This window comes from Microbacterium sp. EST19A (genome assembly GCF_019969685.1).
Taxonomy (GTDB): Bacteria; Actinomycetota; Actinomycetes; order Actinomycetales; family Microbacteriaceae; genus Microbacterium.
Genome location: NZ_JAHXYZ010000002.1, coordinates 1,019,654 through 1,073,196, shown reverse-complemented (window position 1 = coordinate 1,073,196; position 53,543 = coordinate 1,019,654). Strand labels below are relative to the sequence as shown.

At 67.2% G+C, this 53,543-nt stretch carries 70 protein-coding genes and 2 tRNA genes (2 of these 72 running past the window's edge); 59 read left to right on the top strand and 13 right to left on the bottom strand.

Features of this window, described 5'->3' with window-relative positions; translation table 11 throughout:
• Positions 1–5, bottom strand: the start of a protein-coding gene (locus tag LC452_RS15185) for a helix-turn-helix domain-containing protein (protein ID WP_223626759.1). Its footprint begins 646 nt before the window's first position; 5 of the gene's 651 nt are visible here — the first part of the coding sequence; its start codon is at positions 3–5; the stop codon falls past the left edge of the window.
• A gap of 308 nt (positions 6–313) precedes the next feature.
• Here LC452_RS15185 and LC452_RS15180 point away from each other — a divergent pair, with 308 nt between their 5' ends.
• From LC452_RS15180 to LC452_RS15070, 23 genes are all read left to right on the top strand, one after another.
• Entirely contained in the window at positions 314–508 is a 195-nt protein-coding gene (locus LC452_RS15180; protein WP_223626756.1) for a helix-turn-helix domain-containing protein, read from the top strand.
• A gap of 69 nt (positions 509–577) precedes the next feature.
• Positions 578–1,030 (top strand): hypothetical protein, encoded by a 453-nt coding sequence (locus LC452_RS15175; RefSeq protein ID WP_223626754.1) that lies wholly within the window; start codon positions 578–580, stop codon positions 1,028–1,030.
• On the top strand, positions 1,027–1,278 hold the full coding sequence (locus LC452_RS15170) for a hypothetical protein (RefSeq protein WP_223626752.1): 252 nt from the start codon (positions 1,027–1,029) through the stop codon (positions 1,276–1,278). Before LC452_RS15175 ends, LC452_RS15170 begins: the two co-directional genes overlap by 4 nt.
• 68 nt (positions 1,279–1,346) lie before the next feature.
• The gene (locus LC452_RS15165; protein ID WP_223626750.1) at positions 1,347–2,168 is read left to right on the top strand and encodes a helix-turn-helix domain-containing protein; all 822 of its coding nucleotides are present in this window, start codon (positions 1,347–1,349) and stop codon (positions 2,166–2,168) included.
• The gene (locus LC452_RS15160; RefSeq protein WP_223626749.1) at positions 2,165–2,326 is read left to right on the top strand and encodes a hypothetical protein; all 162 of its coding nucleotides are present in this window, start codon (positions 2,165–2,167) and stop codon (positions 2,324–2,326) included. Before LC452_RS15165 ends, LC452_RS15160 begins: the two co-directional genes overlap by 4 nt.
• Positions 2,319–2,588, top strand: a complete 270-nt coding sequence (locus LC452_RS15155; protein ID WP_223626747.1) for a hypothetical protein — start codon at positions 2,319–2,321, stop codon at positions 2,586–2,588. The genes LC452_RS15160 and LC452_RS15155 overlap by 8 nt, the downstream gene beginning before the upstream one ends.
• Positions 2,581–2,880: a hypothetical protein gene (locus LC452_RS15150; protein WP_223626745.1), complete on the top strand. Its 300-nt coding sequence runs from the start codon at positions 2,581–2,583 to the stop codon at positions 2,878–2,880. The genes LC452_RS15155 and LC452_RS15150 overlap by 8 nt, the downstream gene beginning before the upstream one ends.
• Before the next feature lie 3 nt (positions 2,881–2,883).
• Positions 2,884–3,063, top strand: a complete 180-nt coding sequence (locus LC452_RS15145) for a hypothetical protein (protein ID WP_223626743.1) — start codon at positions 2,884–2,886, stop codon at positions 3,061–3,063.
• Positions 3,064–3,355: 292 nt separating this feature from the next.
• Positions 3,356–3,622: a hypothetical protein gene (locus tag LC452_RS15140; RefSeq protein WP_223626741.1), complete on the top strand. Its 267-nt coding sequence runs from the start codon at positions 3,356–3,358 to the stop codon at positions 3,620–3,622.
• A gap of 30 nt (positions 3,623–3,652) precedes the next feature.
• Positions 3,653–4,090, top strand: a complete 438-nt coding sequence (locus LC452_RS15135; protein WP_223626739.1) for a hypothetical protein — start codon at positions 3,653–3,655, stop codon at positions 4,088–4,090.
• Entirely contained in the window at positions 4,077–4,391 is a 315-nt protein-coding gene (locus tag LC452_RS15130; protein ID WP_223626737.1) for a hypothetical protein, read from the top strand. Before LC452_RS15135 ends, LC452_RS15130 begins: the two co-directional genes overlap by 14 nt.
• Entirely contained in the window at positions 4,384–7,179 is a 2,796-nt protein-coding gene (locus LC452_RS15125; protein ID WP_223626735.1) for a phage tail tape measure protein, read from the top strand. Before LC452_RS15130 ends, LC452_RS15125 begins: the two co-directional genes overlap by 8 nt.
• A gap of 179 nt (positions 7,180–7,358) precedes the next feature.
• Complete coding sequence (locus LC452_RS15120; protein WP_223626733.1) at positions 7,359–7,550, top strand: hypothetical protein; 192 nt, start codon at positions 7,359–7,361, stop codon at positions 7,548–7,550.
• A 2-nt stretch (positions 7,551–7,552) separates the two neighbouring features.
• Positions 7,553–7,792 carry a hypothetical protein gene (locus LC452_RS15115; protein WP_223626731.1) on the top strand — a complete coding sequence of 80 codons (240 nt, stop codon included), beginning with the start codon at positions 7,553–7,555 and terminating at the stop codon, positions 7,790–7,792.
• A gap of 83 nt (positions 7,793–7,875) precedes the next feature.
• A complete protein-coding gene (locus tag LC452_RS15110; protein WP_223626729.1) occupies positions 7,876–8,208 on the top strand; it encodes a hypothetical protein in 333 nt (110 codons plus the stop codon).
• 231 nt (positions 8,209–8,439) lie between these two features.
• Positions 8,440–9,336: a bile acid:sodium symporter family protein gene (locus LC452_RS15105; protein WP_223626727.1), complete on the top strand. Its 897-nt coding sequence runs from the start codon at positions 8,440–8,442 to the stop codon at positions 9,334–9,336.
• A 9-nt stretch (positions 9,337–9,345) separates the two neighbouring features.
• Entirely contained in the window at positions 9,346–9,837 is a 492-nt protein-coding gene (locus tag LC452_RS15100) for an FBP domain-containing protein (protein WP_223626725.1), read from the top strand.
• Between the two features lie 46 nt (positions 9,838–9,883).
• On the top strand, positions 9,884–10,687 hold the full coding sequence (locus LC452_RS15095; RefSeq protein ID WP_223626723.1) for an enoyl-CoA hydratase/isomerase family protein: 804 nt from the start codon (positions 9,884–9,886) through the stop codon (positions 10,685–10,687).
• A 117-nt stretch (positions 10,688–10,804) separates the two neighbouring features.
• The gene (locus LC452_RS15090; RefSeq protein ID WP_223627722.1) at positions 10,805–11,815 is read left to right on the top strand and encodes a hypothetical protein; all 1,011 of its coding nucleotides are present in this window, start codon (positions 10,805–10,807) and stop codon (positions 11,813–11,815) included.
• Positions 11,812–12,606 carry an inositol monophosphatase family protein gene (locus LC452_RS15085; RefSeq protein ID WP_223626721.1) on the top strand — a complete coding sequence of 265 codons (795 nt, stop codon included), beginning with the start codon at positions 11,812–11,814 and terminating at the stop codon, positions 12,604–12,606. Before LC452_RS15090 ends, LC452_RS15085 begins: the two co-directional genes overlap by 4 nt.
• 122 nt (positions 12,607–12,728) lie before the next feature.
• A complete protein-coding gene (locus tag LC452_RS15080) occupies positions 12,729–14,024 on the top strand; it encodes a peptidoglycan DD-metalloendopeptidase family protein (protein ID WP_223626719.1) in 1,296 nt (431 codons plus the stop codon).
• 69 nt (positions 14,025–14,093) lie between these two features.
• Positions 14,094–14,165 (top strand) — tRNA-Thr (locus LC452_RS15075).
• A 36-nt stretch (positions 14,166–14,201) separates the two neighbouring features.
• A tRNA-Met gene (locus LC452_RS15070) sits at positions 14,202–14,275 on the top strand.
• 80 nt (positions 14,276–14,355) lie between these two features.
• Here LC452_RS15070 and xerC read toward each other — a convergent pair.
• Both xerC and LC452_RS15060 read right to left on the bottom strand, forming a co-directional pair.
• Positions 14,356–15,285 (bottom strand): tyrosine recombinase XerC, encoded by a 930-nt coding sequence (gene xerC / locus LC452_RS15065; RefSeq protein WP_223626701.1) that lies wholly within the window; start codon positions 15,283–15,285, stop codon positions 14,356–14,358.
• Positions 15,286–15,460: 175 nt separating this feature from the next.
• A complete protein-coding gene (locus LC452_RS15060; RefSeq protein WP_223626700.1) occupies positions 15,461–16,042 on the bottom strand; it encodes a helix-turn-helix domain-containing protein in 582 nt (193 codons plus the stop codon).
• A 107-nt stretch (positions 16,043–16,149) separates the two neighbouring features.
• On the opposite strand from LC452_RS15060, the gene LC452_RS15055 reads away from it, so the two are divergent.
• The 12 genes from LC452_RS15055 (at position 16,150) to LC452_RS15000 (ending at position 25,077) form a co-directional block, all read left to right on the top strand.
• Positions 16,150–16,350: an AlpA family transcriptional regulator gene (locus tag LC452_RS15055; protein WP_223626698.1), complete on the top strand. Its 201-nt coding sequence runs from the start codon at positions 16,150–16,152 to the stop codon at positions 16,348–16,350.
• A 2-nt stretch (positions 16,351–16,352) separates the two neighbouring features.
• On the top strand, positions 16,353–17,192 hold the full coding sequence (locus tag LC452_RS15050; protein ID WP_223626696.1) for a hypothetical protein: 840 nt from the start codon (positions 16,353–16,355) through the stop codon (positions 17,190–17,192).
• 537 nt (positions 17,193–17,729) lie between these two features.
• Entirely contained in the window at positions 17,730–18,032 is a 303-nt protein-coding gene (locus tag LC452_RS15045) for a helix-turn-helix domain-containing protein (RefSeq protein WP_223626695.1), read from the top strand.
• Between the two features lie 402 nt (positions 18,033–18,434).
• On the top strand, positions 18,435–18,701 hold the full coding sequence (locus LC452_RS15040; protein WP_223626693.1) for a hypothetical protein: 267 nt from the start codon (positions 18,435–18,437) through the stop codon (positions 18,699–18,701).
• Positions 18,702–18,832: 131 nt separating this feature from the next.
• Entirely contained in the window at positions 18,833–19,129 is a 297-nt protein-coding gene (locus tag LC452_RS15035) for a hypothetical protein (RefSeq protein ID WP_223626691.1), read from the top strand.
• On the top strand, positions 19,122–19,481 hold the full coding sequence (locus LC452_RS15030) for a capsid cement protein (RefSeq protein WP_223626689.1): 360 nt from the start codon (positions 19,122–19,124) through the stop codon (positions 19,479–19,481). Before LC452_RS15035 ends, LC452_RS15030 begins: the two co-directional genes overlap by 8 nt.
• Positions 19,481–19,675, top strand: coding sequence for a hypothetical protein (locus LC452_RS15025; RefSeq protein ID WP_223626687.1), 195 nt, complete (start codon positions 19,481–19,483; stop codon positions 19,673–19,675). Before LC452_RS15030 ends, LC452_RS15025 begins: the two co-directional genes overlap by 1 nt.
• A complete protein-coding gene (locus LC452_RS15020; protein WP_223626686.1) occupies positions 19,675–20,490 on the top strand; it encodes a hypothetical protein in 816 nt (271 codons plus the stop codon). Before LC452_RS15025 ends, LC452_RS15020 begins: the two co-directional genes overlap by 1 nt.
• A gap of 195 nt (positions 20,491–20,685) precedes the next feature.
• Entirely contained in the window at positions 20,686–23,562 is a 2,877-nt protein-coding gene (locus tag LC452_RS15015) for a phage tail tape measure protein (protein WP_223626684.1), read from the top strand.
• Positions 23,562–23,942, top strand: coding sequence for a hypothetical protein (locus LC452_RS15010; RefSeq protein WP_223626681.1), 381 nt, complete (start codon positions 23,562–23,564; stop codon positions 23,940–23,942). The genes LC452_RS15015 and LC452_RS15010 overlap by 1 nt, the downstream gene beginning before the upstream one ends.
• Before the next feature lie 194 nt (positions 23,943–24,136).
• Positions 24,137–24,859: a hypothetical protein gene (locus LC452_RS15005; protein ID WP_223626680.1), complete on the top strand. Its 723-nt coding sequence runs from the start codon at positions 24,137–24,139 to the stop codon at positions 24,857–24,859.
• Positions 24,856–25,077, top strand: a complete 222-nt coding sequence (locus LC452_RS15000; RefSeq protein ID WP_223626678.1) for a helix-turn-helix domain-containing protein — start codon at positions 24,856–24,858, stop codon at positions 25,075–25,077. The genes LC452_RS15005 and LC452_RS15000 overlap by 4 nt, the downstream gene beginning before the upstream one ends.
• A gap of 195 nt (positions 25,078–25,272) precedes the next feature.
• On the opposite strand, the gene LC452_RS14995 is transcribed toward LC452_RS15000, so the two are convergent.
• Positions 25,273–25,965: an META domain-containing protein gene (locus LC452_RS14995; RefSeq protein ID WP_223626677.1), complete on the bottom strand. Its 693-nt coding sequence runs from the start codon at positions 25,963–25,965 to the stop codon at positions 25,273–25,275.
• Positions 25,966–25,985: 20 nt separating this feature from the next.
• Entirely contained in the window at positions 25,986–26,411 is a 426-nt protein-coding gene (locus LC452_RS14990) for a GNAT family acetyltransferase (protein WP_223626675.1), read from the bottom strand.
• A 130-nt stretch (positions 26,412–26,541) separates the two neighbouring features.
• Between LC452_RS14990 and LC452_RS14985 the strand changes: the two genes are divergently transcribed.
• Together LC452_RS14985 and LC452_RS14980 are read left to right on the top strand one after the other, a co-directional pair.
• On the top strand, positions 26,542–27,168 hold the full coding sequence (locus LC452_RS14985; RefSeq protein WP_223626673.1) for an MSMEG_1061 family FMN-dependent PPOX-type flavoprotein: 627 nt from the start codon (positions 26,542–26,544) through the stop codon (positions 27,166–27,168).
• Between the two features lie 18 nt (positions 27,169–27,186).
• The gene (locus LC452_RS14980) at positions 27,187–28,113 is read left to right on the top strand and encodes a PDR/VanB family oxidoreductase (RefSeq protein ID WP_223626672.1); all 927 of its coding nucleotides are present in this window, start codon (positions 27,187–27,189) and stop codon (positions 28,111–28,113) included.
• Positions 28,114–28,146: 33 nt separating this feature from the next.
• Here the strand turns inward: LC452_RS14980 and LC452_RS14975 are convergent, their stop codons facing one another.
• Positions 28,147–28,512, bottom strand: a complete 366-nt coding sequence (locus tag LC452_RS14975) for a helix-turn-helix domain-containing protein (RefSeq protein ID WP_223626670.1) — start codon at positions 28,510–28,512, stop codon at positions 28,147–28,149.
• Between the two features lie 71 nt (positions 28,513–28,583).
• Here LC452_RS14975 and LC452_RS14970 point away from each other — a divergent pair, with 71 nt between their 5' ends.
• Positions 28,584–29,624: a zinc-binding alcohol dehydrogenase family protein gene (locus tag LC452_RS14970; protein WP_223626668.1), complete on the top strand. Its 1,041-nt coding sequence runs from the start codon at positions 28,584–28,586 to the stop codon at positions 29,622–29,624.
• A 40-nt stretch (positions 29,625–29,664) separates the two neighbouring features.
• A complete protein-coding gene (locus tag LC452_RS14965; protein ID WP_223626666.1) occupies positions 29,665–30,378 on the top strand; it encodes a TIGR00266 family protein in 714 nt (237 codons plus the stop codon).
• Positions 30,379–30,426: 48 nt separating this feature from the next.
• Here LC452_RS14965 and LC452_RS14960 read toward each other — a convergent pair whose 3' ends face one another.
• A complete protein-coding gene (locus tag LC452_RS14960; protein WP_223626664.1) occupies positions 30,427–30,669 on the bottom strand; it encodes a hypothetical protein in 243 nt (80 codons plus the stop codon).
• A 240-nt stretch (positions 30,670–30,909) separates the two neighbouring features.
• Between LC452_RS14960 and LC452_RS14955 the strand changes: the two genes are divergently transcribed.
• Positions 30,910–31,074 (top strand): hypothetical protein, encoded by a 165-nt coding sequence (locus tag LC452_RS14955; RefSeq protein ID WP_223626663.1) that lies wholly within the window; start codon positions 30,910–30,912, stop codon positions 31,072–31,074.
• A gap of 7 nt (positions 31,075–31,081) precedes the next feature.
• Here LC452_RS14955 and LC452_RS14950 read toward each other — a convergent pair whose 3' ends face one another.
• Positions 31,082–32,782 (bottom strand): MDR family MFS transporter, encoded by a 1,701-nt coding sequence (locus LC452_RS14950; RefSeq protein ID WP_223626661.1) that lies wholly within the window; start codon positions 32,780–32,782, stop codon positions 31,082–31,084.
• Positions 32,783–33,373: a TetR/AcrR family transcriptional regulator gene (locus LC452_RS14945; RefSeq protein WP_223626659.1), complete on the bottom strand. Its 591-nt coding sequence runs from the start codon at positions 33,371–33,373 to the stop codon at positions 32,783–32,785.
• A 186-nt stretch (positions 33,374–33,559) separates the two neighbouring features.
• On the opposite strand from LC452_RS14945, the gene LC452_RS14940 reads away from it, so the two are divergent.
• The 4 genes from LC452_RS14940 to LC452_RS14925 all read left to right on the top strand — a co-directional run bounded on the left by LC452_RS14940 (position 33,560) and on the right by LC452_RS14925 (position 35,685).
• The gene (locus LC452_RS14940; protein ID WP_374197775.1) at positions 33,560–34,012 is read left to right on the top strand and encodes an Asp23/Gls24 family envelope stress response protein; all 453 of its coding nucleotides are present in this window, start codon (positions 33,560–33,562) and stop codon (positions 34,010–34,012) included.
• Positions 34,013–34,136: 124 nt separating this feature from the next.
• Positions 34,137–34,703, top strand: a complete 567-nt coding sequence (locus LC452_RS14935) for an RNA polymerase sigma factor (protein ID WP_223626658.1) — start codon at positions 34,137–34,139, stop codon at positions 34,701–34,703.
• Positions 34,700–35,323, top strand: coding sequence for a hypothetical protein (locus tag LC452_RS14930; RefSeq protein ID WP_223626656.1), 624 nt, complete (start codon positions 34,700–34,702; stop codon positions 35,321–35,323). Before LC452_RS14935 ends, LC452_RS14930 begins: the two co-directional genes overlap by 4 nt.
• Positions 35,302–35,685, top strand: a complete 384-nt coding sequence (locus LC452_RS14925; RefSeq protein ID WP_223626654.1) for a hypothetical protein — start codon at positions 35,302–35,304, stop codon at positions 35,683–35,685. The genes LC452_RS14930 and LC452_RS14925 overlap by 22 nt, the downstream gene beginning before the upstream one ends.
• 79 nt (positions 35,686–35,764) lie before the next feature.
• Here LC452_RS14925 and LC452_RS14920 read toward each other — a convergent pair whose 3' ends face one another.
• Positions 35,765–36,610, bottom strand: coding sequence for an SDR family oxidoreductase (locus LC452_RS14920; protein WP_223626652.1), 846 nt, complete (start codon positions 36,608–36,610; stop codon positions 35,765–35,767).
• A 93-nt stretch (positions 36,611–36,703) separates the two neighbouring features.
• Here LC452_RS14920 and LC452_RS14915 point away from each other — a divergent pair, with 93 nt between their 5' ends.
• Positions 36,704–37,069: a helix-turn-helix domain-containing protein gene (locus tag LC452_RS14915; RefSeq protein ID WP_223626650.1), complete on the top strand. Its 366-nt coding sequence runs from the start codon at positions 36,704–36,706 to the stop codon at positions 37,067–37,069.
• A gap of 18 nt (positions 37,070–37,087) precedes the next feature.
• Here the strand turns inward: LC452_RS14915 and LC452_RS14910 are convergent, their stop codons facing one another.
• Positions 37,088–38,152, bottom strand: a complete 1,065-nt coding sequence (locus LC452_RS14910; RefSeq protein WP_223626648.1) for a LacI family DNA-binding transcriptional regulator — start codon at positions 38,150–38,152, stop codon at positions 37,088–37,090.
• Between the two features lie 188 nt (positions 38,153–38,340).
• Here LC452_RS14910 and LC452_RS14905 point away from each other — a divergent pair, with 188 nt between their 5' ends.
• The 10 genes from LC452_RS14905 to LC452_RS14860 all read left to right on the top strand — a co-directional run bounded on the left by LC452_RS14905 (position 38,341) and on the right by LC452_RS14860 (position 48,641).
• Complete coding sequence (locus tag LC452_RS14905) at positions 38,341–39,210, top strand: ABC transporter substrate-binding protein (protein WP_223626646.1); 870 nt, start codon at positions 38,341–38,343, stop codon at positions 39,208–39,210.
• Positions 39,211–39,263: 53 nt separating this feature from the next.
• Complete coding sequence (locus tag LC452_RS14900) at positions 39,264–40,052, top strand: amino acid ABC transporter permease (protein ID WP_223626644.1); 789 nt, start codon at positions 39,264–39,266, stop codon at positions 40,050–40,052.
• Positions 40,049–40,819: an amino acid ABC transporter ATP-binding protein gene (locus LC452_RS14895; RefSeq protein ID WP_223626643.1), complete on the top strand. Its 771-nt coding sequence runs from the start codon at positions 40,049–40,051 to the stop codon at positions 40,817–40,819. The genes LC452_RS14900 and LC452_RS14895 overlap by 4 nt, the downstream gene beginning before the upstream one ends.
• Positions 40,819–41,928: a Gfo/Idh/MocA family oxidoreductase gene (locus tag LC452_RS14890; RefSeq protein ID WP_223626641.1), complete on the top strand. Its 1,110-nt coding sequence runs from the start codon at positions 40,819–40,821 to the stop codon at positions 41,926–41,928. The genes LC452_RS14895 and LC452_RS14890 overlap by 1 nt, the downstream gene beginning before the upstream one ends.
• Positions 41,925–43,100 (top strand): FAD-binding oxidoreductase, encoded by a 1,176-nt coding sequence (locus LC452_RS14885; protein ID WP_223626640.1) that lies wholly within the window; start codon positions 41,925–41,927, stop codon positions 43,098–43,100. The genes LC452_RS14890 and LC452_RS14885 overlap by 4 nt, the downstream gene beginning before the upstream one ends.
• A 164-nt stretch (positions 43,101–43,264) precedes the next feature.
• Positions 43,265–44,806, top strand: a complete 1,542-nt coding sequence (locus LC452_RS14880; RefSeq protein ID WP_223626638.1) for an APC family permease — start codon at positions 43,265–43,267, stop codon at positions 44,804–44,806.
• Between the two features lie 41 nt (positions 44,807–44,847).
• The gene (truA, locus tag LC452_RS14875) at positions 44,848–45,696 is read left to right on the top strand and encodes a tRNA pseudouridine(38-40) synthase TruA (RefSeq protein WP_223626636.1); all 849 of its coding nucleotides are present in this window, start codon (positions 44,848–44,850) and stop codon (positions 45,694–45,696) included.
• Position 45,697: 1 nt separating this feature from the next.
• The gene (locus LC452_RS14870) at positions 45,698–46,981 is read left to right on the top strand and encodes a hypothetical protein (protein ID WP_223626634.1); all 1,284 of its coding nucleotides are present in this window, start codon (positions 45,698–45,700) and stop codon (positions 46,979–46,981) included.
• A 55-nt stretch (positions 46,982–47,036) separates the two neighbouring features.
• Positions 47,037–47,930, top strand: a complete 894-nt coding sequence (locus LC452_RS14865; RefSeq protein ID WP_223626632.1) for a hypothetical protein — start codon at positions 47,037–47,039, stop codon at positions 47,928–47,930.
• Between the two features lie 42 nt (positions 47,931–47,972).
• Positions 47,973–48,641: an endonuclease/exonuclease/phosphatase family protein gene (locus LC452_RS14860; RefSeq protein WP_223626630.1), complete on the top strand. Its 669-nt coding sequence runs from the start codon at positions 47,973–47,975 to the stop codon at positions 48,639–48,641.
• A gap of 16 nt (positions 48,642–48,657) precedes the next feature.
• On the opposite strand, the gene LC452_RS14855 is transcribed toward LC452_RS14860, so the two are convergent.
• Positions 48,658–49,629, bottom strand: a complete 972-nt coding sequence (locus tag LC452_RS14855; protein ID WP_223626628.1) for a GlxA family transcriptional regulator — start codon at positions 49,627–49,629, stop codon at positions 48,658–48,660.
• 70 nt (positions 49,630–49,699) lie between these two features.
• Between LC452_RS14855 and LC452_RS14850 the strand changes: the two genes are divergently transcribed.
• From LC452_RS14850 to glmM, 4 genes are all read left to right on the top strand, one after another.
• Complete coding sequence (locus LC452_RS14850; RefSeq protein WP_223626626.1) at positions 49,700–50,452, top strand: MBL fold metallo-hydrolase; 753 nt, start codon at positions 49,700–49,702, stop codon at positions 50,450–50,452.
• A 180-nt stretch (positions 50,453–50,632) separates the two neighbouring features.
• Positions 50,633–51,079, top strand: coding sequence for a 50S ribosomal protein L13 (rplM, locus tag LC452_RS14845; protein ID WP_223626624.1), 447 nt, complete (start codon positions 50,633–50,635; stop codon positions 51,077–51,079).
• A gap of 27 nt (positions 51,080–51,106) precedes the next feature.
• Positions 51,107–51,592 carry a 30S ribosomal protein S9 gene (rpsI, locus tag LC452_RS14840; protein WP_046012472.1) on the top strand — a complete coding sequence of 162 codons (486 nt, stop codon included), beginning with the start codon at positions 51,107–51,109 and terminating at the stop codon, positions 51,590–51,592.
• 14 nt (positions 51,593–51,606) lie between these two features.
• Positions 51,607–52,965 (top strand): phosphoglucosamine mutase, encoded by a 1,359-nt coding sequence (gene glmM, locus LC452_RS14835; RefSeq protein ID WP_223626622.1) that lies wholly within the window; start codon positions 51,607–51,609, stop codon positions 52,963–52,965.
• 85 nt (positions 52,966–53,050) lie between these two features.
• Here glmM and LC452_RS14830 read toward each other — a convergent pair whose 3' ends face one another.
• Positions 53,051–53,543, bottom strand: the end of a protein-coding gene (locus tag LC452_RS14830) for a hypothetical protein (protein ID WP_223626620.1). Its footprint extends 962 nt past the window's final position; only the last 493 of its 1,455 coding nucleotides appear in the window; its start codon lies off the right edge, out of view; it ends in the stop codon at positions 53,051–53,053.

Genomic DNA, 53,543 nt, shown 5'->3' with positions numbered 1-53,543 from the left:
GCCATATAGGAAACCTACCACGCGGTACTTGACACAGCCATCTAATGTCCCGTAGATTCCTAGTACGGCCTCTACGGAGCCGTATAGGAAACACAAAACTACATAGCTGCATCGACCTCAAGGGCATCCCGGACACCACGCCGGGGGCAGATAGCGAGAGATCTCGCGTGAGGATCACGGACAGTGAGCAGGTGCTGATGAGCCCCCTCGACCGATGCAGTGAACAGACGGGACGTCCTGGTCCCGAGCCGTCCGGGTCTGTCCCCGGGCGCAGCAGTAATCACATAGACCACATCACGAACAGGAGTTCGCCATGACCATCGAAGACCTGCGGGCGAGCAACTCGGCCGCAATCACCCGCCAGGATGTCGCCGACGCCCTGGGTATCGATCCGCGCACCGTCACCGAAGGAATCCGGCAGGGGAACATCCCCAGCCTCAAGATCGGCCGACGCGTCCTCATCCCGAGGGAGAAGTTCCTCGCGCTGTTCGACGTCGCCGCTGCGTGACCACAAAGAAAAAGCCCCCGTCTCACCGGGGGCCACACCAGAATCAACCGCTCAAGGAAGAGAACTGATATGTCCAATGTACGCCCCGCCAGCAGGTATGCCAACTACGACTTCGAGATCGGCAACGACATCCCGAAGCCCGGATGGTACGAGGATCGCAACGGCAGCGTCCTCAAGATCCACTACCGCGTGTATCGCGTTCCGAGTCTCCGAAAGTTCGTCCTGCGCAACTACGCGCCCTCCACGGCGACAGAACGCGCGGAAGCCGAGCGGATGCTCAAGCACATGCCTCGGCTGTTCGAGCTGTGGGAGGCAGACGGTAGAGCTCGTAAGCGCCGCCACACCAAGGGTCACTACTACTGGACGGCGCCGTGTGGATCCTTCCTCGACGACCCACTGGTGCAGCTCGAGCTCGAGATGATGCTCGACAACGACGTCACCGTGGGCGACATCCTGCGCAGGGCCGATCGGTTGAACCTGAACCCGTCCACCATCCTCAAGCTGATCGAGAGGACGTCATGACCACCACAGACGAGGAGCACAACGCCGCGTCGGCGGCAGAGATCGTCGTCGAGCTCGTCGGTGCATCAGGTACCGAGATCGGGATCCTGGACGAGTCCGGGTTCGTCGCCCTCTCGACCGCCGACAAGCACCTCGCGCGAGCGATCGCCGTTCGATTGGTCGAACTCGCCGAGAAGCTGCCCGAACCGCCGCGGATCCTGCGCCGAGCGTCCGACATCGACGACCAGCTACGCGGGCTTGAGCCCTAACGACCCGAAGACCCCCACCCCGGCCGGTGGGGGTCTTCGTCTAACTGAACATCGAAAGGAGGTGACGCATGGCCGCAACTGATGGCTTCGTGATGATCCCGAACTGGGTGATCGACGACAGCGACCTCAACCTGCACGAGATGGCCGTGTACACCGTCCTACTCAGGTACCGGGATCCCAAGACCGGCAAGTGCTTCCCCGGGATGACGACGATCGCCGATCGAGCACGGATCTCCCGCGAGACGGTCAAGCGAACGATCCCGGCCCTCGAGAAGAAGGGCCTCATCAAGATCAAGCGACGCAAGGAGAACGGGAAGAACTTCCCGAACGAGTACGTCGTCGCCACCGCCGCGCAGAAGCCGGAACTGATCTGGGAGAAGAGCTCTCGCGGCCAGCGCATCCCCAAACGTAAGGGTGGGCACTCCGAGACCCTACCCACGGAGGTGGACTCCAAAAGTAGGCACTCCGAGACCCCACCTAGGCACTCCGAGACCCCGGGGGTAGGCACTCCGAGTGCCTCTAAGAAGATCCACTTAAACAAGATCCAGGAACAAGATATGAGGCGCACGCTGGAGCGCACGCCCGATGACCTGTTCACATTCGATGAGATCCAGACGGCGACGACGAAGCAGATCGACTATCTGAACGATCTGTACATATTCGTCACCGAGCACATCCCCGAGCAGCGCACACGAGACGGATGGGCGGCACTCGACACGACCGAGGCCAGCAAGCTCATCGACACCTACTGGTCGCAGATCGATCGTGGCCGCGGTGGCATGTGGGACTCGAATGTCGACGAGACGCACTCGGCTTACCGTGCACTCTCACCACTCGGCAAACGCTGGATCGCCAACGGATGCCTACCCGACACCTTGGAGGCCGCATGAGCGCACCCAAGCCCGCGAACTTCCGAGCTCTCGCTGATGCATGGGATTCACCCATCGCCTACGCGGTCGAGCTCGCGAAGTACTACTCCCAGTTGAACGAGGCCGGCTACATCATGCCCGCGCCTGACATCACCACCGAGAGGAACACCGATGACTGAACAGCTTCGACTCGCGCACCGCGACGACTGTCCCGCGGATCGTGTCGACATCACGCCGCACGACGAAGAGGGCATCACCACCCTGCACTGTCTCGACTGCGCATCACACGCCGCCTTCAACGAGAACGGCACGATGCGCCCCGAACCGATCGCAGTGGGACCGCTCGCCGACGTCAAGCAGGGCGCCGGCTTCACCGCCGACATGAACGTGGCCGGAAAACGACCACGGATGAACAACCAGAACTGGAGCAAGCATGACTGACCACGGAGAATACCGAGCTGGCAGCGGATGGTTCGACTCAGCCCGCAAGGCCTGGATCAATGACCCCGCCAACCTCACGACCATCGTCCCCGGCCCCGAGCTCACCAAGGGGGCAGCGGATGAGGTGGCCGGGTGGGGCAAGCGAGAGTTCAAGGAGAACCCCGAGCTCGAGGCGCTCATCCGGCTCCGTGACTCAGACAAGCCCGAGGACCGAGCGAACTACGACAAGATCGCGGCCGGTGGGAAGCGCATGGCAGTCGGACAGTACGAGCAGCAGAAGGCAGAGGCCTAGGACATGGCCACCGACGCACTCGACCCCGGACCAAACGGTGACTACCCCAACCTCGACATGGCGCTGCAGCCCACCGGACTCCGCAAGCAGCTGACACCCGATGGTGACGTGGTGCTCATCAACGTCGAAGCAACCGGACCAGACGGACGCACCGTCACCCAGATCGCAGAAGGCAAGCAGTAGTGGACCACCGCGCCAGGCGTCAAAGCCACACTCGCGAGGGAGCCAAGGAGGCGAGCGTGATCCTTTCAACCGCCAAGACCCTCCTGCGCCTGGCGCGGTCAGCCGAACAGCAGCAAGGGGTGGGGGAGGGGCTCAAACGCCTCTCCTCCTCTCGGTCGCCTGGGATCAGGAAAAGGCCGTGTACTGAAACCAGGGTCGCGGGGGCCTTCTGGTGATGCCTGGTGCGTCACCACGGGTTCAATACCCGTCAGCCCGTTTCGCGAACGATCCGCGGGCGTTCTTCACGTGGCGGTTGCCTGCTGCATCCGGCGCTGACGTTCTCACCGCCGACGAGATCGATCTGTTGAAGGCGCTGCCTGAGGAGTCGATGATCGATCTGCTCGAGCGGGTGGCGACCGCGGCGACAGAACTTGAATCCCTTCGCCGGCAGCTTGCTACCCGGTGGATGGTGGTCCATCCCTGCCCTGTGTGCGGCGCCGAGGTGATCGGACGCGCGGACAAGATCTACTGCCGACCACGGTGTCGACAACTGGCGTACATGGAGCGCCGAGGGAACTGAACATTTTGAACCTGACAGAAGGAGACAGACATGACATTCGATTTGGACACGGCGCTTCGTGAGGCCGACGAGTACGAGAAGTCGAGGGAGCCGATCGACGCGCAGGTGGTGATCGGCAAGAGGGTGGTGACGGTTCGCATTCCGTACCTGCCCGGGCGCGAGTTCGACGATGCAACTGCCGCGCACACCTACCCGTTTCCCTATCGAGATGTGCTGGGGTGCTGGTTCAACCTGGATGCGGTGACGCAGAATCACCCGCGCATCGTGCTGGTCAACGGGAAGGGCGCCGTCGTGGACGACCTCACCGTGGTGAAGGACGACGAGAGTCACTACCGCTGGCCCGAGGTCTACGCCGCTCTCAGCACGGCCGACAAGATGACGTTGCAGGCCGTCGTGTGGGGCGTGTACATCCACGATCCCGAGCAGCGCATCGCGGATGCCAAGGAGGCGGCTCGTGAGCGCGTATGAGGAGCGTGGAGCCCGTCACGAGGGTTTCGCTGACCGGCTGATCGAGGTGTACATGCACCGGGCCGGCGCCGAGGACACGGGCCTCATCTTGGACGAGTTCCAGGACACCTCGGATGACATTGTTCGCGATCTCGCCGAGCTCGTCGTCACGCTCGCGTTCAAGGCCGCGAACCCGTTGACGGTGTACGACATCACCGATCCCGAGCGTCGTGTGGTGCCCGAGAAGATCGACCGTCTGCGGAAGCAGATCGAGGATGCCACCGCGCGGTGGCTGAAGGAATTGGAGGCCGCAAATGGCTGAGAGAGTCGTCCGGATACGCCTTGCGGCGGAGGTCCAGGGGTATAAGAACGCTATGAAGGAGGCCGCGGAGCAGACAAAGAAGACCGGCACGGAGGCGGAGGTCGCCGCCGACAAGGTGCGCGCGTACAAGGATGCTTTCACCGCGGTAGGTGCGGTCGGTGTAGCGGTCGGCGCTACTCTTGCGGCCGGATTCGGTCTGGCGGTGAAGGCGATGGCCGACTTCGATTCGCAGATGTCTGCCGTTCAGGCGGCGACACACGAGTCGGCCGAGAACATGGACCTGCTCCGTCAGGCGGCGTTGGATGCCGGCGAGTCGACGGTCTACAGCGCGACGGAGGCGGCATCCGCGATCGAGGAACTGGCGAAGGCGGGCGTCTCAACGAAGGACATCCTCGGCGGCGGTCTTGCCGGTGCACTGGACCTGGCAGCGGCCGGTGGAATCGAGGTCGCCGACGCCGCAGGCATCGCCGCGACGGCGCTCAAGCAGTTCAACCTGAACGGGTCGGACATGGCCCACGTCGCCGATCTCCTCGCCGCAGGTGCAGGCAAGGCGCAGGGTGATGTCACCGATCTATCGCAGGCACTGAACCAGTCGGCGCTGATCGCAAAGCAGACCGGCCTGTCGATCGAGGAGACCACCGCGGGACTCTCGGCGTTCGCGGCATCTGGGCTCCTCGGCTCCGACGCTGGTACGAGCTTCAAGACCATGCTGCAGTCGCTCAACCCGACGTCGGCGGCGGCGGCCGACCTGATGAAGAAGTACAACCTCGAGGCGTACGACGCGCAGGGGAACTTCGTTGGGCTGTCCACCTACGCGGGCAAGCTTAAGGACGGGCTGTCCGGTCTCAGCACCGAGCAACAGAACGCCACCCTCAAGACGATCTTCGGCGCCGACGCCGTGCGCGCCGCGACGGTGCTCTACCAGAACGGCGCGGAGGGCATCGACGAGTGGACGCAGGCGGTCGACGACCAGGGCTACGCGGCGGAGACCGCACGCATGCGTCTCGACAATCTGAAGGGTGACGTGGAGGCGCTGGGAGGCGCTTTCGAGACCGCGCTCATCGACACCGGCTCGACGGCAAATGACACGCTGAGAACCATGGTGCAGGCTCTCACAGGCCTGGTCGGCATGTACAACGACATGCCTCCCGCGGTGCAGGGGACCGTCATGGCCCTCGGGGGCGCGACCGCGGCCGTCGCCCTCTCGGGAGGCGCGGCGTTCCTCGCGGTACCGAAATGGCTCGAATTCAAAGCGACGGTCGAGGCGTCGTCATGGAGTATGAAGGGCATCGCGCTCACGGCTGGCACCGCGGGCCTTGCGCTCGGCGGACTGTTCATGATTGTCGGCGAGCTCGCCGCCGAGCACCAGCGCGCTCAGCAAAAGGCTCAGGCCTACGCGGACACTCTCTCAGAGGGCACCCACCAGATCACCGACGACACCCGAGACTTGATCGCCGAGCAGATCAACCTGCAGCAGAACGGCTTCCTGTGGCTCGAGGGGAGTTCCATGGCCGATGCGGCACGGGATCTTGGGATCTCCCTTGACGTCGTTCGGAAGGCCGTCGAGGGTGACGCGGATGCGCTCGACACGCTCAACGTGAAGACGCAGGAGGCGATCGACGGGTACAGCTTCTTTGATCAGAAATCCATTGAACTCAATAGTTCGGCGGAGTATCTGCGGTCGACAGTTGAGAAGGAGACTGGGGCTCTCGACGACGCCGCAGAAGCAGCCCGCAACAAAGCTGAGGCCACGAACGAGAGCACGACGTCGGCAGACAGCGCGGCTGAGGCGTACACCGCTGAGGCGGATGCCGTCACGGATCTGAATTCTCAGCTGACGGATCTGATCGATCAGATCAACGCGGCCAACGGTGTGGCTGTGGATGCGATCACCGCCAACTCGAACTACTTGTCTGCTCTCGATGGGCTCAAGACTCAGGTGGAGAAGACCGGCACGTCGCTCGACGAGAGCAGCGTCTCCGGTTCCGCGAACGCTGCAGCCATGGGCGAGCTTGCTGAGAAGGCACGTGCTGCCGCTGACGCGCAGCTGCAACAGGATCTCGCCGTGATGGACTCGGACAGCGCCACGAAGAAGTACCTCGACACTCTCGCGAGTCAGCGTCAGGCCTTCATCGACGCGGCCGTGAGCGCCGGCTACAACGCCGACGAGGTCAACGCTCTCGCCGACCGCATCTTCCAAATGCCGGATGAGAAGACCACCAAGATGTTGGTCGAGAAGGCGCAGGCGCAGTCCGCGATCGACGAGTTCATCACCCTCAACGATGGGCGCCGGGTGAAGGTGTTCGTCGATGCGGTCGGCAACGAGTCGTTCAAGGTCGGCACCCGGACCGTCTCTGGCATGTCGACAGGCGGGCCGGTTCGCGGACCCGGACCGAAAGGCGTGGACTCCGAGCTACGCCGGCTCGCACCCGGTGAACACGTCATCCCGGCAGATGAGGTTGACGCCGCGGGCGGTCACAATCAGATCGAAGCGTGGCGGGCGATGCTGCGATCTGGCGAGCACGGTGCGCCGTCGTACACAGCCCTGTCGGAGCAGTACAAGAGCCCGGGGGAGCAGTACCGGTACGCGCAGCCCAGCCCTCAGGTGATCCACGTGCAGACGGACAGCGCGCCCGCACAGATGTCCTTCCCGGACTCGATCACCCTGGTCGACCAGGACGGCTCCATCCTCACGCGGGCCCGCGTCATCGCAAACGCTGCTGTTCTAGATCGTGCAATGCAACTCAGCCGGACCGTCCGCGCTGGGAAGCGTAGAGACGGCTCCTAGAGCGGCTCCTTCGATCTAGGAAGCCCAACGCCCGGGGACGACGGGCATACTGAGGACGAGGGATCGGAGCTACTTGGTCTAGTTCCGATCCCTCTCTGTCTGCAATAGAATCGGCTCATAGCTCCCCACCGTCCTCCGGGCCTGGTGGGGCTTTTCTGTGTTTATGCCAGAATCCGGGTATGAACAAGATCCAAGCAGCCCACAACGTCGTCAAGACTGCAGTCACAAGCGCTCTCGCTGAAGCCAACGGCCGAAAGGGTCGAATCTCCCACGAGGATCAGGAACATGCTAAGCGGATCGTTGAGGCAATCGATCGACTCATCGATGTGAAGATGTCCGGTACCGGTGACGAAGAGTACGAGAGGGCCTGACCATGAGCAACGACTACGCAACGGCATGGGACTCACTTGCTGCCACCATTGGCAGGGCCAAGGGCAAGTCTTCCGGGTACATCGACGACATCGAGCACCTTTCGATCGATCAGCAGCTCAAGGTCGCCGAGATCTCGGCACTGCTGTCGATCGCGCAGGAGATCTCGTCGTTCAACCCGAACAACACGTACACGATTCGCGACGGCAAGAAGATCAACGCCTGGGGCCACGAGATCGACTGAAACTCGACATTTGTCGTGTTCCTGAACTACCTCTAAGTGTTGTGCTGGGTCTAGAGTAGGCAGCACAACACTTAGGAGTCATCATGTCTCGAGGACCAGGCGTCTGGCAGAGGGCAATCCTCGACCGCATCGGTGAGGGCAAGGTCGTCATCCTCACCGGCGTCGAGCACACCCACGCCGAACAGAACGCGATCCGCAGAGCCGCCCGCAAGCTCGCCGACGCCGGCAAGCTCCAGATCACGTCGTGGAAGGTTCGCGGCGCCAATCGCCTAGTCGCGGTGCCGATGGGCATGAAGATCCCGGCACCGCAGAAGGTGGTCGGCCTCGACGGCAAGACCTACCTGGTTCCCCGGGAACGTCCCCGGGACAGTCCCGGGGGACATCATGGGGCGAACGATGGGGCACCGACGACGTAGGTGTGTGCATCGGCAGGCGCGTGCCTCGAATATCCATCTGGATATTCGCTGATTTTCCGCACCTCAGAGCCTGCGTCTGAATCGTGATGACTGTGTGCTCTCAGGAGTTCGAATCCCTCACTCGCCACCACGCACGCACACGAAGCCCCGGTTACCCGGGCTTCTTGCGTTTCCCGTCTCCTCCACGACGTAGGGTGACACCGAGGCCCTTCATCCGCCACACTGAGTGCCATGGGATCAGCGTTGACCACCATCGGACTCCCCGTCGCCCTCGGCATCATCATGCTGGGGCTCGGACTCAGCCTCACTCTCGCGGACTTCGCGCGGGTGCTGAAGCAGCCCAAGGCGGTGATCATCGCGCTGCTCTGCCAGTTGCTGGTGCTGCCGGCGATCTGCTTCGGGCTCGTGCTGGCGTTCCAGCTTCCACCGGTGCTCGCGGTCGGCATGATGATGCTCGCGGCGTCGCCCGGCGGCACGACCGCGAACCTCTACAGCCACCTGTTCCGCGGTGACATCGCGCTCAACATCTCTCTGACGGCGGTGAACTCGGTGATCGCGGTGATCACCCTCCCGCTCATCACGAACTTCGCCATCGCGTACTTCCGACCGTTCGACGACCAGCTCGGTCTGCAGTGGTCGAAGGCGCTCGAGGTCTTCGCGATCGTGCTCCTCCCCGTCGCGCTCGGGATGCTGATCCGCCGGTTCTGGCCAAAATTCGCCGCGGGGATGGACAAGCCCGTGCGCATCGCATCCGTCGTCATCCTCATCATCGTGATCGGTGGCGCTGTCGCCTCGAACTGGTCGCTCCTCGTCGACAACTTCGCCCGGCTCGCACTGATCACCGTGCTTTTCTGCCTGATCAGCCTGACCATCGGCTTCCTCATCCCGCGCTGGCTGCGCGTGGGGAAGCGCCAGGCGATCGCGACCTCGTTCGAGATCGGCATCCACAACGCCACGCTCGCGATCGTCATCGCGCAGTCGGTCCTCGGCTCCGTCGAGCTGAGTCTCCCGGCCGCCGTCTACGGCGTGCTCATGTTCTTCATCGCCTTCGGGTTCGGCTTCCTGATCCGGGATCGCGCGGCCGCGGAACCGGCCGTTCCGGCCGCCACCGCCTCCGAGGGTTCATAGACTGGAGCGATGCGAGCGCTCACCGAAGCCGAAGTCCGGGCATCGTTCGTCAACGCGGATGCCGATGAGCTGCGGACCCTCGAGATGCCCCACGACTTCGTGCTCGTCGATTGGGACTACCTCGACTTCTTCGCGTGGCGCGATCCGAGTGCCGCCAAGCGGGGCTACGTGCTGATCCAGCACGAGGGCGGTGTCGTCGGCATCGTGCTGCGCGCCTCCGAACCCGGACGCGGACGCTCGGGCATGTGCAACATCTGCCACACCATGCAGCCGGGCAACCAGGTCGCCCTCCTCTCGGCGCGACGCGCGGGCGAGGCGGGAAAGCGCGGCGACTCCTTCGGCACCCACATCTGCGTCGACCTCTCGTGCCACGAGAACGTGCGGCTCGCGCATCCGCTCGCTCCGAACGAGGTCCGCTCGCCGGGGCAGGTCGACTTCCGGCTCGACGGCACGCGCCGACGCATGGAGGCGTTCGTCTCGCGTGTGTGGGACGACGTCTGATCGCGGTTACGCTGGACCCACCCATCCCGTGCTCGAAGGAGAAGCCATGAGCGATGCCATCCTGTTCGCCGTCGAAGAGGGGATGGCGCGCCTCACGCTGAACCGTCCGACCCGGCTCAACGCGTTCAACGCCGACCTCGCCCACGCCTGGCGGGACGTGACGGCCGAGGCCACCTCGCGCGCGGACGTGAAGGCCATCCTCATCGATGCCGCCGGCCCGGCCTTCTGCGCCGGCGGAGACGTCATCGACATGGCGACGACGATGGGCCCCTCTTCCGGAGCGGACATCACGGCGCTCGCCGAGGTCATCAACGCGGGCATCCGGTCGCTGACGGAATCCTCTGTGCCGGTCGTCGCCGCAGCGCACGGGACCACAGCAGGCGGGGGACTCGGCATCCTGCTGTGCAGCGACTACGCCGTCGTAGGATCGCGGTCGCGGCTCGGCAGCCTCTACGCGAACATCGGTCTCACTCCGGATCTCTCGGTCTCGGCACAGCTCGCGCGTGCCGTCGGGCAGCGGCGGGCTCTGCAGCTCGTCCTCCAGGACCGGCTGCTCACCGCGCAGGAGGCGGTCGAGTGGGGTCTGGTCGCAGAGGCGGTCGCGGGGGAGGATGCCGCCGCCGAGGCCGCGCTCGTGCGGACGCGCGGCGAGGAGATCGCACGCTTCTGGCTGGCGGGCGCAGTCGACGCCTACGGGCAGGCGAAGAGGCTGGTGCGTTCGCAGCCCGAGCGCTCCTTCGCCGAGCAGTTGAGCGAGGAGGCGCGCTCGATCGGCGCGGCCCTCGAGACGGCGGATGCGCAGGCGCGGGTCGCGGCCTTCGCCGCGGCGTCCGCGAGGAAGGCCGGCTGACTCTTCCTGCACCGGTGCGTCTTCGGGGCGAAGACTTCAGACCGCCCGGACGGCGCCGTGTCAACGGGGCGCACGCGTGGCAGGATGAGGGCATCGCCGCTCAACGAGAGGATGGCCATGTCTCAGCCGGAGATCACCGCGCTTCATCAGCCGCAGGGTGAGAAGAAGAACATGTCCCTGCTCATCAGGGGTGCCATCTGGATCGCGATCGGCGCACTGATCGCCGCGGCGCTCGTCTGCGTCATCTGGGTGCTGATCGGGGACCAGGACGGCCTGATCGGCCGCGCGTTCCTCACTATCCTGCTGCTGGCGGCGTTCGCGGGCATCGCGATCCTCGAGGCGGGGCTCGCTCCCAACCGACCCGACTGGCTCGCCCTCGCCAGCATGGTCACCTGGATCGTCGCGCTGCTCGTCGGAGCGGTGAAGATCTGGCTCCCGGAAGAGGACGGCTACTTCACGGGCGCCGAGCGGTTCTTCCAACTACTGCTCGTGATCGGCATCCTGCAGCTCGCTCTGCTGCATGTGCGCCTCTTCACGCCGGCAGCCCAGCGTCATGTGACCACCTTCACGCGCATCATCTACATCGCGACGATCGTGTTCCTCGGCGCGCTCGTGGGTCTGCTCGTCTTCTTCCTCGCCTTCCCGCACAGCTTCGACTACGGCGAGCTGTACTGGCGCATCGTGGTCGCGCTGACGATCCTCGCGGCTGTGGGCACGACGCTGATCCCTCTTCTCAACGCGCTCTTCGCGCCGAAGAAGCAGACGCGCTCGGCACAGGCCGTGGCGTCCGCACCGGCCTGGCCCACGTACGCCGACGGAGTGACGTCGCTTCCGGCGCTTCCTGACGGCAGCCCGGACTGGAACGCGTATTACACCGGCTACCCGAGTGTCGCGCCGCAGCAGCAGGCGCTCGCGCAGGCGCCGGTCGTGCCGTTCCCCGTCTCGCCGGAGCCCGCGCAGTACGCGCAGCCGCAGTACGCGCAGCCGTTCGCTCCGCCCGTTCCGCAGGCGCCCGAGGTTCCTCCGGTGCCGCAGGCTCCCGTGGCGGAGCATCCGGCGGCACCGGAACAGGGTGCCCCGCCGGCATTCCCGCCGCCCCCGCCCGCTCCGCAGCATCCGGCTCCGTGACCCTCGAGCAGGAGCTGGGAGAGCTCGCGACCGAGATCGCGCGAGAGGCCGGCGAGCTCGCCCTGCGACCCCGTCGCGACGGGGTTCACCTCGCTGCGACCAAGTCGACGATCGCCGACATCGTCACCGAGGCGGATCGTGAGGTCGAGGCGCTCATCCGCGCGAGGATCGACGCCGCTCGGCCCGACGACGGGTTCCTCGGTGAGGAGTCGGGCGCGGGCAGCGGCAGCAGCGGCATCACGTGGGTCGTCGATCCGATCGACGGAACGGTGAACTACGCGTACGGGATGCCGGCGTACAACGTGAGCATCGCCGCCGTGCGCGGGTCGGCCGACCCGGAATCGTGGGAGGCGCTCGCCGCCGCAGTGAACGCGCCGGCGCTCGGGGAGCTCTTCACCGCCGCCCGCGGTCACGGAGCCTGGGCGGGGGAGACGCGTCTCGCGGTGACCACCGACACCTCGGCCGGCGCGCTCCTCGCGACCGGGTTCGGCTACGACCCGGCGACGCATGACGGCGACCTTGCGACCGTGCGCCTGGTCATGCCGATCGCGCGGGATCTCCGTCGATCAGGATCCGCCGCGCTCGACCTCGCCTACGTCGCGGCGGGGCGCCTCGACGGCTACTTCGAACGAGGCCTGAAACCGTGGGACTTCGCCGCAGGAGCGCTCCTCGTCGAAGAAGCCGGCGGCCTGGTCTCGCGCCACGACGTCGATTCGGCGCGGCCCATGTTGATCTCGGGAGGCCCCGAGGTGCATGCCCAGCTCCTCGCGCTCCTGGGTGAGAAACGCTGACCCGTTCATGGCATTCTCAGGCGGATGCAGGTAGGGTTTTATGCGATCGTTACTTTCACCACCCGAAGGTGAATCTTGATTTCGCGCCCCCGCGCTTGACGCACGACCGAGAGAATTACGCTTTGCCCTTCGAGAATCCCCAGGCTGCCTCTGCGCCCACGCGCCGGACCAGCCGACTCCGCACTGCGGCCTCTGAGGCCCCCGCGGCGGGACCGACGGAGTCTGTCGCAGCAGCTGAGGCAACTCTCGCCCTCGCCGCTGTCGCCCCGCTTTCCCGACGCGCCGCACGCCAGCGACACACCGTCGAAACTCCGATCGATGACGCACCGCTCGCCCCCGTCGACGATGCGCCCGCCGAGAACCTCGCTTCGGATGCTGACGACGCATCGCTCGAGACCGACAAGGTCGAAGAGCTCATCGAGGTCTCCGAGCCCGTCGATGAGCCTGAGACCGTCGTCGCACCGGAAGCCTTCGAGATGCCGGCCGCCGCACACGCTCCTGCAGAAGACGCCACCGATGAGGACGCCTTCGAGCGGGCCTCGCGAGCCTTCCGCACCACCGGCCCCGTGCCGACGGCATCCGCGGACGCTGAGGCGACCGCCGACCAGCCCGACGTCGAAGAGACGATCGCGGCCGACGCCGCAGGTCCTTCCTCGCACGTCGCTACCCGCCGCCCGCGCAACGCCCGCAAGCTGCTCGCTGTCGGTGCGACCGTCGGCGTCATGAGCCTCGCCGGACTGCTGGCCGTCTCGATGACGCTGCCGGCCGAAGCGGTCGCCGCCGTTCAGGGAGGCTCGCCGATCTCGGCGACGTCACTCGTCACGGCATCCGCTGCGACCGCCGACGGCACGGCGAAAGACGAGATCCAGGCCTTCGTGGCTCCGTCCGGCGTCGAGAACGAGTCGCTGGCTCGCGCGGATGACTTCAGCACCATCTCGCTCGTCCAGGTCGCTGCCGAGCAGGGCATCAACTACTCCAACGAGGTCTTCACCAACGACCCCGAAGCGGCGATCCAATGGCCCTTCATGGTCGGTGTCGGCATGAGCTACGGCTACGGCATGCGCAGCGGCCGCCTCCACGAGGGCATCGACTTCGTCCCCGGCAACGGCGCCCCCGTCCAGGCCATCGCCGACGGCACCGTGCGCATCGCGACCGAGCAGGGCGGCGCCTACGGTGTGACCGTCTACATCGATCACGTCATCGACGGCAGCGTCATCACCAGCCACTACTCGCACATGCAGTACGGGTCGCTCCAGGTCACGCAGGGACAGACCGTGAAGGTCGGCCAGATCGTCGGCAAGACCGGCAACACCGGCCGGTCCTACGGTGCTCACATGCACTTCGAGCTCATCGTCAACGGATCGACGATCGATCCGCTGCCGTGGCTCCGCGAGAACGCAGGCCGGTACTCATACTGACCCGCCTTGATTTCATGAGGACGCCACTGTGATGGTATTCTCGTGTGGTTGCCCCGAGAGGGGCAGCACGCCCCGATAGCTCAGTGGCAGAGCACTTCCATGGTAAGGAAGGGGTCGTCAGTTCAATCCTGACTCGGGGCTCGCAGCATTCTTCTCACACGCGGACGGATGCCTCGCGGCAGGGTAGCTCAGCTGGTTAGAGCGCACGACTCATAATCGTGAGGTCGCGGGTTCAAGCCCCGCTCCTGCTACAGAAACACCAGTTCAGCCCCGGATTCGTCCGGGGCTTTCTGCATTCTGGGTCAGCCCATCCCGCACAAACTCCGCAGATTCAGATGCCGAGCACCGCGTCGAGCGCGTCGGCGGCGCGGGTGCCGCCCACGGTCTTCGACATGTAGGTGCCCATCGTCAGCGAAGGATCCGCGTGGCCGAGGTACTCCGCAATGTCGCGAGCGGTGAGGCCAGCCTGATCGAGTGCCGTGGCGACCGTCTTCCTGAAGCTGTGGAAGCTGTAGTCCTCGATGCCAAGACGGGTGCGGGCCTGCGCCCAGTCGCGCGCGGTGTTCCGCGGGTCGCGGAGGTTCCCGAGCACTGTGGGGAAGACGAGGCCGTGCGGGTTGGGGCCGCCCCGGACCCTCCTGTCGCCCAGGATGCCGAGAACACCCCCTGGGAGGCGGATTCGACGTGTCCCAGCGTCGGTCTTGGTGTGCTGTTGCCGGATGACGCCGTGACCGGTTGCACGTACGGCGTTCGCACGGATCGTAGCCGTGCCGGCGCCGAGGTCGACATCGTCCCATGCGAGCCCGCACGCCTCGCTGATGCGCACGCCGGTGCCGGCGACGAACTCGACCAGGTCGACGAGGTCGAGGTCGTGGGCGCGCGAGTCGCTCCGCAGCTTCGCGAGGATGCCGGCGAGCTCGGCGAGGGGGATTGGGGTCGCGCCCGTCGCCTTCTGCTCGAGCGGTGCGAGCTCCCGCACGGGATTGTGGCGCACCGCATCGGCGCGCGCGGCGAGCCCCATCATTCCGGAAAGGACCGAGCGGACGGTCTTCGCGGTGCCGACCCCGACCTCGGTCGCGATCGCGTCGATGAAGCGCTGCAGGCGGTCCGCGGTGGCCTCGGAGACGGTGAGATCCCCGATGCGGGGGATGATGATCTTCCGCACGGCGCGCTCGTACGTCTCGACAGTGCGCGGCGCCCGGCCCGCCTTGGCCGCGAGGTAGCGCTCGCCGAGATCGCGGATGAGCGTCTCGCGCTTCACCTCCGTCGCCGTCGACGCCTGGATAGTCGTCAGCGCACGCTTCAGAGAGGCCGTGGCCTTGGCCTCGCTGGCCGCGATTCGTTCGACCTGTCGTAGTTTCCCGTCGTCGAAGCGGTACCGGGTACGTGCACGCCACCGGCCCGGGGAGAGCTCAGAAGTGTGAATGGTGCCGTAACTACTCAGCGGTGTCCGCGGGCGCGCCATCATCACCCGCTCTGGGACTTGCCTTGCCGTATGGACCGGTCGCGAGCGCGTACGCCCAGACGTGCTGGTTCCTCCAGTCCGCCAATTGCTCGATCATCTCGGGTCTCATGGGCACGAAGGGTGCGACTTCCCGAACCACCTCGACCGGATCGAGAGTGATGGCTTCCATCCAGAACTCGGCACTGCCCGGGAAGTCCTCGCCCTCGACGTTCATCGCGTCGGCAATGTCGACGAGACCGAGCTGCGCGCTCCAGAATGCGTCGGTCGCAGCCTTCAGTTCGGCCTTCGCCTTCACCATACGGGTGAGCATGATCGAACCCACCTCGTGAAGAGGGCGGAGTATCAGGCTCTCGAGATCCTCAAGACCCAACACGTCGAGGAGGTCGACGGCTTCGGCGAGCTTCAGGGACCTCTCGCCCTTCTCGATCGCCGCGACGGTCGGCTGCGACCACTTCCACCCTCGCTCTTTCATGGCGGCCGCTAGGGCTGCCTGAGACATGTCTCCACGGAGCTCTTGGAGGTTCTGGCCGATGTTCCTGTCTGATTGCGCCACCCCGCGAGCGTAACAAGGTTTTCTGCGCCCCTCTAGACAAATCTGATAGGTCATGTAACATCAGATTATTCGCAGGGGATGCGATGTTTCTGATCAAGGGAGATGAAGTGACCATCACGAACGAGGCTCTGCCGGAACTCGCGACAAGGCAGCAGGTGGCGTTGTACACGCAGACGTCCGTGCCAACGCTCGCCCGATGGGCCGCTGAGGGTGTGGGACCCAAGGTGACCAAGCTCGGGGGAGTCGTGCGCTATCGGCGCGAGGACGTCCTCGCCTGGATCGCAGCGAGCACGTCGCAGACGGTCTGATCGTGGCCGCGCAGAAAAAAGGCCCCAGCGCTGTTGGAGCAGCGACTGAGGCCGAGATCGTTTCCGTCCCCATCCCAGAGGAGAACCCGAACGTGGACATCATCGCAGATCCCACTGACACCCGCGAGTCTCTCGCCCGCGAGGTCATCGAAGCGCTCGAGGCAATCGACGTCGGCACGCCGCACGTCGTAGAGTTCTGCCCCGACGAGGCCCTCTACCTCGAGCCCGTGCAGTCGTGCTCGGTGCCCGCTTCCGATGTCGCCGGCAAGCTGAAGACCACGATGGTCCGGTGCTTCGACACGCATGGTCGAGAGGTGACGCCGGACGAGTCCTATTGGGCTCAGCATCTCGGCAGCGTCTCGGCGCGCGATCGTCGATCCTGGCGAAGCACGCCCAATGGTGGGATTCGGGTCGGCGATGTTCTCGCGATCAGCGCTGGGGAGTTCTTCGCCTACCGCGAGTATGAGACCGCCGGTGAGCGCTTGGTCGAATTCGTCACTCTCGATGAACTGCAGCGCCGCCGTGAGGCGGGCAAGACCGCCTGGATCGCGACACACCTCACCGCCGTCGACGCGGCCGCGCCGGCCGGATTCGCCTCGTGGGACGTCTGGGACTATCAGTCGGATGATGACCTCGGCATCATCTATGAAGCGGAGATTGGTCCGGTGGCCGTCAGCTGGGCGGCTACGTTCTCGGATGAGCGGGTGAAGCTCAGTGAGGCTGGACCGGAGGTCTCGGTTCGTGTTGGCAGCGTCAGTGACATGGTCACGGTGGACGACATGCTTGAGCTCGTCGATGCGCTCATGAAGGCGATCCCGATGGTGCGGAAGGTGCAGTCGTGAGCGTGCGGGTGCCGCCGGAGTCCCCGGCGCAGGCTCAGTCGTGGGATCGCGTCGTCGCGAATGCTCTCACGTTCGGGCTCTGCTTTCGGTGTGCGGCGCAGCTGGCGTGGGCACACCAGGAGCACACGGGCGGCTTCGATGCCGCGCGGCCTCCGTGCGAGGCGTGTGCACTCGTCGTCGCGATGTTGCCGCAGCCGAAGCCCAACGGGTGGCGCACCGTCTTGGGCGGTGCGTCAAAGTCCGATTCGTGGCCGATTTCAGCGGTCCCAGCGTTCCGGGCGCCTGGAGGACCCGGTACCGGCCGTGACGCGTTGATCGTGCGCAGGGCGACCGTTCCGGAGGCGTCCGATGGCTAAGCCGACGGTCATCGTCGAGGCGTCTGGCATCTCGGTGCGTCATGACGGCCCGATGACCCGAGCGGAGGCGCGGCACGTTGCGCTGCGCCTCCTCGAAGCTTCGACCGTGCGACCTCGGGAGCTTCGGCGCCCATCGACAGTCGACGAAGCGCTCCGTGAGCGTGAAGGAGGTGTGTGACGTGTGGCCCGCATCACAGCAGATCGGATGCTGCGGAGCAAGATGCTCTCAGGGCTCCCGACGACCCCAGGTGAAACGCTCGTTCTGCTCTGCCTCCGGAGCCACGCGAACGCCGACGACATCGCCTTCCCGGCTCGCCGCACGATCGCCGAAGAGACAGGCATGCAGCGCTCTGGGGTCGACAAGGCGGTGCACTCGCTCATCGCGAAGGGCATCATTCAGGAACTCTCTCCGGGGAGCCAAGGCAGCGGCAACTCGGCACGCTATCTCGTCCGTTTCGAAGCTGAGTTATGGCCCACTGGGTAGGCCATACTTTGGCCCACTGGGTATGCCAAACGCCGGATTCGGTTATGGCCCACTGGGTAGGCCAGAAGTAAGAACCTCTCGCGTTGGCCGCTCTGCCGAACTTCAGAACATCCGTGCATGCATCAATCGCGCCGGGCAGCTTGCTGCTCGGCGTTCCCCCCAGCGGGGGGCGGAGGGGGGAGAACTCCTGGGAGCGCTCGCCGAGAGGTCACGCCCGGTAGGCGGTTGCGAAAGCAGGCTGATGATGACCAGTGGGCAGCATAGTCGCCGCCGTCACCCGGCCGGCGGATCCGTAGGTGCGCTCGTGGTGGCCGGTTCCCAAGGTGATCTCTCGAGGCGCGCGGGGCGGTCGCGATGAGCCGCAGCGAGAGCTCGCTCGTCCGCGAGAACCAGAGAATTCGCGTGAGGGCGCAACGTTCCGAGGAGCAAGTCCGGGACCTGTGGTCGATGGTCGTCGGGGATGACTTCGTGCCGCTGAACGTGTGGCTTCGTAGAGCTTTCGCGGACCCGGCAGACTTCTACCGGCACGTGAGCATCCGTGACGTCGTCTCCGAGTCGGGTGCGCTGTCGTGGCCGCTGCTCGCGGAGGAAGTCGACCGGCTGCTCGCGGCGCATCCCGGGCTCGCCGGCGCGCGGCAGAAGCCGAGATCCTCGGATGTCGGCGCATGAGCGGTAGAATCGATAGCGACGGAAGAGTGCGAGACCGGGAGTTTCCTCTTCGACAGTCCATTCCTCTCCAGGCCGGAGAACACGCCAGCGGCAGTCAGCCGGGCGTGCGTCCCCCTCCCATCGGAGACATCATGGCTTCCACCTGGAACCCCTTCACCCACGCGTTCGAAGTCCGCGACAAGAGCGGCCCGGCACCCTACCTTTCGGCGACGATTCACGACTCGCAGCCCGCTCCGACGCGCGCCGCGAGTGCAGCGCCCGCTCCCCGAGCGAAGGCCCCGACGCCGACGGCGGAACAGCGCCAGCAGGCCGCGGAGGACGAGCTCTACAAGGCGTTCTTCGGCGACGATTCCGCCGACGCCGCACCCGCTGCTTCTTCCGAGGAAGAGGCGCTCTACGAAGCGTTCTTCGGAGGCGATCGTGCCTGACTACCTCCCCAAGTTCACACCCGGCTCCGCCATCACCTTCACCGCTTCGGCAGACGTCACCGGCGGGCGCCTGGTGCAGGTCACCGGGAACCGACTCGTCGGGCCCGCAGTCGCGGACTCGGCATCCGTTGTCGGCGTCGCCGCGTTCGACGCCGAGGCAGGGGATCCCGTCACGGTCTACACCCGAGCGGGAGGCGTTCACCCGCTCATCGCGTCTGGCGCAATCGCTGCCGGCGCTCGCGTCTCGGCTGATACGGGCGGACGCGTCAAGACCGCCGCGGCCGGCGACGTCATCGGATGGACCCTGACATCCGCAGCGTCGGCGGGCAGCGTCGTGGAAGTGTGCTTCTGATGGCTTCGCCGATCAACCCCTACCTGCTCAGCCTGTCGCGCTATCGCGTCAAGGGCGCGGTCGTCGTCGCCCGGCTCCACGGTGGCGCCGAGAAGTACATCTATCGGAATGGCCTGCTTCCGGAGACGACTCTCCCGTCGCAGGTCGAGCACCTCGAGGCGCTCGGACTCATCGAGAAAGTCGAGGCCGCCTGATGGCCGTCAACCTTGAACTCCTCCCGAACTTCGTCGCCCGCTGCGACACGATCGGGACCACCCCACCGAAGGCAATCACGCGCGCCCTCGAGCTTCTTCGTGTCGTGCGGGCTCACCAGGAGACACCGACGGTGTCGGTTCTCGGCCTCACCGACAAGCAGGCGCGTGACCGCGTGACCGATGTGTCGATCCGTCGACACTCCACGGGCATGTACGGCGATGTCGGCATGGTCCCGGGGATATCGGACTTCGAGATGCAGCTGGCGGAGGAGGTCACCGCGGCCGTGCTGCCCGATCTCGACGACATGGTCGCCGGGTTGCAGGACAAGTTCGCGGAGCTCTCACGACCGTTCGTGGTAGCGGCCCAGGAGTACGGATTCACCGTCCGCACCACTTCCGACCAGGTCATCAACATGGTCGACGAGGAAGCGAGCGCCGCTTGGCGCGGCAGTCAGAAGGCGTGGAAGGACATCGCGCCTATCGTCGCTTTCCGCATCGAAGTCTCGAAGCTGTTCGAGGTCAGCCCGACGCCCGACGACATGGGATGGAACCCCTTCAACCAGGCACTCGGCGACTCGACCGTGAACTTCTCCGTCGCGTTCGCGGCCGGCGAGAACTGGTCACTCGATGGCGGCTACTACATCGAGGGGAAGACCATCGGACACCTCGACTGGCTCGCCCTTGCCGCCGGCGGGCTCCGCCTCAACACCCCCTCCGAGGTCGCCGCGAAGATCGCGGCTCGACCATCGCGGGGCATCCCGCCGCTGGATGAACACCTGGCGGCGCTCAGCGAAGACGTCGTGAGACGCGTGTAGGGACACAGACACTCGTGCACGCTGCCCGCCCACCGATGTGGTGTTACTTCTGGTTGGGGTCGTGCGTGTACGAGGCTCGGGGCCGCGCGTGGAACGCGGTCAGCCCGGGCGAATTGAGGGGCCGACGCCGGGCGGGGTCGGCCCCTCACCCATACTCACGAAACGAGGAATCATGAACACGCAGGAGATGCAGACATGGCGAAGCTGACGGTCGCTGACCTCGAGGTCCTCTTCACCGCGAACACGGATCAGGTCGAGCGGGCGGACAAGCAGATCGTCGCGATCGGCAAGAAGGTCGAGTCGAAGCCGATCAAGCTCGGCGCGGACGCGAAGCCCGCGCTCGACGGCATGGACCGGGTCGAGAAGGCCGCGAAGAAGCTCGTGAGCGAGCGCGCGATCCTGAAGCTCGACGCCGACATCTCCCGCGCGGAGACGAACCTCGGCAAGGCGATCAACAAGCTCGAGGACCTGCACATCGCCGCCGAGGGTGGCATCGACGTCACCGCGGACGTGAAGAGTGCCGAGGCCTCGATCCAGCGATTCGAACGGCAGCTGGACGGGCTCCGGAAGGCTCGCAACGTCGTCGACGTGGAAGTCGAGCCCGCGCAGGCCGAGTCGGGTCTGAAGCGGTTCCTGAGCTTGTTCCGGTCGAAGACGGAGGAGGCCGGCGCCGAGGGCGGACGCTCACTCAGCCAGGGCCTCGACTCCGCGACGCGCGGCGCGGGGCAGAAGGTCGGCGAGGTTGTCGGTGGTGACATCGAAGACACGCTCGTCGACGCGCTGGCCGCGATCCCGATCGCCGGCGGGATCATCCTCGCCGGAGTGGCGATCGGCAAGGCGATCACGGGCGCTATCGAAGATGGCCTCGCCGTCGAGAAGAACACCGACCGTCTGCAGGGGCTCACGGGCATCAGCGAGGCCGACGCGCTGCGTCTCGGCCGAGCGTCGGGCGAGGCGTACGCCAATAACTTCGGTGAGTCGATCGAGTCCAACATGGACGCCACACGGCTCGCTCTGCAGTTCCGCATCATCGACCCCACGGCGACCACGCGCGACGCGCAGCTGGTCGTGCAGGGCCTCGCAGGCATCGCTGACGTCCTCGGATCCGACGTGGAGCCGATCGCTCGGACGGTGAGCCAGCTGCTGCGGACCGGGCTGGCGGGTTCGGCGAAGGAAGCGTTCGACCTCCTCGCGACGGGCGCCCGTGAGGGTGTGAACATCGGCGGGGATCTCCTCGACACGTTCGATGAGTACTCCACCGTCTTCCGACGGATCGGGCTCACCGGCCCGCAGGCGCTCGGCCTCCTGTCGCAGTCTCTCCGCAGCGGTGCACGGGATAGCGACGTCGCGGCCGACGCGCTGAAGGGGTTCACGGAGCGCGTCGGCGACCCGGCGATGCGCCAGGCGTTCGCGAACGTCGGGTTCGACTGGGACGACCTGTCGGCGAAGCTCGCGCAGGGCGGACCGGTCGCGGCCGCGGCGCTCGACGAGACACTCGACCGTCTCCGCGCGATGGAGGATCCAGCACTCAGGGATGCGGCAGCACTCGAGCTTTTCGGGTCGAAGTCGGAGGACCTGGCCGCTGCTCTCTACGGGATGGATCTCTCGACAGCAGTCGACCAGCTGAACGGCGTGACGGGCTCAGCGCAGAAGATGTTCGACACCCTCGCCTCGAACGACGCCTCCAGCATCGAACAGGCGCAGCGGAACATCGAGGTCGCGTCTGACGGCATCAAGGGTGCCCTCGCCGCGGCGTTCTCGGAACCGCTCGGCGACTTCGCCGACTGGGTGTCTCAGAACAGGGGCCCGCTGACGCAGTTCCTTCTCGATCTGGCGAACGGCGCCCTCGACTTCGGATCTTCGATGGTCACGGGCGCCGCAGATGCCACGGAGGCGATCGGTACGTTCGTCGCCGGGCCGATGGCTGACCTAGTGGGGTGGCTCGGGTCGATCTCCAACAGCGAGGAGCTCAAGACCCTCGCCGAGGAAATGCGCGACTTCGACGACACGACCTCGGCCGCCGCCGACACGATGCGGAAGGACTGGCTCGGGTCGATCGAGGAGGCGCGCGGCGAATTGAACAAGTGGGGTGAACCGGTCGTCGCTCTCGGCTACGCGAACGACGCCGCCCTACGCACTGCGGATGCCGTATCGCAGGTCGGCGTCGCTGCGACCGACGGCCGCAACATGCTCAACGACCTCTCAGTCGCCGCTGACGGCACTACGACCGCAACGGGGGAACTAGCGACCCAGCTTCAGGCATCAGCGGATGCCCTGCTCGCGGAGTACGACGCCGCGATCGCTGCCGGCGATTCGCAGCAGAACCTCCAGGACCGCTACACGGCCACCCGCGACGCGCTGATGAATCAGCTGACCACCATGGGGCTATCGACGGAGGCCGCTCAGACCCTCATCGACACCGTTCTGAAGACGCCGGAGGAAGCTGTGACCGTGTTCTCGTCGAACGCGGTTGATGAGACGGGCAAGGTCATCGACCTCGGCAACCGGATCATCACCCTCCCGGACGGTGACTCTACGATCACGGCGAACACGAAGCCGGCTGAGGACAGCCTGAACTACTTCATCTCCCAGAACAACGGGCGTGAGATTCGGGTGAAGATCGCGGCCGACGGGGCATCGCTCCGTATCGGGGCGTTCAACGTGTCGCCGGAGTATCACGGTGGGATCGTCGAGATGATGGCGGCCGGTGGAATCCCGGGCGCGACTCCTCTCGGGCCGCTCGCGCAGATGGTCCCCGCGAACACGTGGCGGATCGTCGGCGATCGCCCCGATGTGCCCGAGGCGTACATCCCGCTCGACGGATCGCCGCGGTCGATCGCGCTCCTGATGGAGACGATCCAGCGGATGCCCGGCCTGTCAGCGATGGGCGCCGGCGGGGTTGCCTCGCCGGGTGTAGCTGTCGCTGCCGGACTGCCCGAGCGGATCACGCTCCAACTCGACAGCGGAGAGCAGTTCACCGCGTACGTACGTCGACAGGCGAGCGGCGTCGTCGAAGCGCGTGGACAACGGTTCGCGAGCGAGATCCGATCACGCCGCCGGAGCGACGGCTGATGCGACTCTCAGACATCACTCCACTCGCCCACCTCGAGTACCAGAGACTCGCCCCACTCACCTCCCTCGGAGGCGTGCAGGCATGGGCACACCGCAACGCAGCACGCACCCGCAAGCGAGAACAGCACGTCGTCATCCTGCTGGCCGCCGGCGCCGCGAGCACCGTCCTCGACGGCTCCACCTTCTACCGCCTCGAGCTACCCGCCGACACCTCAACACCGGCAACACTCAGCGGACGCCTCATCACCGCGATGGCGAACAACGACCACCCAACCGTCGAGGCCCTTGTCCAGGTATGGACGAACGAGCCGCAGCACGTACGCGAGGCCGTCCTCGTCGAGCTCGCCACCACCATCAAGCGACCACCCCACCCCCAATAAAATCCAGCCCCCGACCGGACGAGGGGGACCACCACCGGGAGGTGGTTCTCTCCCCCCTGGAGAAAATCCCGATTTTACCCACCACCTTCCCCTGTGTTCTCGCGGAATCGAGCGACTACGAGGCGTGCGCGGGGGTCTGCGAGGTCGGGGTGAGATCGGGTCGAGATTCGTGCGAGGTGTCGTAGTCTCACCTCATGCCACCCATTCATCCTTCGCTGTCGATGCAGCAGACGTTTGCGCTTCTCGCAGAGGCCCAGTCAGCGCGGAACCTCATGCGGGACGCGGTGGCGTCGGTCCAGGGGTTGCGTGAGCCGGTGATCGATAGTGATGCCGTGTTCACGCTCGGCAGTATCGGCGTCGAGAAGACGGCCAAGATCCTGCTCGGTTGCGCAGAGGTCGAGTCAGCCGGCCGCTGGCCGACGATGGCGACGATGAAGGGCTGGGGCCACGACATCGACAACCTCGTCTCTCGACTCCTCCACGCAGCTGAGCAGGGGCAGGCCGATGCGGTCGCGACGGGCTATGCGGCCACGCTCATCGAACGAGTGCGCGACAGCACTGCGCTCCCTTTGCTCTTCGCCACCCTCTCCCGCTACGGCCGCTCCGGACGATTCCACTACCTCGACGTGCTCGCTACCGACCGACCCGGGGAGTTCGACGCGCCGGCGGAGTACTGGAACAGGCTCGAGATCGAGGTGTCGAACGGGCTCGGCGGCGCGCCGGGCGGCTCACCGCAAGAGTTCGATGCGTTCCTCGGTCGAGTGAGTGAAGCCATCTCTCACGAGCTCGACGTGTGGTGGTTCGCGATGCACCGCCTCGGAGTCCAGGGCTGCTTCGGGGAACTCGGGAAAAAGATCGGCTGGGAAATCTGGGACTACGGACGCCCGGATCCGCTCAAGCGTCAGCACTCCGCATGACTGAAGTACGTCGAACCGGTCCCGTGTTGACCACCGACCGCGCGGCCGAGTACTGCGGCATCGCGAAGCAGACCCTGCGGAACCTGCTTGCGGCCGGCGACGGGCCGCGGTGCTTCAAGCACGGACGCCTGAACGCGTTCTTCACGGAGGATCTCGACGAGTGGCTGGCGGGGCGCCTGACCGAACAGAATCCCGCACTTACTCCGCACAATCGTTGAGCGTGTCCGATGTCGCCTGATATCTCCTGAGCAAGCGATCACAGGGGAGTGGTGCCTCCTGATACTCCGCAGTAACCCCCGAATGCGCAGGTGACCTAATCGTGAGGTCGCGGGTTCAAGCCCCGCTCCTGCTACAGATTGAAACCCCGGTTCGCCGGGGTTTTTCTGTTCCCGGCGGTCCTGCGGGCACGGCCTTCAGCGCACCGGCTCGAGACCTCCGATCGCGGACCCGGCTTTCCCGTTGACGTACATGTAGTCCTCGATGATGTCGGCCGAGCGGCCCCGGCCCAGCCAGGTGTCGACGTCGGGGCAGACGTCGGTCGTGGTGACGGTCGTGTCCAGATCGATCTCGCCGTCGGCATCCTGCGTCCACCGTCCGGTCAGGTCGTTGCATCCGTCGTTCCCCACGACCGTGCCGTCGGACGCCAGTTCCAGGTACAGCGTGTCGTCATCGTCGGCCTCCCACCTCCCGACCGGATCCGGGAGCGGCGGGGGAGTCTCTGCGGGAGCCTCGCCTCGGGCGATCCGATCGTTGCGCTCGTGCATCGGGGCCAGGCCGATCTGGAACAGGATGCTGGTGACGATCGCCGACCCCACGACGAGCGCGACGCCGACGAGCGGGGCCCAGTGCGGCGGCTTCCCTCGGAACCGCAGAACGAGAGCGAGCGCGATCGCGATGACCACGGACGCCCCGACCTCCCAGGGATACGCGGCGCGACCGCCGAGGGCGAGCTCGAGGTCGCAGTCGCCCTCGCAGCCGACAGCGCTGAACGACTCGAAGATCTGCATCACATACGCCCCGAAGATGATGATCGGGATCAGCACCCACAGCGCGACGGCCAGCTCACCGGGCGGCGGGCGATCCGAACGCTTCTTCTCCTTCGACATGACGCCGCGTCATCCCGCCGTCAGGCGTCGGGGATGAGTCGCTTCCCGGTGAGCAGCGCGCTCTCACGTGCGTAGTCGAGGCCGTCGTAGAACTCGAGCACGGCGTCGTTGTCGGCTCTGACCATCAGCATCACCTTCGGGCAGCCCAGCGCCATGAGACGCGCCTCGGCTTCCTGCACGAGTCGTCGGCCGATGCCCTCGCCGCGGCGGGCCGGCGCGGTCGCGAGGTAGTAGAGCCATCCGCGGTGGCCGTCGTAACCCGCCATCACCGACCCCAGGAGCGCACGCCCGTCCACGGCGACGAGGAGAAGCTCCGGCCACACGGCCCGAGCGCGACGGATGTCGGTGCGCGGATCGTTCCACGGCCGGGTGATCCCGACCTCGTGCCACAGCTCCACGACGTCCTCGACATCCGCGTCTTCCAGGGGGCGCACTTCCACAGCCATCCACCCAACCTATGTCGTCAGGCCGCGCTTCTCACGGAAGACCATCGCTGTGCTCCTGACACAGGCAGAGCCCCTGATGCTGTGCCACCGTGACGCTGACGGCATCCACGTGCTCGGCTAGCGTCGAAGCATGGACACCTTCGACTTCGCCGCCGTCGACGAGGAGTACGTGAGGTCGATCCTCGGCGAGCCGGAGGCTCCGACGACGCAGAAGATCACCGACTTCCTCGACGAGAACTGCCTGACCTTCCTGGCCCACTCCCCGTTCTGCTGCCTGTCGACATCGGATGCCGCGGGCAACTGCGACTGCTCTCCCCGCGGTGACTACCCGGGTTTCGTCCGAGCCCTCGACTCCCGTACCGTCGTGATCCCCGACCGGCTGGGCAACAAGATCGCCGACTCGATGACGAACATCCTCGACAACGGCCACGTCGGCCTGCTGTGCTTCGTGCCCGGCATGACGGAGACTCTGCGGATCAACGGCACGGCGACGGTGACGAACGACGCGTCCCTGCTCGCCATGCTCGAACAGGACCACGCGGTCCCGGATCTCGCGATCGTCATCCGCACCGAGCAGGTCTACCTGCACTGCGGCCGCGCGTTGCTGCGGGCCGGACTCTGGGACCCCGAGATGCAGGACCTCGCGGCTGAGGTGCCCAGCTCCGGGCAGATCTGGGCGAGCATGTCCGGCTGGGATCCCACGGTGGGCGACGTCATCGACGGTGCCATGTCCGACGCCTACCGGGCCCTCTACTGAATGCGCTCGCGTGCAGGGATGACCGCGCTCGTCGTGCGCGAGATCATCACGGAGACCCCGTCGATCGTCAGCATCCGACTCGAGGCGCCCGACGGTGCGCCGCTTCCCCCCTGGGAGCCCGGCTCGCACATAGACGTGCAGCTCGTCACGCGGCATGAGCGCCAGTACTCCCTCTGCGGAGACCCCGCGGACGTCTCGTCGTATCGGATCGCGGTGCGCCGAGAGCAGTACTCTCGCGGCGGTTCGCACTACATCCACGGCTTCCTGCGCGTCGGCGGCCGCGTGTGGGTGCGCCCGCCGCGCAACCTGTTCACGCTCGCCCCGGCATCGTCGTATCTGCTCTTGGCCGCCGGCATCGGCATCACCCCGATCCTCTCGATGGCGCGTCACCTCGCTGCCACGGATGCCGATTGGCGCATGACCTACCTCGTCCGGCAGCGCGACGACATCGCCTTCGCCGATGACCTCGCCGCACTCGGCGACCGGGCGACGACGCACGTCAGCGGCGACGCCGGACGATTGGATGTCGCCGCTCTTCTCGCGCAGGTGGAACCCGGTACCGCGGTCTACGCGTGCGGTCCGCAGGGCTTCATCGATGCCCTCACGGAGGCGAGCGGGGTTCTGCCCGAAGGCAGCAGCATCCACGTCGAGCGGTTCGAACCGAAACCGCGTGAGCATCGCCCGAACGAGGTGTTCTCCGTGGTCTGCACGCGCTCGGACATCACCGTGGAGGTCCCGGCGGCGCGATCGATGCTCGAGGCGCTCCAGGGCTCCGGGGTTCCCGTTGAGGGATCGTGCCTGCGGGGTGTCTGCGGATCGTGTGCGCTCACCGTGCTCGAGGGCGAACCGGAGCACCGCGACTCGCTCAACAGCTCGGACGATTCGATGACGATCTACCCGTGCGTGTCACGCTCGATCTCGCCGAGACTCGTCGTCGACGCGTAGCGCCGGCGCGAGCGCAGCCGGGGGATCCGGCTCTCAGCCGGCGACGGGGAAGCGCTCGATGTTGGCCTCGACCCAGCCGCGGAGCGCCCGCAGCGGCTTCTCGGCATCGACGCCGAGTTCGGTGAGGGAGTACTCCACCCGGACGGGCACCTCGGCGAAGACGGTGCGCACCAGCAGCGCTCGCGCCTCGAGACGTCGCAGCGTCGCGGTCAGCACCTTGGGGCTGATGCCCTGCAGGCGGGTCTTGAGCTCCCCGAAGCGCTGCGGTCCGTCGCTGAGCGCTCCGATCACGAGGGCGCTCCACTTGTCGGCGAGCAGGTCGAGCACGCCGCGGCAGGGGCACTGCGCGTCATAGACGTCGTGAGGAGCATCGACACGGCAAGCGGTCTCGGTCAGCATCCGTCCATGGTATCTCTTAGATACTTGGGGCGCTTGCGGGTAACTAGGGGTCTTCGGATAGCGTGACGGACATGGCAAACGACAACACCTCCCTCCCTGACCGCATGCCCGCGATCGGCGCCCGTGGCCGGCGCCCCGTCTCCGACCCCGAGTCGCTCACCGACCTGTCGCTCCCGGTCCCGTCGCCGATGGGCCGAGACCTGCTGGTCGAGGTCGAGGGCGTCTCGATCAACCCGGTCGACGTGAAGGTGCGCGCGGGAGCGCCCACGTCGGGTGAACAGCGCATCCTGGGCTACGACGCCGCCGGCGTGGTCGTCCGTCTCGGCGACCAGGCCACCCGCTTCGCCGTGGGCGACCGGGTGTTCTACGCGGGGCAGATCGATCGTCCGGGCACGAACAGCCGGTACCACCTCGTCAACGAGAACATCGTCGGCCACGCTCCGCACTCGCTCTCCACGGCCGAGGCCGCCGCCCTCCCGCTGACGGCGATCACCGCCTGGGAGGCGCTGTTCGACAAGCTGCGCCTCGACGATCGGAGCGAGGGAACCCTGCTCGTGATCGGCGCGGCCGGAGGCGTCGGATCCCTGATCATCCAGCTCGCCAAGGCGCTCACGAAGCTGACCGTGATCGCGGTGGCCTCTCGGAAGGAGTCGGCCGAGTGGGTCGCGCAGATGGGCGCCGACCACGTCGTCGGTCGAGACTTCGCCGAGGAGGTGGCGAAGCTCGCCCCGCACGGCGTCGACTACGTCTTCACGTCGTTCACGCCGGGCAACGTCCGTGCCATCGCAGACGTCATCCGCCCGCGCGGCGAAGTCGTCTCGATCGACGAGACCGGCGGCAGCATCGACGCACTGAAGTCGAAGAGCGTCACCTGGCACTGGGAGCTCATGTTCACCCGTCCGGTGACCGACCCGGCCGACGACTACCAGCACGAGCTGCTGGAGCAGGTGGCGGAGCTGATCGATGCCGGCGTGATCCGCACCACGATGACCGAGCACCTCACCCCGCTCGACGCCGAGACCCTGCGCCGGGCGCACGAGATCGTCGAAGCCTCGCAGACGATCGGCAAGGTCGTCGTCACGGACTGGCCCGAGCAGGCAGGGCGGTCCTGAGCCCTGGCGCCGAGCCGCCATCGCGTCTATCTTCGGAGCCATGAAGTCATCCATCTCAGGAACGACCATGCCCGTCCTCGAAGTCACACTGGAGGCGGGGGAGAGGATCGTGGCGGAGGGCGGCGACGTCGCCTGGATGTCTCCGGGGTTCGCTCTGGACACGTCGACCGTGCACGGGACGGGAGGGCAGGGCGGCTTCATGAGCGGCCTGAAACGGGTGCTGGGTGGCGCGCAGCTCTTCCTCACCGAGTACACGGCCCCGGCCCAGGGCGGCCTGGTCGCGTTCGCCGCGCAGCTGCCCGGAACCATCCGTCAGATGGACATCGACGCGGCGGACCAGTTCATGGTGCAGGCCGGCTCGTACACGGCGAGCACGGCCGACGTCGAGGTCTCGGTCGGGCTGCAGAAGAAGCTCGGCGCCGGGATCTTCGGTGGCGCAGGCGTGGTGTTCCAGAAGCTCACCGGTACAGGCACCGCGTGGGTGCAGCTCGCCGGAGAGATCACGGAGTACACCCTGGCGGCGGGGCAGTCGCTGCTCATCCACCCCGGCCATCTCGCGATGTTCGACGCGAGCATGGACCTGCAGTTCACGTCGATCAAGGGCATCAAGAACAAGTTCTTCGGCGACTCGCTGTTCCTCGCGGAGATCCACGGCCCGGGCCGGATCTGGCTGCAGTCGATGACTCCGGCGAAGCTCGCGGCCGCGATCGAGCCCTATCTGCCCGATCGCTCGGGCAGCTCGAGCAACTCCTGAGCGCTCACAGACTGCTCAGCGCTCACGAGATTCAGCGCCGCGTACTGCTCAGCGCCGCTCGCGGCGTCCGGGCTGCGGCGGCGGACGGTGCGCGATCGGGATCGGCCGCGTGGCGCGGCGCGCATTCTGGAAGAGCTTCACGGATTCGAGCACATCGTCGACCGAGGGGTAGCGGGGAGCGAGCGGGAGATCGCGCAGCCATCGCACCTCGACGTCGGCCGGGGTGTCCTCGAAGATGCGACACACCACGCGGCGGTGATCCCCGTCGGGGTAGTGCAGATCGTGGATCACCCATGCCTCCGCACTGACCCGGATCAGTACGAATCGTGGGTCTGACTCCTGCTCCATCATTCTCCTGTCCTCAGTCTGAAGAATGACGCGAGACCCGGCCGGAGGGTAGCCCCTTGACAGGATCACGAGCGGATGCCGCGCACGGCCCACGGATCCGGAGCGCCCTGTCAAGGGGTTCCGGTCTCCACGCTCTGCGGGCGAGACTGGCCCTCCATCCCGCCCACCGATCGGAGAAAGACCATGTCAGACCCGCAGAGCACTCCCGATGACCGGCCCGAGGTCGACGCGCTCGGCGCCGACCCGGACTTCGTGACCACCGATCACGACCCCGACCCTTCCTCCCCGGTCGATGACCAGGGGTCGACGGAAGACGACGACGAGGTGGACGTCTCCGACCTCCCCTGACCGCGGGTCAGCGGCGGGTGGGCGTCGATTCGGCGTCGGCCGCCGCACCTGTCGGGTCGCTGCCGGTGACCTCTCGTCCGGCATCCGCTCGCTGCGCCTCCGTGCGTCCGCCACTGCGCAGCTCGGCTTCCAGGCGCTCCGCCTCCTCGCCGCTGATCGCCTCGCCGCGGGCCACGAGGCCGGCCTGATCCGACAGCGGGATCTGCTTGAGGAAGAGCGACAGCAGCAGCGCGAGGGCGATGAACGGCACGAGGTACCAGAACACCGGTGCGAGGGCGTCCGCGTAGGCCGTGACGATCCCGTCGCGGACCTCGTCGGGGAGCGTGCTCAGCGTGGCCGGATCGATCGACGACGCGGCATCCGACGCGGCATCCGGCGACGCACCCGCCCCGGCGAAGACGCCGCGGAGGTTCTCGGTCAGCCGGGTCGTGAAGATCGTGCCGAACACCGCTGTGCCGAGAGACGCGCCGACCTCGCGGAAGTAGTTGTTCGTGCTCGTCGCCGTGCCGATCTCGCCTGAGGGCACCGCGTTCTGCACGACGAGGACCACGACCTGCATGATCAGGCCGAGGCCCGCACCGAAGAAGAACAGGAAGACGCAGATCAGCCAGATCGGCGTCGAAGCCGAGAGCGTCGTCATGGCGACCATCGCGAGACCGGTGATGATCGTTCCGAGGATCGGGTACATCTTGTACTTGCCGGTCTTCGAGATCGCGATGCCCGAGAAGATCGACGTGCCGATCAGGCCCACCATCATCGGGATCATCAGCAGACCGGATGCCGCGGCCGAGGTGCCGGACGACATCTGCAGGAACGTGGGCACGAAGCCGATCGCGGCGAACATGCCGATGCCGAGCACGAGCCCGATCGCTGTGGCGTTCACGAAGATCGGATTGCGGAACAGGCTCAGCGGGATGATCGGGTCCTGCACACGCGACTCCGTGATCACGAACGCGGTCGCCGCGACGACGAGCCCCGCCCCCCACGACCAGGTCGCGAGCGAATCCCACCCGAACTCGGCGTCGCCGCCGAAGTCGGTGAAGAAGATCAGGCAGGTCGTCGCGATCGAGAGGAAGATGACGCCGAAGATGTCGATCGGCTTCTGCGCCTTCTTGCTCGGCAGCTTGAGGGCGACGAGCGCGATGATGAAGGCGGCGATCCCGACCGGGATGTTGATGTAGAACGCCCACTGCCACGTCAGGTGATCGACGAAGAATCCGCCGAGGAGGGGACCGGCGACCGCGGAGAGTCCGAAGACGGCGCCGAGGGGGCCCATGTACTTGCCGCGCTCACTCGCGGGCACGATGTCGGCGATGATCGCCTGCGACAGGATCATCAGACCGCCGCCGCCGAGGCCCTGGAGAGCGCGGAACACGACGAACATCCAGAAGTCGGTCGCGAACGCGCAGCCGACCGAGGCCAGGGTGAACAGGGCGATCGCGATCAGGAAGAGGTTCCGCCTGCCGAGCACGTCGCCGAACTTGCCGTAGATCGGCATCACGATCGTGGTGGCCAGCAGATACGCGGTGGTGATCCAGACCTGGTGGTCCACGCCGCCGAGCTGGCCGACGATGGTCGGCATCGCGGTCGAGACGATGGTCTGGTCGAGGCTGGAGAGCAGCATGCCGGCGATGAGGGCGCCGAAGATGATCCAGATGCGGCGCTTCGTGAGCAGGAAGGGCGCATCCTTCGTGGTGGTGGCGGACATTCAATCGGCTTTCTGTGTCGGTGCGTAGACGGAACGGGCGATCTCGAGGCGCCGGGTGATGAGCGCCTCGAACGAGTCGGTCGAGTGGTGGTGGAGCAGCTGATCCATGGACAGTCGCACCAGCGCGCCCACGGAGTGCACCATGACCTCGGCGTGCAGCTCGGCGTCGGCGGTCTCGCCCATCCGCCGCGCGATCAGCTCGGTGTCACGGCGCTCGTTCTTCGCGAGATGCTCGAACGCCGCCTTCAGCAGCCGCGGCTCCTGCTCGATCACGGCGAAGAGCTCGGCGGCATCTTCCAGAGGGTTGAAGAGTCCGAAGCGGAGGATGGTCAGCCGGATGAAGTCGTCGAGCAGCGGACCCCGGTCGGCGAGGAACGCCGCTTCGAGTGCTTCCTGCCGCGAGTCGATCGTGGCGGCGCCGAACACCGCGTTCTCCTTGCTCTCGAAGTAGTTGAAGAATGTGCGGCGCGACACTCCGACCTCGGCGCACAGCTCCTCGACGGTGAAGCCGGCGAAGCCCTTCTCCGCCGTGAGTCGCCGAGCGGCCCTCGTGAGCGCGCGCGAGGTCTCGCGCTTGCGCTGCTCTCGCAATGAATCTGCACCTTGCTCCATAGAGTGCAACTTTGCACTGTGAACCTTGGAGTGCACTGTGAGATCTCGCGCCGGGACGAACTTCCACGACTTTGTGACGTTTCGCCTCCGGCATCCGTCTTAGTGGTGTCGACGAAGTGCGACCCGTCCCCCCAACGGAGGCGGACAAGCGATGAAGGAGCCACCGTGGCGAATGTGACAAGCGGCACCCCCCAGCAGACCCCCGTCGTGGCGACCACCCCGGGCATCGCGACGGGCACCACGATCATCGAAGACGCCGTCGTCGCGAAGATCGCGGGAATAGCGGCGCGCGACGTCGAAGGCGTCTACGCCCTCGGCGGCGGGGCCGCCCGGATGGTCGGAGCGATCCGCGACGCACTCAACACCAGCGACCTCGCGCAGGGCATCCGTGTCGAGGTCGGCGAGACGCAGGTCGCCGTCGACGTGACGATCGTCGCCGAGTACCCCGTCTCCCTCCAGAAGGTGGCGGACGGTGTGCGAGCCGCCATCCACCAGGCCATGGTCGAGCTGGTCAACCTGGAGGTCACCGAGGTCAACGTGACCATCAACGACGTGCACATCCCGTCCTCCGACGACGTCGAGGTCGAGGTCGTCGAATCCGACGCGCGGGTGCTCTGAAAGCGGCGACACGGAGGGGCTCCGGCGAGTCAATCCCTATTCACATGAATCGATGAGAGATGATCCGATCCAAGGGCGCGTCCGTTCCGAACCTCTTTGGGGATCAGTACGGGGAAGTGAGCAGATGGAAGACGAACGGTTTCGGCGAGCGCTGGACTATGCGGACGACCGCATCGTCGCCGGTCGCGCGATGGACGGCGACGTCGACGCGTTCGCGGTCCTCGTGCGCAGGTACACACCGATGATGCGCGCGTACACGCAGCGGATGCTCAACGGCTCGGCCGACGTCGACGATGTCGTGCAGGAGGCGTTCGTCACAGCCTGGCGGCGATTCTCCGAACTGGAGGATCCGTCCAAGGTGAAGAGCTGGCTGATGAGGATCGTCAGCCGCAAGGCCGTCGACCGCATCCGGGCACTCCGCCCGGTGCTCGACATCGATGACTTCGACAGTCCCGCCCCCTCGAACTCGTCGCCCGCCGAGATCGTCGAGGCGCGGGCCGGGGTCGCGGCGCTCGGTGCCGCCTTGCGTGAACTGCCCGACGCTCAGCGCGAGTGCTGGGTCCTCCGGGAGATGGGCGGTTACTCGTACGACGAGATCGCCGAAGAACTCGGCATCCCGGCGACGACGGCGCGCGGCCTGCTCGCTCGCGCGAGGAAATACATGATCGTACGGATGGAGGAGTGGCGATGACCGACGAACACGAAGACTCCCTGCATCGCTCGCTCGGTCTCGAACCGACCGATCTCGATGGACACACACTCGAAGAGCTGACCGACTACCTCGAATCAGGCCGTCAGCCCGTGGAACGGTCGATCGAGGAATCGCCCGGGTGCCAGTTGGCCCTCGACGCTCTCGAGAGGCTGCGAGGCCTCGGCGACGAGCTGATGGTCGCGGACACCGCAGCGGCCCCCGAGGCGGACGAGAACTGGGTCGACCGCATCCTCAGCGGCATCGCGCTCGACGCGCGCGCAGGACGGAGGATCCCGTTCGAGTCACCGGACCCGGACGTCGATCTCGCGATCACCGAGGGTGCGGTACGGGGCATCATCCGTTCGGCAGAGAACGCCGTTCCCGGCGTGCTCGTCGGACGATGCCGGCTCGACGGCGACGTGGCTGTGCCCGCGGCACCGATCCGCGTCGAGATCGAGGCGAACGTGTTCCACGGTGAGCCGATCCCGAGCCTCGCGGATCGTCTCCGCGCGGAGGTGGGAGAGCGCCTGAGCAGCCTCACCGAACTCAACATCGTCGCGATCGACATCGTGATCAGAGACATCCAGGAGGTGGCGTCATGGACGGAGCGGCAGCGGTGATCCCGGAACCGGAGATGACATCCGAGGCGCGCACCGCGCTGGCCGCGCAGATCGAGGCGGTCGTACGCGGAACGGCGGGCGTGCGGAACGTCTATCGGTCCGGGTCGTTGATCTCGAATCTGCTGCGCGCGGGAGCTGCCGCCCTCGGCACGGGCAGAGAAGATGAGCCGATCGTGTCCGTCGCATCGGGCGACGGCGGTATCGCCGTGGAGGCATCGCTCGGACTCGACGTGCACTCGCACGCGTCTGCTGTTCTCCATTCGGCGTATGCGGCGATCGACACACTCCTGCGCGCGGAGGGGCTGGTGCGAGAGAGCATCACGCTGACCGTCGTGTACGTGCAGTCCCGCGAAGCCGCCTGATCCCCCCCCCCCGAGGCACTCGACGCGCCGCTCCCCGCAGACGAGGAGCGGCGCGTCGGTGTCGCTGCAGCCGGAGAGGTCAGGCCGCGGCGCGCAGGCCGTCGACGAGCGGCGTGGTCGGGCGTCCGATGAGGCGTGCGAGTGTGCCGTCGGTGTCGGCGAGTGCGCCGCCGCGGATGCCGGCGTCGAGGGCGACCACGAAGCCGACGGTGCCCGCATCGAGACCTGCGGCCTCCAGGGCTGCGCTCTGCTCTTCGGCCGTGAGGGGCCGGTATTCGACCGGGCGGCCGGTGACCTCGGAGATGGCAGCGGCGAGCTCGCCGTAGTTCCACGCGACGTCGCCGCCGAGCTCGTACACCTCGCCGATGTGGCCGTCTTCGAGGGCGACGACGGCGGCGGCATCCGCGAAGTCCTTGCGGCTCGCCGAGGCGACCCGTCCGTCGCCGACGCCCGCGGCCAGCACTCCGGTGTCGGCCGCGCGCACGAGGTCGGCGGCGTAGTTCTCGGTGTACCAGTTGTTGCGGAGGATCACCGCAGGGATGCCGGACGCGGCGATGAGCTCCTCCGTCGCCTTGTGCTCGGGCGCCAGGACCAGGTCGCTCGTGGTGGCCTTCGGGGCGCTCGTGTAGACGAGCTTCGAGACTCCGGCCGCCTTCGCGGCGTCGATGACCGCCCGGTGCTGGGCGACGCGCTGTCCCACCTCGGAGCCGGAGACCAGCACGACGGAGTCGACGCCGCGCAGCGCCGCCTCGACCGAGGCCGGGTCCGTGTAGTCGAGGTGCACGACGGGCACTCCCAGGTCGGCGCCCTTGGCGACATCGCGCGCGCCGGCGATGATCGACTGCGGGTCGGCGCCCCGCTCGATGAGGCTCGCGATGATGAGACGACCGAGGTTGCCGGTCGCGCCGGTGATGAGGATGGTCATGAGTGTCCTTTCGTGGGTGACACCCTCGACAACCCTCCCAGCCCCGCATAACATTCCGCCGGGAGGGTACCCACTTTGAGGTAAGGTACCTACATGTCGGTGAGTTTTGCGCAGATAAAGGAATCGACGCCGCAGGTGTTCGACCAGGGGTGCGGCACGCGCGTCGTGCTCGACCACATCATGAGCAAGTGGGGCGTGCTGGTGCTGTCGTCCCTCTCCGACGGAACGCATCGGTGGGGCGAGCTCCGCCGTGAGGTCGACGGCATCAGCGAGAAGATGCTCGCGTCCACGCTCCGCACGCTGGCCGACGACGGCCTCGTGCACCGGGAGTCGCTGCCGACCGTGCCGCCGCACGTCGAATACAGCCTGACTCCGCTGGGTCGCGATCTGATGGAGCGGATGCTGCCGTTGATGGAGTGGGTCGCCGACCACGCCGACGGGATGCTCGGACGCGACTGACCGCGGCGGAGGTCGGCATCAGCGAGGCGGCGTCGCCACCGATCCGCGTTCGACGAGCTGCTGCGGCAGCACGGTGGTCGCCGGGGGTCTCCCATCGCCGGCGATGCGGCGGAGGAGCATGCGCGTCGCCTGTGCGCCGATCTCGTTGATCGGCTGCTCGACGACCGTGATATCCGGGGTGGTGACGCTCATCCAGTCCGCGTCGTCGAAGGCCACGAGCGAGAGTCGTTCCGGAATCGACACTCCCATCCGTCGCGCGGTGCGGAATGCGGCGAGGGCGACGAGGCTGTCCGATGCGATGATCGCGGTCACGGGGTCATCGCCGCCCAGGATGCGCGATGCGACCGCATCGACGCCGTCGTGGCGCGCATTGAGGTGCACGGAAGCCTCGGGGCGGGCCACCCCCGCCCGGCGAAGGGACTCGGTGAAGCCCTGTACACGCTCCGCCACCGCAGAGGAGGAGAGGATCTCGTCCGCGCGGAAGGCCCGGGGATGCGTGAGCGTCGAGATGAAGGCGATCCGGCGGTGTCCGGCGCGCAGCAGCAGCTCTGTCAGCTGGCGGGCGCCGGAGCGGTTGTCGGTGACGACCGCGTCGACATCCAGCCCCGGCACCGTGCGGTCGAACAGCACCAGCGGGCGCCTCGCGTCGAGCACGGGCTGGAGGTTGCCCGGGGCGAGTGATGACGCAGGAGCGATGAGCAGACCGTCCACTCGCTTCGCCAGCTGCACGGCGACCGCCTTCGCCTCGGTCTCCGCCTCCTCGTCGGAGTTCGACAGGATCAGGTCGTAGCCGGCTTCGGCCGCCACGTCGGCGGCACCCCTGGTCGCCTTCGCGAAGTACGGGTTCTCGATATCGCCGATGATGATGCCGAGCGTGTTCGATCGGCCGGTGCTCATCGTGCGGGCCAGGGCGTTCGGGCGGTACCCCAGCTCGTCCGCTGCCTTCTGCACGCGATCGCGGACAGCGTCGCTGACCGCTCCGTAGTCGCCGAGGGCGCGTGCCGCTGTGGCCTTCGACACGCGCGCCAGCTGTGCCACGTCGTTGACGGTCGCCTCTCGACGACTCGCTCCCGCTTCGTTCATGCCACCCCCGTCAGTCGCCTCTTCGCGAGGCGGTGCTCAGATTCGACGCTATCGGTTGACTCCATCGCCGTGAGGCGTGTACTGTCCGATGAAACGCATTGAGACCGGTCTCAATCTAGCAGAGTGAGACCGGTCTCAATGCAACTCATCCCAACCCCCACGCACCACGCAGTTCAGAGAGGAACCTCATGAGCATCCGCTCCACCCTCCGCCGCACGGCGATCGCCGCAGTGGCCGCCACTGCGGTCGTCGCGCTCGCCGCCTGCTCGCCCACGTCGAACGACGCCGGGGGTGACGGAACGGCGACGGACAATCCTTACGGGCTGATCACGCCCGGTGAGATCCGCGTCGCGAGCCTCGGCGACGCCAAGCCGTACACCTTCACGGACGAGACCGGTCAGTTCACCGGCTTCGACGTCGAGCTCTTCACCGATGTGGCCGGCCGTATCGGCATCGACGAGGTCGTCTTCACCGGCCAGGACTTCTCCGGTCTGCTCTCCGCCGTCGCGAACGGTCAGTTCGACGTGGGCGTCGCTGCGATCGGCATCACGGCCGAGCGTGAGGAGACGGTCGACTTCTCCGACGGCTATCTCGCCGGGTACCTCACCGTCATGGCCAGCCCCGACAGCGACATCAGCGACGAGGACAGTCTCGCCGACAAGCGGCTCGGCGTCGTCCAGGGAACTCTGCAGGAGGCCTACGCGGTGAAGAACTTCACCGATACCGAGCTCGTGCGCTTCCCGGACAACAACTCCGCGATCTCGGCGGTCAACAGCGGCTCGATCGACGCGCACTTCCTCGACTTCGAGGCCGCGAAGGAGTACGCCGAGCAGTACGGACTCGAGAACGCCATCGATATCCCGTCGTTCGATGCTCCGGCAGGATTCGCGATCGCGAAGGACAAGCCGGAGTTCAAGAAGGCCCTCGACGAGGCTCTGCACGCCGCCATGGAGGACGGCACGTGGAAGGAGCTCTACGAGAAGTGGTTCCCCGGCTCGCCCATGCCCGACCAGTACCTGCCGAGTGATGAGCAGGCTGAGGGCGACGGCGGCGAGTAACAGCCCCACCGGGCGCGGGGCCTCGGCCCCGCGCCCCGATTAGGAGATATCCCATGGACTGGCTCGACAAGATCATCCAGACATTCCTCGACTTCGACGCGATGTGGCAGGTGATGCCGCAGCTGCTCGGAACGGGGCTGGTGAACACCCTCATCATCTCGGTGGCCGCCACAGTGCTCGGCATCGTGATCGGCATGATCCTCGCGGTCATGGGCGTGGCCCGCACCGCATGGCTGCGCATTCCCGCGCGCATCTACACCGACATCTTCCGCGGACTGCCCGCGATCCTCACGATCCTGCTGATCGGCCAGGGCTTCGCCGCGCTGAGTCGCCAGATCTTCGGACCATCCCCGTATCCCCTCGGCATCCTCGCGCTGAGCCTGATCGCGGGCGCCTACATCGGGGAGATCTTCCGCGCAGGCATCCAGAGCGTCGAGCGAGGCCAACTCGAGGCCTGTCGTGCTCTGGGGATGACCTACGGCAGCGCCATGCGCCTCGTCGTCGTGCCGCAGGGCATCCGCCGGGTGCTTCCGGCACTGGTCAATCAGTTCATCGCGATCGTGAAGGACTCGAGTCTGGTGTACTTCCTCGGTCTGCTCGTGAGCGAACGCGAGCTGTTCCGTGTCGGACAGGATGCCGCCGTCCTGACGGGGAACCTGTCGCCGCTCGTGATGGCCGGAATCTTCTACCTGATCATCACGGTGCCGCTGACGCACCTCGTGAACTACTTCGACAATCGCTTCCGTGTCGGCCGTCGCAAGGCGACACCTCCCAAGAGCGGCCTCGACGAGGTCGCCGAACAGACCCTCAGCCCGGCGCTCACCCGTGGAGAGAACACATGACCTACACATCGCCGCTCCCCGTGACCGACGGCCACTTCTATGCGGGATCTCGTCTGCGGATCGAGAATCTCCGGATGGCCTACGGAGACATCGACGTCATCCGCGACGTCTCGATCACCGTCGAACCCGGCACCACCACCTGCATCATCGGTCCGTCCGGCTCGGGGAAGTCCACGCTGCTGCGTGGCGTGAACCGCTTGCATGAGCCGAAGGCCGGCCGTGTGATGCTCGCCGACGACGATGCGCTCGGGCTCAAGCCCGACGTGCTCCGACGTCGCGTCGGTCTGGTCTTCCAGCACTTCAATCTCTTTCCCGACCACACGGCACTCCAGAACGTGGCGCTCGCGCTGCGGAACGTGAAGCGGATGTCGAAGGGAGAGGGCGAACGGCTCGCGCTCGCCAGACTGACCGAGGTCGGCCTCGCGGAACGCGCCGACCACCGCCCGCGAGACCTCTCCGGTGGACAGCAACAGCGTGTCGCGATCGCCCGTGCGCTCGCGATGCAGCCGGAGGTGATGCTCTTCGACGAGGCCACCAGTGCCCTGGACCCCGAACTCGTGAAGGGTGTGCTGAACCTCATGGCCGAACTCGCCCAGCGCGGGATGACGATGCTCGTCGTGACCCACGAGATGGGCTTCGCGCGCAAGGTCGCCGACCAGGTCGTCTTCATGGACGAGGGCCGGGTCGTCGAGGCGGGCACACCGGAAGAGATCTTCGACGCCCCGAAGAGCGACCGGCTGCGGCTGTTCCTGTCGGAGGTCCTGTGATGCCGGCGACGCTGGCCCCGATCCGCACCGCGGTGGTCGGCTACGGCGTCTCCGGTCGGGTGTTCCACAGCCCCTTGATCGCGGCGGACCCGGCGTACTCGCTGGATGTGATCGTCACCGGCGACGACGAGCGGGCGTCGGATGCCGCCGGGCGGCACCCGAACGCATCCGTTCTGGCTTCGGTCGACGATGTGCTCGCCCGCGCCAATGATCTCGACCTCGTCGTGATCGGCACGCCGCCGGAGACCCATGCGCGCATCGCGGCGTCGGCTCTCGAGGCCGGGCTCGACGTGGTCGTCGACAAGCCGTTCACCGTGACCTCGGCGGAGGGCCGCGCGCTCGTCGCTCTCGCGGATGAGCGCGGACGTCGACTCTCGGTGTTCCAGAACCGCCGGTGGGACGGCGATTTCCTCACGCTGCGGGACCTCGTCTCGAGCGGTCGTCTCGGCACCGTGCGGCGCTTCGAGTCGCGGTTCGAGTGGTACAAGCCCGAGGTGCGCGCGACGTGGAAGGCGGAGGCGACCGCGCAGGAGGGGGGAGGTATCCTCTTCGATCTCGGCACGCACCTGATCGATCAGGCAGTCCAGCTGTTCGGCCCGATCGTTGACGTCTCGGCCGAACTCGGAGTCAACCGCCCAGGCGGTGTGGCCGACGACGACGCCTTCGTCGCGCTCCGGCACTCCCAGGGTACGATCTCGCACCTGTGGATGAACTCGCTCGCCGCGCAGTTCGGCCCGCGGTTCCATGTGCTCGGCTCTCGCAGCGGCTTCACCAGCCACGGTCTGGACGGCCAGGAGGCGGCGCTCGATGGTGGCGCCTCGCCGGACGACGAGGACTACGGCACGACTCCCGCCGAGCGCTGGGGCCTGCTCGGAGTCGAGGGCTCTCTCGCCCCGCACCCGATGTCGCGGGGCGATTACGGCGCGTTCTATCGCGTGCTGGCCGACAGCATCCGCGACGGCGGGTCGCTTCCCGTCGACCCGATGGACTCCGTGCGTGTGCTCGAGGTGATCGAACGGATTCATTCCGGCACCCCGCTGCGCGCGGGCCTCGATCACGTCGACGACCGTGCCGACGACCGCTCCACTCCGAATGAAGGAAAACGATGACACCCCAGCCCTCTCTGCACGTCGCCGTCATCGGCGCAGGCATCCTCGGCACCTCGACGGCCGTCCACCTCGCCCGCACGGGCGTCAGGGTCACGCTCGTCACCTCCGGGAAGCCGGGCGATGGCGCATCCGGTCGATCGATCGCCTGGCTGAACTCCTCCGGCGCCCGATCGACGGAGTACCGGTACCTGCGTCTGATCGGCATCGACCGATACCGCACCTGGAAGGAGCGGCATCCGGAGAGCAGTGACTACCTGCGGTTCGACGGAGCCCTCAAATGGGGTGCGGATGGCGAGAGCTTCCGCGACACCTTCGCCTACGAACGCGCGGGCGGATATGACTCGGTCTGGGTGGAGCCGACGAGGATCGCGGAGTTCGCCCCCGACGTCGACGCCGATGCGGTCGCGGCTGAGGGTGCGATCTTCAACCCCGGAGAAGGGTGGGTGAACCTGCCCGATCTGATCGCGGCGCTTCTCGCCGAGGGAGTCGCGAACGGCGTGGAGGTCATCGAGGACGCGGGGGATGTCCGCGTGGACGTGCGCGGCGACGCGGTCATCGGAGTCGTTCTCGGTGACGGCACCGCCCTCGCGGCCGACCGGGTCGTCCTCGCGACCGGCGGGCATGTGCCGGCCCAGCTGGCGGCGCTCGGAGTGACGGTTCCCGATGCCACGCCCGCGGCGTTCGTCGTGATGACCGAGCCGGTCGAGCCGCGTGTGCGGACCGTCCTGAACACGCCCCGTGTCGCCGTGCGCCCGATGCCGGACGGTCGGCTGGTGCTCGACGCGGACTGGGCCGAGAAGTCGATCGAGATCGGCGAGGACGGATCTCTCACCGTGCCGGATGCTTCGGTGCAGGGGCTGCTCGAGGAGGGCGCGCGCGTGCTCGCCGGCAATCCGCGACTGACGGTCCAGCGGGTCGCCGCCGGGCTGAAGCCGATCCCCGGCGATGGTGAGCCGGTCGTCGGTTCCGTCTCGGCGATCTCCGGGCTCTACACACTGTTCACCCACTCCGGCGCGACGCTCGGCCTCATCCTCGGCGAACTGCTCGCCGAGGAGATCGCGACCGGCCGGCCGTCTCCGGTGCTCGACGCCTTCCGTCTGGATCGCTTCGAGGCGGATGCCGAGCTCGGCGAGGTGGGCATCGGCGCCTGGGCGCCGGTCACGCAGAAGTAACCGATCGCTCATTCCGGATGTCGCACCAGGGTGGCGGCCGTCATCGGACGGCTGCCACCTCCGTCCTAACGCGGAATCCGTTGAGTTGGTTGCCGGTAAGCACGGAATCCGTCGCCCTGAGAAAACGATTGACGCGAGAACCGCAGTGGCCCTACTGTTCTGACATGGCAGCAACCACGCCGATTCATCTGGAACGACCCGACGGCAAGGGTCTGGCTGCGGGAACACTGGGACTCTGGGGATCGACCGTCATCGGTCTCGCCTCGACGGCCCCCGTGTACTCGCTCGTCGCGACGCTCGGATTCGTCGTGCTCGCCGTCGGCGCGCAGGCTCCGATCGCGTTCATCATCGCCTTCGTGCCGATGCTGCTCATCGCCTTCGCCTACCGGGAGCTCAACAACGCGGTTCCCGACTGCGGCACCACCTTCACCTGGGGGACCAAGGCCTTCGGCCCGTGGGTGGGCTGGATGGGCGGCTGGGGTGTGGCCGTGGCCGGCATGGTGGTGCTCGCGAACCTCGCTCAGATCGCCTCGGTCTACTTCTGGTCGCTGATCGGCCAGGACCTCGAGAACAACGACTGGCGCGTCGTCGTCGTCGCCGTCGTCTTCATCGCGGCCATGACCTGGGTCAGCTGGCGCGGCGTCGAGATCGGCGAGCGCATCCAGAACATCCTGCTCGGCATCCAGTATCTGGCGCTGGCCATCTTCGTCGTCACCGCGCTCTTCCAGTTCTTCACCGGATCCGCCCCCGACGCGACGCCGTTCGACTTCGCGTGGCTGAACCCGTTCGCCTTCACCGACTACGCGGGCTTCACCGAAGCCATCCTCCTGGCGCTCTTCATCTACTGGGGTTGGGACACCTGCCTCGCGCTGAACGAGGAGACGAAGGACCCGAAGCGCATCCCGGGACGGGCCGCGTTGCTGACCACGGTCATCCTGCTCTTCACCTACGTCTCGGTCACGATCGCCGCGATGATGTACGCCGGTCTCGGCGAGACGGGCACGGGACTCGGCAACGAGGCCAATGCCGACGACTTCTTCCTCGCGATCAAGGACGGCCTGCTCGGACCGTTCGGGTGGGTCCTCGTGGTCTCCGTGGTCATCTCGGCGATCTCGTCGACCCAGACCACGATCCTCCCGACCGCCCGCGGCACGCTCGCGATGGGTGTCTACCGGGCACTCCCCGCGAAGTTCAAGGAAGTGCACCCCGAGTACAAGACGCCGTCGTTCTCGACGATCGTCATGGGCGTCGTCGCCGTCGCGTACTACGTCGGGATGACGCTGATCAGCGACAACATCCTGCAGGACTCGATCCTGTCGCTCGGCCTCGCGATCGCGTTCTACTACGCCATCACCGGCTTCGCGTGCGTCTGGTACTTCCGCAAGGACCTGACGCGCTCGGTCAGGGAGTTCTTCTTCAAGGGGCTCTTCCCGCTGCTGGGCGGACTCATGCTGGCGTGGGCGTTCATCCAGTCCGCGATCGACATGTTCGACGTCGACTACGGGTACACGGTGCTCTTCGGCATCGGCGGCACCTTCGTGATCGGCATCGGCTCGCTCGCGTTCGGCCTGGTGCTGATGTTCGTCTGGTACCTCTTCCCGCGGTCGAAGCGATTCTTCCGGGGCGAGAGCCTGAACCGCGACACCCAGGTGATGGTGCCCGACGAGCCGAGCGTGACCATCCGGTCGATCGACGGCGGCATCTGAGTCGCAGACGCCCGTCGGCGAGCTTGTCCTAGGCTTGCTCCGTGCGCATCCGGCTCGACATCGCCTACGACGGCACCCACTTCCGCGGGTGGGCGAAGCAGCCCACCCTGCGAACGGTGCAGGGAACGCTCGAGCCCGCCCTCGCCCGCATCGTGGGCTCCGACGTGCAGTTCGTGGTCGCCGGACGAACGGATGCCGGAGTGCACGCCACCGGGCAGGTCGCGCACGTCGATCTCACGGAAGCCCAGTGGGGGCGGATCGAGGCGCGGCACGGTCGCGCGGCGCAGGACCCCGCAGGTTCCATCGCCGGACGCATGCGCGGTGTGCTGGGGGCGTACTCCGACGTGACGGTGGCGCGGAGCTCGCTCGCCCCCGAGGGTTTCGACGCGCGATTCTCCGCCGTGTGGCGCCGCTATCGCTACCGGCTCGCCGACGCCGAGGCCGGATTCGATCCGCTCCGTCGGCTCGACACGACCACCGTCCGCGGGCGTCTCGACGCGCAGGCGATGGATGCCGCGGCGCGCACCCTCATCGGACTGCATGACTTCGCGGCGTACTGCAAGCCGCGCGACGAGGCGACGACCATCCGCACGCTGCTCGACTACCGCTGGGAGCGCGATGCCGACGGCGTGCTCGTGGCCGAGGTCAAGGCCGATGCCTTCTGCCACAGCATGGTGCGGGCGCTCGTGGGCGGCTGCGTCGCGGTCGGCGAGGGGCGCCTCGATGTCGGCGACCTCGTGGTGCTGCGGGATGCCCTCACGCGCACCAGCGAGTTCAAGGTGCTGGCGGCGCGGGGACTGACGCTGACCGAGGTCGGATACCCCGCCGACGAGCTGCTCGGTGCCCGCGCGGCGCAGACACGCGCCCGCAGGGACCGCGAGGGCGACTGACGTGGACTCTTCGTTCGTCGAGGTGTCGTCGCCGGCCTGGGCGTTCTGGCGGGCGTTCCTCGACACGTGCGTGGGTCTCGTCGTCGGCACCCTGTACGCGTTCCTCGCCATCCTCGTCATGGGGATCGTCGGCGAGGATGCGCTGTCGTCGCTCTACCGCGAGATCGATCTGGATCCGGTGTTCCGGGCGAGCATGGGCGCGATCCTGGCTGCGGGCGCGATCCTCGCCATCGGCGTTCCGCTGGTCATGATCGCGGAGCGCTCGGCCGCGTTCCGCGCGGCCGAGGCGGTCGCGCTGTCCCGTCCTGACGGTGTTCCGCAGCGTCAGCTGCGGCTGGAGCTGAGCAAGCCTCCCTCCGCCCATCTGCAGACCTTCGGCCTCGTGCTCTTCTGGTGCGTGGCGGGGCTGGGCTTCCTCCTCGCGCTCGGGTTGCTGTTCGACGAAGACCTCCGCGAGGACGTCGAGTTCTGGATCGCGCTCGCGGTCATGGCGGCCGTGGCTCTCCTCGCGGAGCTCGTGCGACGAGCCGGCCGACGCGGAGTCGCGCGCACGCAGGAGCGGGTGAGCGCGCAGCAGTCGCGCTGGGAGCGCCTGGCGTCGATGGCGGATGCCGCCGACGCACGACGTCGCGCGGCATCCATCGAGATGGAGACACCGCGGTGGTTGACGACCCCGAGCGCGAAGACCGTGGGGCGTATCGCGAACATCCTGCTCGCGGCGACCTTCGTGGCGCTCGCCGCGTTCATGCTCTCGGTCTTCCTGCGCCAGCAATGCCGCACCTGCGATCCGGTCACCTGGGCCGAGCCCGTCGAGAACGGGATCGACGTGCTGAGTCTCGCCAGCGGCATCGCGATCGCCGCCTGCGCCGCGGCGGGAGTCGTCGCCTGGCTGAGCGGGGTGGCACTGCAGTTCGGGCGCGAGATCGCTCTCGCCCGGTGGGCCGCACAGGGGGCGCGACGTGTCTCTCCGATCGTCGTCCTCCCGCTCATCACCCGCAATCGGGCCGTGGTGCGTCTGCAGCGCGGCCTCGCCGCCGTCGGCGCTGCCCTGGTCATCCTGGGCACGGGGGTGACCTGGGCGGAGTCCCGGCTGCTCGACGCCGACGTCGTGCTGTGGGCCGGCGGCATCCTGATCGTGTCGGGCTTCGTCCTCGGGTGGACGGATGCCGCGCGCAGCAGTCGCGAGAGGCAGGCCATCCGCGATGCGACCTTCCCGGGCGATGGGACTCAGGACCCGCCGAGCCGTCGGGAATCCCGCCGATCCGCTACGGGGCGCCGTCGCTGATCCGCATCAGTATGCTGAACCCGACGCACGTTCTTCACGGAACGACGGGGGCGATGTGACGGATCAGTTCGGCGCTCAGACGGGTGCTTTCGCGGCGGCGCTGCGCGCGGCCATCTCCGAGCGCGGGATCACGCTGTCGCGGCTGCAGCAGGGTCTGGCGCACGACGGCAACGCCGTGTCGATGGCGACGCTCAGCTACTGGCGGTCGGGTGACCGCCAGCCCGAGGGAGCGCAGTCCCTGAGCGTGGTCGAGGGGATCGAGGACCGCCTCGGACTCGCCCGAGGGCATCTGAGCTCGTTGCTCCGGCCGTCGAGCCGGCTCGGCCCGGTGGCGCCGCCGCGGCTGCCGTTCGACGAGGAGCGCGAGAACCGGGAGACCGACGAGACGCTGAGCGCGCTGCGGTCCGTCTCGCAGGATGCCCTGCGCGACCTCTCCACGCATCTGACCGTTCGCGTGGGGGCGGGCGGCGCGGTCGAGAGCATCGTGATGCGCTCGCTCGTCCAGGCGACGAGCGGCGTGATCACCGAGCTGCCGTTGATCGACGTGGCGCCGGAGGAGACCGAGGTCATGTCGGTCATCTCCGACGTGGTCGGTGGGCGCGTCGACCGCGAATACCTGCATCCCGGTCGCCTGCTCTCCGGAGTGGTGATCGCGCTCGACGAGCCGATCACGACCGGCGGCACGACGCTCTTCGAGTTCACCGAGTCGTTCCCGCCCGGGTATCCGCCACGACAGTCCGCGTGGCATGCGACCTCACGGTCCGCACGGGAGACCCTGATCTGGGTGCATTTCCACCCCGACGCGCTGCCCAGCTGGTGCGAGGAGTACCTCGAGACCGAAGACGAGTACGTCTCGTCGATGCGGTCGGTGCGCAGCGGATCCGTGCATGTCGCGCGGCACGGATTCGGACCGGGAGTCCTCGGGATCCGCTGGGGATATGACGAGTGATCCACGCCCGCGCGCGGTCATGGCGGTAGCGTTGGCGGGGTCATGAAGGTCATCTCCTACAACCTCAACAAGCACAAGGCGGCGGGCGAGCTCACCGAACTCGTGAGCGCGCACGATCCCGACATCCTGTGCCTGCAGGAATGCGACGTGCCCGAGCTGCCTGAGCAGATCGGCGGGCTCGTGCTCGCCGATGCCACCCAGAGCAACCGGCTCGGACTCGCGCTGTTCTACCGGGCGAGCACGTTCCACCTGCAGGGGATCCGGATGCTGGGGTTGAAGAAGTCGCTGCATGACAGGATCGCGAAGCCGGCGCATGAACGCGTGCTCGCGGCGCGGGTGCGTGACATCGATCACGGCCGGGACTTCATCGTCGCGTCCTTCCATGCCGCACCCCTGACCGCGCTGAACTCGCTGCGGCGCCATCAGATCCGTGCCGCGCTCGACGAGGTCGCCCTGCTCGGCGAGGGCCTTCCCCAGCTGATGGTCGGCGACTACAACTACCCGCTGTTCAAGGAGAGCCTCGGACAGACAGTGCGCGACCACGGCTACTCGCTGTCGTTGAGCGACGATCACACGTACACGCGGTACCGGGTGTTCCGCGGTCACTTCGACTTCGCGACCTCGAAGGGCTTCGAGATCCAGCGCATCACGACCCTGCCGCAGAAGTCGAGCGACCACATGCCCATCCTGGTGACGGTCCGGCCGGACTGAGGCGACACGCGTCGGCTCAGGCGACTCCGGTGCGGAACGCCGCACGATGCGCGGCAGGGCTGACCCCGAGCCGCTGCCGGAAGTGCAGGCGCAGCGACACGGCGCTGCCGAATCCGGCGAGCTCCGCGACCCGGTCGACCGAGTCGTCGCCGCTCTCGAGAAGAGTGCGCGCGAACTCGACGCGCTGATCGAGCAGCCACTGCTGCGGGCTCGTGGCGGTGCGGTCCCGGAAGCGTCGGGTGAAGGTGCGACGGGACATGTGCGTCGCGGCCGCCCAGGCGTCCACGTCGATGGGGGAGTCGAGGCGCTCGCGCGCCCAGAGCATCGCCCGCCCGATCGGGTCGTCGGCCGACACGGCGACGACCGGCGCCGGGATGTACTGCGCCTGCGAGCCCGTGCGATGCGGGGCGAGGACGAGGGAGCGGGCGAGAGCGGATGCCGCGACGCTCCCGTGATCCGAGCGCACGATGTGGAGGCAGCAGTCCAGCGCGGCGGCGGCACCGGCCGAGGTGATGACGTCGCCGAGGTCGCTCCAGAGCACGTCGTCGCGGACCCGGACCTGCGGTTCTGCGGCCGACAGCCGGTCGGCGGCTGCCCAGTGCGTCGACACCTCGCGGCCGTCCGCGATCCCGGATGCCGAGACCACGATGGTGCCGAGGCAGAGTCCGACGATCCGCGCACCTCGGTGATGTGCGCGCCGCACGGCCTCGAGCAGCGCGGCCGACGGCGTCGTCCCCTCGCGCCAGCTGGGGATGACCACGAGATCGGCGTCGTCCATCGCCTCGAGCCCGGCGTCGACCTGGATGCCGTAGCCCGCCCCGGTCGGCATCGACCCCGGGTGCTCGGCGCAGACCTGCACGTCGTAGAGGCCCTGCACGCCGTCGAGCCCGGCGCCGCCGAACACCAGGGTCGGCACGGCGAGGTGGAACGGACTGATGTGCGGGAACGCGAGGACCGCGACGCGGGAGCGGAGTGCGGAGGAGGCCATGGCCTGATCTTATCGGAAGTGTGCTTTCAGGCCACTGGGCGCGGATGAGCGGATGCCGGAGACTCGACTCATGACACAGATCTCAGCCCTTCTCGTCGGCGGTCCGACCCTTCACTTCACCTACGCCGGTCTGGCCTTCCTCACCGACCCCACCTTCGACGAGCCCGGCTCGTACGACGGCCCGGTCGTGCTCCGCAAGCTGACCGGCCCCGCCGTTCCGGCATCCGCCCTGGGAGCGATCGACGCCGTGCTCCTCTCCCACGACCAGCACGAGGACAACCTCGACACCGCCGGGCGTGCGCTCCTCGGCGAGGTGCCGCTCGTGCTCGGCACCGAGGACTCGGCCGCGCGCATCCCGGGCATCACGGGTCTCGCACCGTGGCAGCAGCACCGGGTCGGCGACGTCGTCGTCACCGCGGTTCCCGCCCTGCACGGGCCTGAGGGCGCCGAGGCGCTCGCCGGCGTCGTCACCGGATTCGTGCTCGAGGCCGAGGGGCACCCCACGGTGTACGTGTCGGGTGACAACGCCTCGGTCGACCTGGTGCGCGAGATCGCCGCGCGGTTCCCGGCCATCGGGATCGCGGTGCTCTTCGCGGGCGCGGCGAACGTCGGGCGCTTCGGAGACATCGACCTGACGCTGAACGCCCGCACGGCGCTGGAGGCGGCCGAGGTCCTCGCGGATGCCGTCATCGTGCCCGTGCACGCCGAAGGCTGGTTCCACTTCTCCGAGACCAGGGAGCGGCTCATCGCCATGTTCGAGTACGCGGGCCGGGGCGATCGCCTGCAGGTGCTCCCGGCGGGGGAGCGGGTCGCCGTCGGCTGAGGCGGTTTGGGGGAAGGGCACCGGGTGGCGTATGCTGTCTCTTTGGTGCCCTTCCCTTCTGCGGGGAAGATGCACAATCCGAACGTGAGCCCTCCACTGGCGTGTTCCTCCCCCTGGGAAGAACCACCCCGGAGTGGGATTCACGAACTTCTCCGTTCGACATAAGAAAGCAGCACTATCGTGACGCGCACTTACACTCCTAAGGCCGGCGAGGTCCAGCGCGACTGGGTCGTCATCGACGCCACCGACGTCGTTCTCGGCCGTCTGGCATCGCACGCCGCCACGCTCCTGCGTGGCAAGCACAAGCCGACCTTCGCCAACCACATCGACTCGGGTGACTTCGTCATCATCGTGAACGCCGACAAGGTCGCGCTCACCGGTCAGAAGCTCCAGAAGAAGCTGGCCTACCGCCACTCCGGTTTCCCGGGCGGCCTCAAGTCGGTCACCTACGCCGAGCTGATGGAGAAGAACCCGGTCCGTGCTGTGGAGAAGGCCATCCGTGGCATGCTCCCCAAGAACAGCATCGGCCGTCAGCAGCTGTCGAAGCTCAAGGTCTACGTCGGTGCCGAGCACCCGCACGCCGCTCAGCAGCCGAAGACGTACACCCTCGACCAGGTCGCCCAGTAAGCGCCGTAAAGACTTAAGGACATACTCGTGGCTGACATCCAGGACACCACCGAAACCCCCCAGAACTTCTCGACGTCGACCCCCGAGACCGAAGCAGTCGAGGCGGCTCCCCGCCCCGTGCTCAGCGTCCCGGGTGCCGCTGTCGGCCGTCGCAAGCAGGCCATCGCCCGCGTGCGCATCGTCCCCGGCTCGGGAACGATCACGGTCAACGGCCGCACGATCGAGGACTACTTCCCGAACAAGCTGCACCAGCAGCTGATCAACGACCCGTTCACGGTGCTCAACCTCACCGGTGCATACGACGTCATCGCCCGCATCTCCGGTGGTGGCCCCTCGGGCCAGGCCGGCGCGCTGCGTCTCGGCATCGCCCGTTCGCTGAACGGCATCGACGAGGAGAACAACCGTCCGACCCTGAAGAAGGCCGGCTTCCTCTCGCGCGACGCTCGCGTCAAGGAGCGCAAGAAGGCTGGTCTCAAGAAGGCCCGTAAGGCGCCTCAGTACTCGAAGCGTTAAGGTCAACTGCTCCGATGCCGATCTTTGGCACGGACGGCGTGCGAGGACTTGCCAACGGCATCCTCACCGCCGACCTGGCGCTCACCCTGGCCCAGGCGACTGCTGTCGTCCTGGGCCAGGGCCGTACTGCGGAGTCTCGCAAAGCCGAAGGCAAGCGACTCACCGCAGTTGTCGCCCGCGACCCCCGGGTCTCGGGACACTTCCTCACGGCCGCGGTCTCTGCCGGTCTCGCCTCCTCGGGCGTGGACGTGCTCGAAGCCGGCGTCATCCCGACGCCCGCGCTCGCGTTCCTCGTCGCCGACCGTGACGCCGACTTCGGCGTGATGATCTCGGCGTCGCACAACGCCGCGCCCGACAACGGCATCAAGATCTTCGCGCGCGGCGGGCGCAAGCTCCCCGACGTCGTCGAGCAGCGCATCGAAGAGGCGATGGCGGGGGAGAAGCTCCGCCCGACCGGTGCCGGCGTCGGCCGCATCGAGCGGTTCTCCGACGCAGAGGATCGGTACGTCCTTCACCTCCTCGGCTCGCTGCCGAACCGTCTCGACGGCGTCCACGTCGTGCTGGACTGCGCACACGGCGCGGCATCCGGCGTCTCTCCGGAGACGTTCCGCGACGCGGGCGCCGAGGTGACCGTCATCGGGGCCGACCCGGATGGCTGGAACATCAACGACGGTGTCGGCTCGACCCACCTCGACAACCTCGCCGAGGCCGTCGTGCGTCTGGGCGCCGACATCGGCATCGCCCACGACGGCGACGCCGACCGCTGCCTCGCCGTCGACGCTCAGGGCAACCACATCGACGGCGACCAGATCATGGCGATCATCGCGGTGTCGATGAAGGAGCGCGGCCACCTCACCGACGACACCCTCGTCGCGACCGTGATGAGCAACCTCGGCCTGCACGTCGCGATGCGCGAGCACGGCATCACCGTGCGGCAGACCGCCGTCGGCGACCGTTACGTGCTCGAGGACATGAACCAGGGCGGCTACGCACTGGGCGGCGAGCAGTCGGGTCACGTCATCATGAGCGAGTACGCCACCACGGGTGACGGACTGCTCACGGGCCTGCACCTCGTGGCCGAGATGGCACGTCAGAAGAAGACGATCGCCGAGCTCGCCGCGGTGATGACCGTCTACCCGCAGGTGCTCATCAACGTGCGCGACGTCGATAAGGACCGCGTGGCCGACGACGAGCACGTGCAGCAGGCCGTGCGCGACGTCGAGGCCGAGCTGGGCGACACCGGACGCGTGCTGCTGCGCAAGTCCGGCACCGAGCCGCTCGTGCGCGTGATGGTCGAAGCGGCGGATGCCGAGTCGGTGCGCGCCTATGCGGATCGCCTCGCCGGCGTGGTCCAGGAGCGTCTCGCGCTCTGACGGTCACCCGCCTCTGAATCAGATCGAACGCCCCGCCGGAATGCGGGGCGTTCGTCGTATCCGGCTCGGTGATCGGGGGACGGCGCTACGGTGCGGCGCAGATCCGGAAGTAGCCGCTGTCAGCCAACGTCTCGGTCGTGCAGACGCCGCCGGTGAGACGTGGCACTCCCTGCATCGCTTCGGCGTCGAACAGACCCACATGGGCGCCCGACAGGACGATCGGCGCCACGGCCGCGCCCCAGGGGTCGGCGGCGAGCCATTCGACGTCGTTGTCGGCGACCCAGGCCGCGAGCGGGGCGATGCCGGCGCGCTGCTGTTCGAGCGTGATGAGCGTCGGGGGTGCGAACTGCGCGGCGACGTGTGCGGTGCCGCCGGCGGCGACCACGAGAGCGAGGACGGATGCCGCGACCACACCGACGGTCCGCGCGGCCCGCGACCGCGGCATCCGCATCACGGCCCACACGGCCACCGCCGCGATGATCGGGAAGAACGCGAAGATGCCGGGAGCCGGATGCCGCACCCACAGCGGCAGACGCGACGCGGTCGCCCACCAGCCCACGAAGGCGAGCGCGCCGACG

What these genes read in the sequence shown, in the direction of transcription:
- LC452_RS15020 (WP_223626686.1), top strand. Translation starts at nt 19,675, where the DNA reads ATGGCCGTCAACCTTGAACTCCTCCCGAACTTCGTCGCCCGCTGCGAC.
- LC452_RS14965 (WP_223626666.1), top strand. Translation starts at nt 29,665, where the DNA reads ATGAAGTCATCCATCTCAGGAACGACCATGCCCGTCCTCGAAGTCACA.
- LC452_RS14860 (WP_223626630.1), top strand. Translation starts at nt 47,973, where the DNA reads ATGAAGGTCATCTCCTACAACCTCAACAAGCACAAGGCGGCGGGCGAG.
- LC452_RS15095 (WP_223626723.1), top strand. Translation starts at nt 9,884, where the DNA reads ATGAGCGATGCCATCCTGTTCGCCGTCGAAGAGGGGATGGCGCGCCTC.
- LC452_RS14925 (WP_223626654.1), top strand. Translation starts at nt 35,302, where the DNA reads ATGGACGGAGCGGCAGCGGTGATCCCGGAACCGGAGATGACATCCGAG.
- LC452_RS15155 (WP_223626747.1), top strand. Translation starts at nt 2,319, where the DNA reads ATGACTGAACAGCTTCGACTCGCGCACCGCGACGACTGTCCCGCGGAT.
- LC452_RS14910 (WP_223626648.1), bottom strand. Translation starts at nt 38,152, where the DNA reads ATGAACGAAGCGGGAGCGAGTCGTCGAGAGGCGACCGTCAACGACGTG.
- LC452_RS15110 (WP_223626729.1), top strand. Translation starts at nt 7,876, where the DNA reads ATGTCTCGAGGACCAGGCGTCTGGCAGAGGGCAATCCTCGACCGCATC.
- LC452_RS15005 (WP_223626680.1), top strand. Translation starts at nt 24,137, where the DNA reads ATGCCACCCATTCATCCTTCGCTGTCGATGCAGCAGACGTTTGCGCTT.
- LC452_RS15165 (WP_223626750.1), top strand. Translation starts at nt 1,347, where the DNA reads ATGGCCGCAACTGATGGCTTCGTGATGATCCCGAACTGGGTGATCGAC.
- LC452_RS14995 (WP_223626677.1), bottom strand. Translation starts at nt 25,965, where the DNA reads ATGTCGAAGGAGAAGAAGCGTTCGGATCGCCCGCCGCCCGGTGAGCTG.
- LC452_RS14990 (WP_223626675.1), bottom strand. Translation starts at nt 26,411, where the DNA reads ATGGCTGTGGAAGTGCGCCCCCTGGAAGACGCGGATGTCGAGGACGTC.
- LC452_RS15180 (WP_223626756.1), top strand. Translation starts at nt 314, where the DNA reads ATGACCATCGAAGACCTGCGGGCGAGCAACTCGGCCGCAATCACCCGC.
- LC452_RS14985 (WP_223626673.1), top strand. Translation starts at nt 26,542, where the DNA reads ATGGACACCTTCGACTTCGCCGCCGTCGACGAGGAGTACGTGAGGTCG.
- LC452_RS14915 (WP_223626650.1), top strand. Translation starts at nt 36,704, where the DNA reads ATGTCGGTGAGTTTTGCGCAGATAAAGGAATCGACGCCGCAGGTGTTC.
- LC452_RS14855 (WP_223626628.1), bottom strand. Translation starts at nt 49,629, where the DNA reads ATGGCCTCCTCCGCACTCCGCTCCCGCGTCGCGGTCCTCGCGTTCCCG.
- LC452_RS15120 (WP_223626733.1), top strand. Translation starts at nt 7,359, where the DNA reads ATGAACAAGATCCAAGCAGCCCACAACGTCGTCAAGACTGCAGTCACA.
- LC452_RS14920 (WP_223626652.1), bottom strand. Translation starts at nt 36,610, where the DNA reads ATGACCATCCTCATCACCGGCGCGACCGGCAACCTCGGTCGTCTCATC.
- LC452_RS15105 (WP_223626727.1), top strand. Translation starts at nt 8,440, where the DNA reads ATGGGATCAGCGTTGACCACCATCGGACTCCCCGTCGCCCTCGGCATC.
- LC452_RS15010 (WP_223626681.1), top strand. Translation starts at nt 23,562, where the DNA reads ATGCGACTCTCAGACATCACTCCACTCGCCCACCTCGAGTACCAGAGA.
- LC452_RS14880 (WP_223626638.1), top strand. Translation starts at nt 43,265, where the DNA reads ATGGCAGCAACCACGCCGATTCATCTGGAACGACCCGACGGCAAGGGT.
- LC452_RS15145 (WP_223626743.1), top strand. Translation starts at nt 2,884, where the DNA reads ATGGCCACCGACGCACTCGACCCCGGACCAAACGGTGACTACCCCAAC.
- LC452_RS15035 (WP_223626691.1), top strand. Translation starts at nt 18,833, where the DNA reads ATGGCTTCCACCTGGAACCCCTTCACCCACGCGTTCGAAGTCCGCGAC.
- LC452_RS14885 (WP_223626640.1), top strand. Translation starts at nt 41,925, where the DNA reads ATGACACCCCAGCCCTCTCTGCACGTCGCCGTCATCGGCGCAGGCATC.
- LC452_RS14850 (WP_223626626.1), top strand. Translation starts at nt 49,700, where the DNA reads ATGACACAGATCTCAGCCCTTCTCGTCGGCGGTCCGACCCTTCACTTC.
- LC452_RS15025 (WP_223626687.1), top strand. Translation starts at nt 19,481, where the DNA reads ATGGCTTCGCCGATCAACCCCTACCTGCTCAGCCTGTCGCGCTATCGC.
- LC452_RS15090 (WP_223627722.1), top strand. Translation starts at nt 10,805, where the DNA reads ATGTCTCAGCCGGAGATCACCGCGCTTCATCAGCCGCAGGGTGAGAAG.
- LC452_RS14935 (WP_223626658.1), top strand. Translation starts at nt 34,137, where the DNA reads ATGGAAGACGAACGGTTTCGGCGAGCGCTGGACTATGCGGACGACCGC.
- LC452_RS15125 (WP_223626735.1), top strand. Translation starts at nt 4,384, where the DNA reads ATGGCTGAGAGAGTCGTCCGGATACGCCTTGCGGCGGAGGTCCAGGGG.
- LC452_RS14890 (WP_223626641.1), top strand. Translation starts at nt 40,819, where the DNA reads ATGCCGGCGACGCTGGCCCCGATCCGCACCGCGGTGGTCGGCTACGGC.
- LC452_RS14980 (WP_223626672.1), top strand. Translation starts at nt 27,187, where the DNA reads ATGACCGCGCTCGTCGTGCGCGAGATCATCACGGAGACCCCGTCGATC.
- glmM (WP_223626622.1), top strand. Translation starts at nt 51,607, where the DNA reads ATGCCGATCTTTGGCACGGACGGCGTGCGAGGACTTGCCAACGGCATC.
- LC452_RS15000 (WP_223626678.1), top strand. Translation starts at nt 24,856, where the DNA reads ATGACTGAAGTACGTCGAACCGGTCCCGTGTTGACCACCGACCGCGCG.
- LC452_RS15115 (WP_223626731.1), top strand. Translation starts at nt 7,553, where the DNA reads ATGAGCAACGACTACGCAACGGCATGGGACTCACTTGCTGCCACCATT.
- LC452_RS15170 (WP_223626752.1), top strand. Translation starts at nt 1,027, where the DNA reads ATGACCACCACAGACGAGGAGCACAACGCCGCGTCGGCGGCAGAGATC.
- LC452_RS14905 (WP_223626646.1), top strand. Translation starts at nt 38,341, where the DNA reads ATGAGCATCCGCTCCACCCTCCGCCGCACGGCGATCGCCGCAGTGGCC.
- LC452_RS15160 (WP_223626749.1), top strand. Translation starts at nt 2,165, where the DNA reads ATGAGCGCACCCAAGCCCGCGAACTTCCGAGCTCTCGCTGATGCATGG.
- LC452_RS14955 (WP_223626663.1), top strand. Translation starts at nt 30,910, where the DNA reads ATGTCAGACCCGCAGAGCACTCCCGATGACCGGCCCGAGGTCGACGCG.
- LC452_RS15015 (WP_223626684.1), top strand. Translation starts at nt 20,686, where the DNA reads ATGGCGAAGCTGACGGTCGCTGACCTCGAGGTCCTCTTCACCGCGAAC.
- LC452_RS15135 (WP_223626739.1), top strand. Translation starts at nt 3,653, where the DNA reads ATGACATTCGATTTGGACACGGCGCTTCGTGAGGCCGACGAGTACGAG.
- LC452_RS15100 (WP_223626725.1), top strand. Translation starts at nt 9,346, where the DNA reads ATGCGAGCGCTCACCGAAGCCGAAGTCCGGGCATCGTTCGTCAACGCG.
- LC452_RS14930 (WP_223626656.1), top strand. Translation starts at nt 34,700, where the DNA reads ATGACCGACGAACACGAAGACTCCCTGCATCGCTCGCTCGGTCTCGAA.
- LC452_RS14895 (WP_223626643.1), top strand. Translation starts at nt 40,049, where the DNA reads ATGACCTACACATCGCCGCTCCCCGTGACCGACGGCCACTTCTATGCG.
- LC452_RS14900 (WP_223626644.1), top strand. Translation starts at nt 39,264, where the DNA reads ATGGACTGGCTCGACAAGATCATCCAGACATTCCTCGACTTCGACGCG.
- LC452_RS15150 (WP_223626745.1), top strand. Translation starts at nt 2,581, where the DNA reads ATGACTGACCACGGAGAATACCGAGCTGGCAGCGGATGGTTCGACTCA.
- LC452_RS14975 (WP_223626670.1), bottom strand. Translation starts at nt 28,512, where the DNA reads ATGCTGACCGAGACCGCTTGCCGTGTCGATGCTCCTCACGACGTCTAT.
- LC452_RS14950 (WP_223626661.1), bottom strand. Translation starts at nt 32,782, where the DNA reads ATGTCCGCCACCACCACGAAGGATGCGCCCTTCCTGCTCACGAAGCGC.
- LC452_RS15175 (WP_223626754.1), top strand. Translation starts at nt 578, where the DNA reads ATGTCCAATGTACGCCCCGCCAGCAGGTATGCCAACTACGACTTCGAG.
- LC452_RS14970 (WP_223626668.1), top strand. Translation starts at nt 28,584, where the DNA reads ATGGCAAACGACAACACCTCCCTCCCTGACCGCATGCCCGCGATCGGC.